The organism is Isoptericola sp. NPDC055881, from assembly GCF_053615895.1.
In genome coordinates, this window is sequence record NZ_JBSHCR010000008.1 from 1 (window position 1) to 56,428 (window position 56,428).

The following is a 56,428-nucleotide window of genomic DNA, read 5'->3' on the forward strand; positions in this document are numbered from 1 at the left end:
GGGGCTTCGTTTTTGTTTAAACCACAAACCCCCCCGTTCGCCCGGCGGGGGGGGTGCCGCGCGGGGGGGGGGGGGGGGGGGGGGGGGGGGGGGGGGGGGGCGGCGCGCCCCCCCCACGGCGTCACTTCGTGATCTCGTCCCACCCGTCGGTGAGCTGCGACGAGAGCTCGTCGGCGTCGGTCTCCTGCGCCAGGTAGCGCTGGTAGGCCGGCGTGGCCACGGTGTCCTTCCACTGCGCGTACGCGTCCACGAACAGGTACGGCGCGGAGACGAAGTGCTGGCCCGAGGCGAGGATGGTGCTCCACCCGTTCTTGTCGCCGAGCTTGTCGCTCATGAGCTGCTGCGCCGACGTGGTCGCCGGGATGAGCGCGTCTGCCTCGTTGAGCGCGGCCAGGTTGTCCGGCTCGGTGAAGAACTCGATGAACTCGGCCGACTCCTCCACGTGCTCGGAGTCCACGTTCACCGACAGCGTCTGCGGGTTCGCGGCCTGGCCGGCACCCTCCGGGCCGGCGAGCGGCGGCAGCACCACCCAGTCGAGGTCCTTCGGCGCGTCCTTCGCGATGTTCGCGGCCTGGTAGGAGCCCTGCACCGTCATCGCCGTCTGCCCGGCGTAGAACGACGCGATCGCCTCGGAACCCGACTGGGTCAGGGTGACCGGGAGGATCGACTTGTCCTGGTGCGCCATCGCGTCCACCAGCTCGGGCAGGGCCATCTCGCCGTCGCCGACGGTGATCGTGGCGTCGGTGCCCGTCCCGGTGAAGTACTGGCCGCCGAAGCCCGGAGCCATCGTCATGAACGCGGCGGTCGGGCTCGACAGGCCCCAGCCGAGACCGTAGGTCTTGCCCTGGGTGGTCGCCTTGGCGATCTCGCGCAGCTGGTCCCACGTCATGGTGTCGCCGGTCGGGATCTCGACGCCCGCGTCCTCGAGGAGCTTCTTGTTCGCGAAGACCATGTACGACTGCAGCTCGGTCGGGTAGGCCACGACCTGGTCGTCGACCGTCACCGAGGAGAGCACCCCTTCGGGGATGTCGGCCTTGCGCTCGTCGGACATGTAGTCCGACAGGTCCGCGAGGTAGCCGTCGCGCGCGAACGGCACGATGCTCGCGGCCTCGTAGTGGATGATGTCGGGCGCGGCGCCGCCGTTGAACTGGGTGATCAGCTTGTCGTAGACGCCGTCCCAGCCGGCCGGGACGATCTCGACCTGCACGTCGGGGTGCTCGCCGTTCCACTCGTCCACGATCTTCTCCGTCGCCGCGATGGCCGCAGGCTGGTCGGACAGGGACTGGAACTTCAGCGTCACGGGTCCGCCGTCCCCGTCGTCGCCGCCCCCGCCGCTGCACGAGGCGACGAGCAGGGCGGTGACCGTGAGGCATGCGGCGGTGGACACTCCACGAGTCTTCATGGGTCTTCCTTTCGGGGTGGTCGGAGGTGCGGTGCGTGCGGTGCGTGCGAGGCGCCGGCCCGGGTGGGAGTCAGCCCTTGACTGCCCCGGCCATCAGGCCGCCGGTGAGCTTCTTCTGCATGATCGAGAAGAAGACGATGCTCGGGATGGCGGCGAGGAACGACCCTGCCGCGAGCGGGCCGAGCGCGACCTTGCCCTCGCCGCCGATGAACGACGTGAGCGTGATCGGCAGCGTGTAGTTCTCGGGCGACTGGAGCAGGACCAGGGCGAAGAAGAACTCGTTCCACGACGAGACGAAGCTGAACATCGCGGTGGCGACGATCCCCGGGGCCAGCAGCGGGAACACGATCCGGCGCAGCACGCTGAGCCGGCTCGCGCCGTCCATCGAGCCGGCCTCCTCGAGCTCGGTCGGGATGCCGGCCACGTAGCCCTGCAGCATCCACAGCGCGAAGGGCAGCGTGTACGTGGTGTGCACCAGCGTCAGGCCCACGAGGCTGTCCGTGAGGTTCATCGTCCGCAGGATGAGGAAGAGCGGCAGGATGATGAGGATCACCGGGAAGACCTGGCTCACCAGGATCCATCCCACCCCCGCCACGCGGATCGCGCCCTTGAGCCGGGCGAGCACGTAGGCCGCGGGCATCGCGATGAGGATCACGAGCGCGGTCGAGGCGAGCGCCACGACCGCGCTGTTCGCGGCCGAGTGCACCAGGCCCTGCCGGGCGAGCGCCTGGGCGTAGTTCTCCCAGTGCCACTGCGCCGGCAGCAGGCTCACGGTGAGCGAGTTGAGCTCGGCGGACGACTTCACGGACGCCGAGATCAGCCACAGCAGCGGGAAGCCGAGGAAGACGATGTAGCCGGCCAGCGCCACGTACTGGGCGGGGCGGACGAGTGCGCGCATCGGCTCAGCCCTTCTTCTGGACGCGGTCGTCGCGGAACTGCGACCGCAGGTAGACGGCGAGGAGCAGGACGACGACCACGACGAGGACGACGCCCATCGCGGCGGCGTACCCGATGTTCCGGTTCTTGAACGCCTCGAGGTAGGTGAAGAGCATCGGTAGCATCGTGCGGCCGCCCGGCCCGCCCTCGGTCAGGACGTAGACCAGCGAGAACGAGTTGAAGTTCCAGATGAAGTTCAGCGACGTGATCGACGCGACGATCGGCCGCAGGCTCGGCCAGGTGACGGCGGTGAACCGGCGCCAGGCGCCCGCCCCGTCCATCGACGCGGCCTCGTGCAGCTCGTCCGGGATCTGCTGCAGGCCGGCGAGCAGGGTCACCGTGGTCTGCGGCATCCCGACCCACACGCCGACCACGATCACCGCGGGCAGGGCGGTGGAGAAGTCCGCCAGCCAGTTGATGTCGTCCGGCAGCCCGATCGCCCCGAGGAACGCGTTGAGCGGCCCCGCGTTCGGCGAGTAGATCATCTTCCACATGATGGCCACGACGACCGGCGGCATCGCCCACGGGATCAGCGCCAGGACGCGGGTGAGCCCCTGGAGCCGGAGGCCGGAGTTCAGCAGCTGGGCGAGGCCGAGCGCGAGGACGAGCTGCAGCAGCGTCACCGACACCGCCCAGATCATCCCGATGCGGAACGAGTCCCAGAAGAAGGAGTTGTCGGCGAGCCGGACGAAGTTGTCGACGCCCACGAACTGGTAGTCCGGGTGGCGGACCAGGCGGGCGTCCGTGAACGCCAGCGCGATCCCCATCACCAGCGGCGCGACGCTGAGCACGAGGATCGGCAGCAGCGACGGCATCACCAGGGCGATCGCCTCGCGACGGCGGCCGCGTTCCAGGCCGCCGCGGCGGCGGACGGCAGGTACGGGACGGCCGGTGCGGTCGGAGCCGCGGCTCGTCCCACCGGTCCGTGAGGTGCCGGGCGTGGTCGGGGCAGTCATCGCGCGCTCCCCTCGGTCGGGTCGGCAGGGGTCGTGACGTCGGCGGCACCGCCCGTGGAGCCGCGCACCAGGAGACGCGGACCGATCACGACGTGCCGGGCGGTCGCACCGTCGTCCTCGAGGCGGGCGAGCACGGCACGGGCCGCGGCGGCGCCGCGCTCCGCGGAGCCGAGCGAGACGCTCGTGAGGCTGGGCTCGTAGACCCGGCCGAGCTCCGTGTCGTCCATGCCGGTCACCGCGACGTCACCGGGGACGGTCAGCCCGGCCTCGCGTGCCGCGCGGACCGCGCCGATGGCGAGCAGGTCGTTGGCGGCGACCACGGCGTCCAGCCGCGAGCCGTCGGGCGCCGGCGCCAGGAGGGTGCGCGCGGCGCGCAGCCCGGCGGCGACGGTGAAGTCGTCCGCGACCTGCACGGCGACCCGCTCGGCGGGGAAGCCGTCCACCTGGGTGGCGGCGTCGAAGCCGCGCTGCCGGGCGAGGCCGGGAGTGGTGTCGAGCGGACCGTTGAGGAAGCCGATCCGGCGGCGGCCGGAGTCCACCAGGTGGCCGACCGCGAGGCCGATGCCGCCGGCGGAGTCGGTCGAGACGGAGTCGCCGTCGGCGTCGAGCGCGCGGCCGATCACGACCACGGGCACCGGAGCCTGCCGGATCTCGTCCGCGAGGGCGTCGTCGGCACGCAGGGGGCTGATCACCAGGGCGTCGACGAACCCGCCGCCGAGGCTGCGCACCAGGTCGGCGGTGGCCCCGGCCGAGTCCCCCGTGGACATGACGACCACGCGGTAGCCGTGCGGCGCGAGCACCTCGTGGATCGCCGTGAGCATCTCGACGTAGACGGGGTTCCCGATGTCCGCGACGGCGAACGCGACCTGGAAGGTCTTGCGCATCCGCAGGGACCGACCCGTGACGTCCGGGCTGTACCCCAGCTCGTCGGCGGCGGCGCGGACGCGCTCCACCATGGCCGGGCTGGCCCCGGTCCCGTGCAGGGCCCGCGACGTCGACGCGAGGGAGACCCCGGCGTGCCGGGCCACCTCGATCAACGTGGCGCGTGATGACGTCACTGTCGCTCCACCTTCAACGTCGACGGCGTTTGGAAACGTTTCCAGAACGATTCCCACAGCAGCGTTGGAAACGTTTCCGGATGCCGTCACTCTGGCACCCCGCGCCGACCGGTGTCAAGACGCCCGCACCTCGACTAGCGCAGCGCAGCGCGCCGCGGCGCGGCGGATCGTCGTCGTCGCCCGCGTCCCGGTCAGCCGAGCCCGGCGCGCAGGCGCTGCGCGTACTCCCGTCGCCGTGGCGCCGGCAGCCACTCGGGTTCCGGCAGGGTGCGGTAGAGCTCGTCCCCGGCGTAGCGCGGGAAGAGGTGCTGGTGGAAGTGCCAGACGTCCTGGTCCCCGGCCGGCTCGTTGTGCTGCCGGGTCGAGACGCCGTCACAGTCGTAGACCGCGCGCATCACGCGGGCGAGCCGCTGTGTCGCGTCGAACACGGCGTGGCCGTCGGCCGTGGGCAGGTCGTACAGGTTCTCGTGGTGGGCGACCGGGACGACGAGCAGGTGGCCCGGGTTGCGCGGCCACCAGCGTGGCGCCACGATCGCGAAGACCCGCTCGTCGCGGTAGACGACCTCGGCCTCCCGCTCGGCCGGCAGGTCGCAGAACGGGCAGTCGTAGCCCGGTGGTTCGTGGTGGTGCACGGTGTCCCCCTGGTGGTCGTCGCCCGGTTCGAGGCCAGGTTCTCAGGTCGGCGCGCGCCGCGCAGACAGCACCCGCGCGACGAACGCCTGTTCCTCGGCCTCCAGCTCGGCGTCCTCCGGGGCGTCGCCCCCGAAACCGCCGTGCGGCATGCCCTCGAACACGTGCAGCTCCGCGGGGACGCCTGCGGCTCGCAGCCGCCGGTGCATCCGCACGGTGTTGGACAGGAACAGGTCTCGGGTGCCCGACTGCAGGAACGTGGGCGGGAACCCCGACAGGTCGCCGAACAGGGGCGACAGGTACGGGTGCGCCAGGTCGGCGCCGGCCGCGTAGAGCGCGTTCACCTCCCGGAGGCTCGCGAGCGCCAGGTCGTGGGGGGCGTTCGTGACGAACGAGTCGCCCGACTCGGTGAGGTCCACCTCGGGCGTCAGCAGCACCAGGGCCGCCGGCATCGCCAGGCCCTCGTCGCGGGCACGCAGCAGCAGGGCCGCGGCCAGGTTCCCGCCCGCCGACCCTCCTGCGACGACGACCCGCCGCGGGTCACGCTCGTCGAGCAGGGCGCGGTAGACCGCGAGGACGTCGTCGAGCCCCGCCGGGTACGGGTGCTCCGGCGGCATGCGATAGTCCACGCCCCAGGTCACGAGACCCGTGGTCACGGCCGTCGACGCCGCGGACGCGCGGCACACCTCGCCCGCCCCGTACAGGAGCCCGCCGCCGTGCAGGTCCAGCACCACCGGCGCGTCCACGGCGTCGGCGTCGTCGGCGGCGGCCCCGTCGGGGATCTGGACGTAGGTGGGCACCCCGGCCACGCGGCGCTCCGCGGTCGTCACGGGCAGCCCCTCGCGCACGACGACGGTACGGAACCACTCGTCCACCTCCGCCACGAGCCGCGACCAGCCCGCGCGGTCGTCCGGCGCCGGGTACGGGCGCGGCTCTGCCGGGCGCGCGGCGGCGAGCCCGGCGAGGTACCGACGCGCCTCGGCGCTGACGCTGGTCGGCAGCACGGGCTGCACGGGCTGCACGGTGCCTCCCGGTACGGCCGCCGTCCCAGCCGGCGCGGCGTCCGACGTCGTCATGCCGCTCCCCCGGCGTCCGCACCGCGCACACCGACCTGCACACCGACCTGCACACCGATCTGCACACCGCACTCCCAGGTCTCCCCCGGCGCCAGGACGGGCGCGCCGCCGTGCGGCAGGTCCCGTTCCGGCCCGACCAGCGGCGCGTTGGCCGGCTCGACGCCGAGCACCCACGAGCCTGCGGCGGGCCACAGCCACGAGTACAGCCGCGGCATCGTCTCCGCACGCCACTCGACGACCACCTCCGTGCCGCCGCCGGAGCCGCTCCCCTGGTTCGGCGCCACCGGCAGCCCCGTCGGGCGCACCACCGCGCGGGCGCGCCCGTCGGTGGCCCGCACGGCCGGGTGCTCCGCCACGACGTACGACGCACCCGGGGCAGGGCAGGGGAACGTGACCGCGTCCCGCCCGGCCGGGAGAGGTCCGGCAGGCACCGCCGCTTCCGCGTCCGCCTCCAGGCGCGAGCCCTCCACCAGCACCGCCGCGCCGAGGTTCACGTGGTAGAGCAGCGGCACGCCCACGGGAGCCGCGCCGACGTTGCGGACCACGTCCCGCACCTCGACCCACGGCCGGCCGGTGGCCACGACGATCTCCCGCTCGACCACCACCCGCGCGCCGTACAGCGACGAGTGCGCGACGGAGCCCGCGACGTGGACCTCGATCTCGTCGCCACCGTCCGCACCGTCACCACCGTCACCAGCTCGGGCACCCGCACCGGCACCGGCCCGCTCGCGCCACCACCGCACGTCGTGCGCCGGGGTCAGGTGGTGCGAGCCGTGCTGGCCGGACGCGTCGCGCGGTGCGCCGATGTTGTCGGGGCCGCAGGTGGCGAGCAGGCCGCCGAGGAAACGGTCCTCCCAGTCGCGACCCGGGCCGGGGTCGCGGGGGTGCGGGGACCGCCAGGCGAGCGGGACGCCGGCCCACCACGCCGCGCCGAGGTCGAGCCCGCGGTCGGGCAGCACGTCGACCGCCAGCCCGCCGGCCACCCGCACCACCAGGGCCCGCTCTCCGCCGGCCGTGACCGCCTCGTCGACGGAGGCGAGGGCGTCCGGCAGGGCGGCCCGCCCGTCGTCGAGCAGCCGCCCCCACCCGGGGCGCGCACCCGGGTCCGTCCCCTCGCGGTGGTCCGTCATCGCGCGGTGGTCCGTCGCTCGGTGGTCGGTCGCTCGGTGACCTCGCCGCCCGCGACGTCGTAGGTCCGACCCTGGACGACGAGACCCTCGAGCCGCGCCTGCGGGTCGAGGTCCGCGATGCAGCCCCCCGCGCTCACCGTGCCGTCGAGGGCGACGTCGACGCCGAACACCCCCGCGAGCACCAGCTCGCACCAGGCTCCTGCCGACGAGCAGGACCAGTCGATGATGTACGGCAGCTGCGGCGGCGTCTTGCGCGCACCGCCGCCGATCGGCTCCTCGGCCTCCTCGACGAAGTGCGCCTGCCCGGGCGGGCCCTGGTTGGCCGTCCGCGCCAGCCCGGGCAGCCACTCCAGGACCACCTCGGGGTGCCCGAGCGCGATCGCCGCCCGCGCGGAGTCGGCCGGCCACGCCGGATACGCCCCGTTCCACTGGTGGTCGGCGCGCACGGACCAGCCGGCCTCGTCGTCCCACGGCGACAGGGCGCGCATCCACGACGGCGTGCGCAGCTCCCGGACGAAGAACTCGACCATCGCGTCCCGCTGCGCCGCCGGGACGTCGGCGGCGATGGTCGTCCCCACGGTGGCGAAGTCGTAGCAGTGCCGGGTCTCGACGAGGGAGCCGTCCGGCTGGCGCGCGTGGAAGAAGCCCTCCCCCGGCACGGCGAGCTCGAGCACCTTCGGCAGCAGGTCGGCCGCCTCGGCACGCAGCCGGGCAGCGTCCTCGTCCCGTCCCTGCAGTGCGCTGATCCCCGCGGCCGTGCGCAGGTTCCACACGTTGGCGGCGTTCAGGCTCGCCACCTCGTGCACGTACGAGCTCACGCACTCGAGCAGGTTGTCCACGTCGCCGTAGTCGGCCAGCCCCGAGCCGGTCTGCGAGCGCAGGCGGTGCCACGCCGTCGCCCAGGCCCGGACCTCGTCGCCCATCGTCGAGGTGCGCCCGTCCGGCGTGGTCACCTCGGCGTCGAGCAGCCCGTGGTCGCCGTGCAGGCGCAGGTAGTCGTGCACCAGCCGCGTCATCGCGTAGTGGTTCACCGAGTACCAGTAGCCGACAGGGCCGCCCGTGAGCCACTCGGTGCCGAAGTGCTTCTCGATGTCGAGGCCCACCCAGTGCTCCACCTGGCGGCGCATCACGTGCGGGTCGAGCAGCGCGTGCACCATCGAGCTCAGGGAGTAGTCCCAGATGAACGTGGTCGTCTGCCAGTAGCGCGGCATGAGGGTGTCGTAGGTGCGCCCGAGGACGGACGCCGGGTTGTCGCGCCGGAACCACAGCACGCCGACCGCGCCCCACCAGTACAGCCGGCGCAACGCGTCGTCGGACGTCACCAGCCGCGGCAGGCAGCCGCCGAACTGGTCGTTCCCGGGCGTGAACAGCGCCTCGATCTCGGCGTCCCAGGTGCGGCGGGAGGCCTCGACCGCACCGGCGACGTCCGCGGCGACGCGGTCGAACGCCGCCACCGCCTCCTCGCGGGTGCGGGCGAGCGTGTGCACGAACGCGAGGCGCACCGTGCCGCGGGCCGGCACGTCCCGCACCACCTCGGCCACGCGCGCCGACGCGCCGTCGTCGACCGGGACGCCGCGCTCGTCGACGAGGCCCTGCACGCTGACCGCGGAGCCGTCCGCGGGCCGCCCGAGACGACGGGCGCCGTCGCGCTCCAGCGTGTTGCGCGCCTGCGGCGGGGCGCCCGCGAGCCACGGCTCGGCCGCGCAGGTCACCGTCGAGTCGAGCCACGCGCCGAGGCGCAGCTCGCGCGCCTCCCCCGTCGTCTCGGTGACCTCGACCTGCACGGCGACGCCCGGCTCGCCTGGCGGGCAGACGGTCACCGTGCGCACCTCCCAGCCGTCCACGAGGGTGCGCCGTTCGACGCGGTCGGGCCGCCAGCGCACGTCCACGGGGCGCCCGAACGACCGTACGAGCCGTCCGCCGAGGTACAGCTGGCCGCTGATGCTGTCGCCCTGCGAGACCGGCGGGACGTTGAGCGAGCGCACCGCCAGCACGTCGTGGTCCACCTGCGCGGTGGCCCAGTGGTTGGTCAGGCCGGGCGGGTTGATCATGTCGTCGAACGTGTCCGTGACCAGGTCGGACGCCAGGTCCGCCACAGTCGGGACGACGGGGACCGTCGTCGTGGCGACGGCCGGGGTGCTGCTCATGGTGTGTCCTCGTGCCTCTCGGTGCGTCTCGTGCGTCTCGGAGCGTCTCGGTGCGTCTCGGTGCTGTTTGCGCGGGGTCGTGCGTGGTCAGTACGGCTCGTGCGCCAGCGCGGCCGGGCGCCCCGCGACCGACGGGTCGGCGAACTGCGTGCTCGGCAGCAGCGGGTACCAGTCGGGCCGGCCCGGGTCGCGGTCGTACGGGTACGGACCGAGCTCCCGGTACAGCTCGGCGTACTGCGCCACCTTGTCCCGGTCCAGCTCCACGCCGAGGCCAGGGGTGTCCGGGACGGCGATGCGCCCGTCGTGGTAGGCGAGCTTGCCGCCCACGATCACGTCGTCGCGCAGGTGGTGGTAGTGGGCGTCGGCGGCGAACGCGAGGTTGGGCACCACGGCGCCCAGGTGCAGCATCGAGGCGAGCTGGATGCCGAGCTCGCCGGAGGAGTGCACCGCGACGCCCAGCTGGAACGTCTCCGCCACGCCGGCCGCCCGCACGCAGGGCCGGATGCCGCCCCAGAACGTGGTGTCCAGCAGGATCACGTCGACGGCGGGCTGCAGGACGTCGGCCGCGAGCTGCTCGAAGTTCACGACCACGGTGTTCGTGGCGAGCGGGATCCGCGTGTTCTCCCGCAGGCGACGCATCCCGTTCAGGCCGTAGCAGAAGTCCTCGGCGTAGTCGTTGTCGAGGTCCTCGATGCGCCGGGCGAAGCGGATCGCCTCCTCCACGCTGAGGATGCCGTTGGGGTCGTACCGGAAACGGTCCCCCGGCAGGGAGGCGGCGAGCGCCCGGTAGGCCTCGAGCTCGTGCTCGGGGTCGAACACGCCCCCCTTGAGCTTGTGCACGCGGAACCCGTGCTCGGCCTTGAGCCGGGCCGCCTCGGCGACGAGCTGGTCGGGGGTGCGCACCTCCCCGGTCCCGTCCGCCGCGGGGTAGCGGAAGAACAGGTACGACGCGAACTCGACCTCGTCGCGGACCGCACCGCCCAGCAGCGCGTGCACCGGCAGGCCGGTGTGCTTGCCGAGCAGGTCGAGGCAGGCGAACTCGATCGCGGCCACGAGCTGGGTCCGGTTGTTGTACAGGCTCGCCGTCGGGTTGGCGAGCATGAACCGCAGCGCCTCCGTGCGGGCGGGGTCGTGCCCGACGAGGTACGGCTTGAGCGCGGCGATGGCCGCCTCGGCGCTCTGCCCGCCGCCGCCCATCTCCCCGAGCCCGACCAGGCCGTCCGTCGTCTCCACCTCGACGATCGTGCGGACGAAGCGGCCCCAGTGCGCCCCGTTGGAGTGCCGCAGCGGGGCCTCGAGCGGGACGGTCACGGTGGTGGCGCGCACGTCCGCGATCCGCATCCCGCTGCCCTTGAGCGCGCTCATGCGTCGTCCTCGGGCAGCGCGGCGGCGAGGCGCGAGCTGAGCCCGCCGTCGACCTTGACGTCCGCGCCGGTCACGAAGGCGGCGCGGTCGGACAGCAGGAACTCCACCACCTCGGCGACCTCGCGCGGGGTGCCGACCCGGCCCAGCGGGTGCGCGCGCCCCCACTCGGCGACGACGTCCTCGGCCGGCCGGTCCCCGGCGAACAGGCCAGCGGCCCAGCGCAGCATCGGGGTGTCGATCGACCCGGGGCTGACGCTGTTGACACGGATGCCGTCCGCCGCGTGGTCGACCGCCATCGCTCGCGCGAGGCCCAGCAGCGCGGACTTGCTCGCCGTGTACGCGGCCACGCCGGTCTGGGTGGCGTAGGCCTGCGCCGAGGAGACGAGGACGACCGCGCCGCCGCCGTTCTCGCGCACCAGCGGCACCATGGTGCGGCAGGTGTGGAACGCGCCGCCGACGTTCACCCCCATCACCTCGTCGTAGGTGGCGGGGTCGGTCTCGTCCACGGCGCCGTAGCGCTGCACGCCCGCCGCACAGACGACGGCGTCGAGCGTGCCGTGCTCGGCTCGCACCTGGCGCGCCGCGTCGTCGAGCGCGTCGGGGCGCGAGACGTCCGCCACGAGGCCGACGAAGCGCCCGGGGGCGGCGGCCAGGCGGGAGGCGGCGTCGTCGAGGGCCGTCGCGTCGCGGTCGACGCCGACGACGGTGGCACCGAGCTCGACCAGCAGGTCGGCGACGCCGCCGCCGATGCCGGCGGCCGCGCCCGTGACGAGCGCGGTGCGGCCGCTCCAGGGGGTGGTGGTCGGGGGGTTCAGGTCGGGCATGAGGTGCTCCAGGAGGGGCGCAGGTCGGGCACGGGGGTCAGGGTCAGTACTGGCCGAGCGCGAGGCCGCGCGTGAACGCGCGCTGGGCGAGGAGGAAGAGCAGGACGGTGGGGATCGAGACGATGAGGCCGCCCGCCAGGACGGTCGGCATCGTCGAGCCGCCGTACGTGCTCTGCAGCGCGGACAGCGCCGTCATCACCGGCCGGGTCTCGGCGGACTGCGTGAGGGTGAGGCCCAGCAGCAGGTCGTTCCAGATGAGCGTGGCCTGCAGGATGAAGATCGCCACGAGGGCGGGCACGGCCATCGGCAGGTAGATGCGCCAGAAGATCCGCCAGGTGGAGGCCCCGTCCATCACGGCGGCCTCGAAGACGTGGTGCGCGACCCCGGCGAAGAAGTTCCGCATCACGAACGCGGCGAACGGCACGGAGATCACGGTGTACACGAGGATCATGCCGGTGCGGGTGTCGTACAGCCCCGTCTCGACGTACCCGAGGAAGAGCGGCATCAGCAGCATCTGCATGGGGAAGACGGTCGAGGCGAAGATCACGACGAACCACACGAACCCGTGCCGCAGGTGCAGCGCGACGATGGCGAACCCGGCGGCCGCGCCGATCACCACGGCGATCAGGGGTGCGACGACGGCGTAGAGCGCGGTCGAGGCGATGCCGGCGGAGATGTCGCCCCGCGTCCAGGCGGCGGTGGCGTTCTCCCACAGGCCGCCGAGCCCGGCGGGGCTCCACACCGACAGCACGCCGTACTGGTCGTTCGTCTTCGCGGCGTTGACGATCATGAGGTAGACGGGCGCGAGCCACACGAGGCCCAGCACCACGAGGACGGTCTTGCGGACGCGGTCCGCGATCGTGGCTCGCATCATGACTCCCGGGCGCCGGACAGCTGCCGGCGCAGGTAGAGGACCGACGCGGCGACGGTGATCACGGTGAGGAACACCGCGACGGCGGCGCCCAGCCCGTAGTCGTTCTCGACGAACGTGTCCTTGTACATGGTCAGGGCGAGGGTCTCGGACGAGACCCCGGGGCCGCCCTTGGTCATCGCCCAGATGATGTCGAACTGCTTCAGCGAGCCGACGATGGCGAGCCCCACGACGACGGTCGTCAACGGGGTGAGCATCGGCCACGTCATCGTGCGGAACAGCGTCCAGCCGGACGCGCCGTCGACCCGGGCGGCCTCCATCGGCTCCTTGGGGATGGACTGCAGCCCGATGGTGAACAGCAGGGCGTTCACCCCGGCGCCCTGCCAGGTGGCGGCGCCGATCATGACGAACGTGTTCAGCGGGGCGTCGAGCAGCCACCGCGGGGGGTCGGTCACGCCGAACAGGGCGAGCGCCTCGTCGAGCGCACCCCCGGTCTGCAGCACGAACGTCCAGATGACGCCGACCGCGACACCGGAGATCGCGTACGGCAGCAGGAACGGCAGCCGGTACCAGAAGGAGCCCTTGAGCCCGTACGCGAGGACCGCGATGAGCAGGCCCAGCCCGACGGGCAGGACCAGCGTCCCGGCCACCCAGAACAGGGTGTTGCGCAGCGAGTTGAGGAACCCGGCGTCCGTGAACATCTCCTGGTACTTCGCGAGGCCCACGAGCTCGGGGTCGCCGAGCCCGTTGTACTCCGTGAGGCTCAGGTAGGACGTCCAGACGAACGGCAGGTACAGCAGCAGCGCCACGATCAGCACAGCCGGCAGGGCGAAGCCGCGGGCGGACCAGCGGTACGGGGCCCGCGCCCGGCGGACCGGGCGGGTGGTGCTCGTCGGCGGCCGCGGCGGTGCGGCGGTGGCGGTCATGGGAGGTCTCTCCTTCCGGCGCCGCCGGGGGCACGTGGCCCCCGGCGGCGCGACGAACGTGGTGCGCGGGCTCAGCCCTGGTCGGCCCAGTACTTGTCGGCCTCGTCCTGGAGGCGCTGCAGCCCCGGCTGCGGGTCGGGCGCGTTGGTCACGAAGTCGCCGAAGATCTCGGTCGACAGGGTGTAGACCGGCAGCGGGTTGGCCTCGAGGTAGCGCTGCTGGATCGTGTAGTCGCCGCCGTTGACCTGGTCCACCAGCTTCTGCAGCTCAGGGTCCTCGACCTTGACGTGCGGGTTGAAGGACACGTCGCCGCGCGAGGACGACCAGGCGCTCTGCGCGTCGTCGCTCATCCACCACGCGCTGTAGTCCAGCGCCTGCTGCTCGTGCTCCGACCCCTTCCCCACGCACAGCGGGCCGGTCTCCAGGACCATCTGGTTGCCCGAGGCCGGGTTCATGCTCGGCATGGTGAAGATGCCGTAGTCGTCTCCGGACTTCGCGCCCACGTCGGTCAGCTGGCCCGTGAGGAAGGTCCCGAAGTAGGCCATCGCGACGTCGCCGTTCTTGAGCATCGTCTGCGGGTCCGTCGTGACGCCCGGGTCGTTGTAGTAGCCGTCGTCGATCATCGACTTCCACTGGTCCATCACCTCGACGACCTTCGGGTCGAGGTAGGACGCGTCGCCGGTCTGCAGGCCCTGGTAGACGTCGGGCGCGTTCCCGGCGAGCAGCGCCTGGAACCAGGCGAACTCGAAGATGATGTTCATCTGGTGGAACGGCGTGACGCCCGCGGCCTTCAGCTTCTTCGCCGCGTCCATCATCTCCGCGAAGGTGGTCGGCACCTCGATGCCGTTGTCGGCGAAGACCTTCTTGTTGTAGTAGACGGCCCAGTACGCCACGTTCAGCGGCACGCAGTACTGCTTGCCGTCGTACGTGTAGTTGTCCTTCAGGCCCGGGGGCACGAGCCCGTCGGCCTCCGCCTTCGTCCACAGGTCCGTGGTCTCGGCGACCAGGCCCTGGTCGACGAGGTCGGCCAGCTGGCTGCCGGTGTGCCACGTGAACAGGTCGGGCACCTTCTTCGTGCGGAACGACTGCTTGATGAAGCTGTCGTACGCGGTGGCGTCGGAGTAGCCGGTGAAGTCCAGGGTGGTGCCCTGCGCCTTGGACGCGTCGTTCATGTCGTCGAAGCTGGGCTCCCAGGCGGCCTTGTCCGTGTAGAAGCCGAGCGTGACGTCGCCGCCGGCGTCGTCGCCGCCCCCGCCGCCGTCGTCGCTCGAGCAGGCCGCCAGGCCGAGAGCCAGGGACGCCACCGTGGCGCCGGCCAGGATCCGGGAACGCTTCATTCGTCTCACCTCGTCGTGATGGGTCATGGGTCGTAGGTCGTGGGTCGTCAGTGCTGGACGTCGAGCGTGATCTCGACGAACCGGGGGCGGTAGATCGACACGTCCGCGTACAGGTCGTCGGGGTCCACGGAGTTGACGTTGTAGGTCACCAGGAGCGTGTCGTCGTCGCGCAGCTCGGGGTGCTCGTGGGCGTTGTACGCGATGACGTCCGGGTCGCCGTAGGTGCCCCACGCGCCGACCTCGGGCATGCGGTGGATCGTCGCGCCGCCCGTGAACGGGCCGGTGGGCGAGCACGAGACGTACGCCTTGATCTCGTTGCTGAACGGCACCGACGTGTCCTGGGTGACCAGGAGCCAGCCGTCGCGGTAGGGCGTCACGCTGTACTCGTTCGCGACGCCGGACATCACCCGGGCGGACGCGGCCTCGTCGCGCACCCACCGCTCGCCGTCCCAGTAGCGCCAGCGCGCGGTGGCGGCGAGGTCGCCGCCGAGCACCTTGGCGACGTGCATGAACTTCTCGGCGCCGCGGTCCTCGACCCCGTAGACGAGCACGTCTCCGCCCGACCGCTGGTACCAGGACGCCCACTGGACACCGGCACCCGACGGCAACGGGTCCACCGAGGTCACCTGCCAGGTGTCGGTGTCGAGGGTCGCCACCGACGACCCGCTCCAGCCCCAGTCCCAGGTCCCGGTGCCGAACCGCGCGAACTCCAGCACGCCCACCTGCAGGTCGCCCGGCCGCGTCGTCAGGCCCGCGCCGAACCAGTGCCAGTCGCCGTCGGGGTCGGGGCCGACGATGCTCTCCGGCGCAGCGGGGGTGCCGCCCGTGACGGTCGAGAGCGTGTCACCGTCCTGGAGCACGATCGAGTTGTTGAGGAAGGGCGTGGTCTGCGGCCGGCTGCCGTCGGCCTCCACCGGCCCCAGGAAGGTGTCCGAGAAGATCCACGCCGACCTGCCGTCGCGCAGCGGGACGGAGTACGTGCTGTCCGCGCCCGTCCAGCCGGCGCCGGAGTCGCCGTAGGACGAGAACGTGTCCTGGAGCGGGGAGGGTGCCGTCGCCGTCGCCGTGACGGTGGCGCCGTCGAGCGAGCAGCTGCGCGCGGCCGCTGCGGGGACCGCGGCCGCGGCGGGGACCGCGGTCGTGAGGCCGGCGGCCAGGGTGAGGCCGCACGCCAGCGTGGCGGCCATGGCGTTCCTGCGTGTCGAGTCCATCGTCATCACTCCGTCGTGATCGTGGTGGTCCGTGGGTGGGCGTGACAGTGCGGTGCGGTGCGCTTGCGGTGGAGTGCGGTGCGGGCCGGTCGTCAGGGCTGCGCCGCAGCGATGGCGGCCACCACCTCGGTGAGGTGCGCGTGCATCAGGTCGGCGACGGCGTCCGGCCGGCCCTCGGTCACGAGACGCACCAGCTCGGCGTGCTCCTCGTAGTCGGACTCGGGGTCGCCGTGCAGCGCGAGGATCCGGCGCTGGTCCTCGGCGTGCAGCAGCAGGATGACGTCGAGCACCTCCGACAGGATCGTGTTCCCGGCGGCGTCCGCCACGGCTCGGTGCAGGTCGACGTTCACCCGCCAGAGCCGGTCCGCCCCGGTCTCGAGGCACTCGCGGGCCTCGGCCAGGAGGTCGGCCAGGCGGGCGAGCGCCGTGGGCTCGCGCACGACCGCCGCCTGGCGGGCGATGGCGGGCTCGATCACGGCGCGGGCCTGGATGAGCGTGATCAGGCGGTCCCGGTCTGCGGGCGGCGCGACCGCGTTGGGCAGGACGCTGCGGTGATAGTTCTCTCCGACGTAGATGCCGGAGCCGTGCCGGAAGGACAGGATCCCCATCCCCTCGAGCCGGCGCAGCGCCTCGCGCATCGTCGGCACCGCGACGCCGAACCGCGCCGCCAGGTCACGCTGCGGGCCGATGCGCTCGCCTGCGACGAGCCCCTCGTCGCCGATCAGCTGGATCACGGCGTCCGCGAGGGTCCCGCTGAGGGTGGGGCGCGGGACCTGCCCCGACTCCGTCGTCATGAGAAGTGATCTAATCACTTACTCACTGGAAGCGGAAGGGGTTACGACCGGGCGAAATCTGGGCCGCCCCGCATCGGCGGCCACGACGCGTCCTCTCTCATGGGGCGGCCACCGTGGCCGCGCACCGACTCCCGGAAGAGAGCACCACCATGTCCGTCTCCACCTCGACCCACCGCAACGCCGCCGCACGCCGCACCGCCACGGCCCCGGCGTCCCCCGACAACGCGGCCCCGACGGCGGCGCAGGCCGCTCCCGTGCGCGACGTCGCGAGGCCGCGCCGGGTCGTCGAGCAGATGGCCCTGCGCGCCGACGTCGCCGTGACCGCCCTCGCGCGCTTCCTCACCCGGTGGTCGGTCCCCGCCCTGCGGGTGGCGCTCGGCCTCGTGTTCCTCGGCTTCGGGGTGCTGAAGTTCTTCCCCGGCGCCAGCCCTGCCGAGGAGATCGCCGCCCGCACCGTGGAGACCCTGACGTTCGGCCTGGTGCCGGGCGCTGCGGCCGTGCTCCTGACCGCCGTCATGGAGACCTTCATCGGTCTCACCCTGCTGTCCGGCCGGTTCCTGCGCGTGGGCCTCCTCGTCCTGGCCGTGGCGATGGTCGGCATCCTGTCCCCGGTCGCGCTCTTCGGCGACGAGCTGTTCGGCCACGGCATGACCCTGCTGGGCCAGTACGTGCTCAAGGACGTGGTCCTCGTCGCGGGCGCCGCCGTCGTCGCCGCCGGCGCTCTCGGAGCCCGGCTGCGGCTGGACGCCTGACGGCACGTGCGGCGCGCCCCGGCCGGTCTCCGGCCGGGGCGCCGCCGTGCGCGGCACACCTCACAGCACGCCCCCGGCGAAACGGGCGTCGTGACGGCGCGGCGAGCGTCTAGGCTGCCACGGCCTGACAGGAGGACCGATGACCACCACGACCACCCCGACCGGCCCGACGGACGCGGCCCAGGCCCCCCGACCGGGACCGGCCCCCGCCGCGTCCGAGTCCGTCCTGGACAACCCTCGCTGGTCCTCGCTCACCGGCGTGCATGCTCACCTGGCCGAGGGCAACGAGCTGGCGCTGCGCTATCCCCCCGACGTCTCGCCGTTCGCGGGCGTGCGCTCGTGGGACGAGCCGGACGTGTGGGACGCCGTCGTGGACCTCGTCGGCCCTGGCGCCGAGTTCCCGACCCCGCCCGCCGACGTCGCCCTGCCCGCGGGGTGGGAGCGGGTCGCCCTGCACCAGGGGGTCCAGCTCGTCGAGACCGAGGCGCTGCGCACCCGTCCCGACCCCGAGGCCGTGGTGCTCGGCGCGGACGACGTGCCGGACATGCTGGCGCTCGTCGAGCGGTCGCGGCCCGGCCCCTTCCTGCCGCGCACCTACCTCATGGGCCGCTACGTGGGCGTCCGCCGCGAGGGCCGCCTCGTCGCCATGGCCGGCGAGCGGCTCCAGCCGACGGGCTGGACGGAGATCAGCGCGGTGACGACCGACCCGGACCACCGCGGCCAGGGCCTCGCCACGCGCCTCGTGCTCGACGTCGCCCACCACGTCCGCGAGCGCGGCGCACGGGCGATGCTGCACGCGGCAGGCGACAACGCCCACGCCATCCGGCTCTACGAGAACCTCGGCTTCCGCCTCCGCGGGCACACGACGTTCGGCGTCGTGCGCACCCCTTCCTGACGAGGTCAGCCCACCGAGCGCCGGTGCCGCTCCGCCAGCTCGCGGTACTCGATCGCGTTGCGACGGACGCGCTCGGCACCCTCGGGGTCGAGCTCCCCGCGGTCCTTGGCCGGCACGCCGACCGCCAGGTGGCCGGCGGGGATCTCCTGCCCCTCGCGCACGAGCGCCCCGGCCGCGACGAACGCGCCCTCGCCGACGACCGCGTTGTTGAGCAGGGTGGCACCCATCCCCACGAGGCTCCCGTCGCGGACGGTCGCGCCGTGGATGATCGCGCCGTGGCCCACGCCCACGCCGGCGCCGATCGTCGCGGGCACGCCCGTGTCGGTGTGGACCACGCAGTTGTCCTGGAGGTTGGAGCCCTCGCCCAGCACGATCGCGTCCATGTCGCCGCGCAGCACCGCCCCGTAGAACACGCTGGCGTGCGCCTCGATGCGCACGTTCCCGACGATCGTCGCCGTCGGGGCGACCCACGCCGTGGGGTGGATGTCGGGAGTGTGACCGTCGAAAGGAAGCACCGTCGCCATGCCCAGGACCCTACCGGGGCGCCGCGCCGTCTACCGTGGAGGGCGTGAGCCAGAACGTCGACAGCCGACCCGCGGGCGAGCCCGCCCCCGAGCACCACTCCCCCGAGGCCGCTGAGATCCGGACGCTGGTGGACCAGCTGCGACGGCTCGTGCTCACCTACAAGTTCGGCATCGACGAGGTCATGACCAAGATCTCGATCCTGCGCGACGAGTTCCGGCACATGCAGAACTACAACCCGGTGGAGCACGTGAGCTCGCGGCTCAAGTCGCTGGAGTCGATCGTCGCCAAGTGCCGCCGCAAGGGCATCCCCCTGACGCCCGACGGCGTCCGCGAGCGGATGTTCGACGTCGCGGGCGTGCGTGTCACCTGCAGCTTCGTCTCGGACATCTACAAGGTGCGGGACATGCTGCTCAACCAGGCCGACCTCACGATCCTGGAGGAGCGCGACTACATCGCGCACCCCAAGGCCAACGGGTACAAGTCCCTGCACCTCATCGTGCAGGTGCCCGTCTACCTGTCGGACCGGGTGGAGGAGGTCGTCGTCGAGATCCAGCTGCGCACCATCGCGATGGACTTCTGGGCCAGCCTGGAGCACAAGATCTACTACAAGTACGCGCGCGACGTGCCCCGGCACCTCACCGACTCCCTCAAGCTCGCCGCCGACGTCGCCGCGTCCCTCGACAGCTCGATGGAGCGGATCCACGACGAGGTGAAGGCCATCGCCGGCGAGGACGAGCCGGTGGAGCAGCGCGACTCCCTGCTCACCCCCGAGGAGATGCTCCGCAACTTCTGGAGCGCCGCCGAGGTCGAGGGGGACGCCCTGCGCGTCACCCGCGAGGGCTGAGCGGCCCCGGACCCGCCTCCGCCGCGCGCCGCGACAGGAGCGCGGCCACGAGGAAGCAGCCGGCACCGACGAGCGTGCCCGTCGTCGACCACCACGGGCTGAGGTCCGCGTCCGTGCCCGGCGCGACGTACGCGCCCACCGCCGACGCCGCGAACGCCACCGACCCCGCCAGGTTCAGCCAGGTGCCGTGCCAGGTCCGGGCGTCGCGGTCCCACAGCCGGCCCCGGTCCGCCGTCGCGACCAGAGCCAGGCCGCTCGAGACGAGGAACGCGGCCGAGCCGAACGCGTCCGGACGCCACCCGGCGCCGACGTCGCCCGGGGTCGCGACGGCCGCCGCCAGCGCCATGGTGGTGCTCACGTTGAACAGCAGCGTGCCGAGCAGCTGCACCGCGGCGGACCACCAGTCCCACCGGTCCGCCGGCGCCGTGCCCGGCCCCGGCGGACGCCGGCCGCTGAGCGCGAGCTGCACCACGGCCGCCGCGGTGAACAGGACGGCACCCACGACGAACGTCGCCCCGGTGCCGACGGCGCCGGCCCACGCCGCGTAGGCGGGCAGCGCCCCGACAAAGAAGCAGACCGACCCCGCCGAGAAGCCCCACGCCTCGCGGCGCAGACGGCGGTCCCGCGTGCCCCGCGCGCTGGTCGCCATCGCACCACCCCACGTCGTGGCGAGGATCACCCTGCGCCGTGCTGCCCCCGGCGACGCGAGCCTACGTCCGCGCGGCGGGTCGCGCGGGGCGAGAGGAGCACGGGCGGCGCCTCACCGCCGCGTCGGGGGCCCTGATGGCGCTCAGGCCTCCGTCGGCCCGAGGTCGGGCGTCGCGACGAACCGGGCTCGTGGCGCGGCCGCGCCGTGCAGCTCGAGCAGCACCAGCTCGTTGCCGTCGGCGCGCAGCAGCGGGCCGGGCACGTAGAGGGTGCCGGTCGGGCCCTGGCTGGAGTACCGGCCCAGCAGTTCACCGTTGACCCAGGCGAGGCCGCGGGTCCAGCCGTCCAGACGCAGGAAGTGGTCGGCGCCCGCGACCGTCGAGAACGTGCCGCGGTGGAACGACGGCCCGGCGACCGGAGCGACGTCGTCGCCCGCCGGTCCCCAGTCGTCGCCGTCCGCCAGGAGCGCCGGGGCGTCGTGGAGCCGCAGCGGCACGGCCTCCCAGTCGGTGAGCTCGCGAGTGGCGGTGCGCACCGTCCCGACGATCCCCTTGGCCTCGCCGATCCGGGCACCGTAGTTCACCCGCCCGCGGTCCTCGACGAGCAGGGTCAGCGTGCCGGCGCGCCGGGGCAGCGGCAGCGACCAGGCGTGGGTGGTGCGGTCCAGCACGCCCACCGGGTCGCCGTCGAGCGCCACGACGGCGCGGTCGCGCACCTCCTGCGCCACGAGGACCGCGTCGTCCGCCCGGACGCGCGTGCCGTACAGCACGAAGCCCGACCACTGCCGCAGGTCGTCCATGGTCGGGGGCTGCGCGGCCGACGTCCGCACGGGCCGCCCGGACACCCGGTCCAGGACGCCGTCGAGCGCCACGCGCCGGTCGAGGACGACGTCGAGCTCCGGGGCGGGGTGCGGCGGCGTCGGCACCTCGTCGGGCACGGGCGCGTGCTTCGCGATCACCGCGCGCAGGGCGTGGAACTTCGCGGTCGCCGCGCCGTGCTCGGACAGCGGGGCGTCGTAGTCGTACGACGTGGTGATGGGCAGGTACGTCCCCTTGTCGTTCGCCCCGTTGGTCAGGCCCAGGTTGCTGCCGCCGTGGAACATGTAGAGGTTGACCGACGCTCCCGCACCGAGCAGGTCGTCGAGGTCGGCGGCGGTGGCCTCCGGGGTGGTGACGTGGTGCTCCAGCCCCCACGAGTCGAACCAGCCGTCCCAGAACTCGGTGCACATCAGCGGCCCGGTGGGCTGGTGCCGACGCAGCACGGCCAGCCGCTCGAGGGACCGGGAACCGAAGTTCGCCGTCTTGTGCAGCTCGGGCAGCCCGCCGAGCGACAAGTGCTCGTCGTCGGCCTGGTCGCACGTGAACAGGGGCACGTCGATCCCCTGCGCGCGGGTCAGGTCGACCAGCGCGCGCAGGTAGCGCGCGCGCTCGTCGGTGGGGACGCCCGGGTAGGCGCCGTACTCGTTCTCCACCTGCACCAGGAGCACCGGGCCGCCGCGGGTCACCTGCCGCTCGGCGACGACCGGCAGCAGGTGGGCGTAGTACGTGCCGATGGCCGCCAGGAACGCGGGGTCGTCCCGGCGCACCCCGGCCCGGCCGTCGGCGAACAGCCACGCCGGCAGCCCGCCGCCGTCCCACTCGGCGCAGATGTACGGGCCGGGTCGCACGATCGCGTGCAGTCCTTCCGCAGCCACGAGGTCGAGGAAGCGGCCCAGGTCGCGGCGCCCGGTGAGGTCGAACTCGTCGGGCTGCGGGGCGTGGAAGTTCCACGGGACGTACGTCTCGATGGTGTTCAGCCCCATCAGCCGCGCCTTGCGGACCCGGTCGGCCCACTGGTCGGGATGCACGCGGAAGTAGTGCAGCGCTCCGCTGACCACCTGGAAGGGGCGTCCGTCGAGCAGGAAGTCGCGCTCGCCGATCTCGAACGTGGGCATGGGGTGACGAGGCCTTTCGTGGCGGGGGTGCGCGGCGGGCGCAGGGCGGCGGCGGGGCGCGCTCCGCCCCGCCGCCGGGTCACGCGGTCGGGCTCACTTGTTGACGGTGAAGCCCTGGCCGTTGCCGTACGTGACGGACTGCTCCTGCCAGGCGGCGAGGCCGTCGGTCAGCGTCGTGCCGGAGACGTACGCCTGGCCCACCGTGTCGTTGAAGACGGAGTTCGCGTAGACCTGGAAGGGCAGGTACTGCCAGCCGTCCACCACGTGGGCGGCGGAGTCGGCGAGCACCTCGTTGATCTTCTGGCCGCCGAAGTACTCCGAGGTGGTGCCGCGGAACGCGTCCGACTCGAGGTCGGCCGTCGTCGCGGGGAACGCGCCGCCGTCGATCCGGGTCTGCACGCCGTCGCCGTGCGTGGCGTAGTCGACGAAGGCGTAGGCGAGCTCGGCGTTCTTGCTGGCGGCCGGCACGGTCAGCGAGGACCCCCCGTTCTCGGCCGACGCGTGCTGCCCGGCCTCCCACTGCGGCATCTCGGCGACGCGCCACTTGCCCTTGCCCTGCGGCACCCCGGACTCGAGGTTGGCGGGCATCCACGCCCCGATGGTCAGCGAGGCGATGGTGCCGTTGCCCAGCCCCTGGTACCACTCGTCGCTCCAGGAGCCGACGGGCGCGAGCAGGTCCTCGTCGAGGAGCTGCTGCCAGACGTCGGTGAACGTCTTCGTGCCCTGGTCGCCCGCGAAGTCGACGGTCACGTCGGTGCCGTCGACCTGGTACGGGTGCCCCCCGGCCTGCCAGATCATGCTCGTGGTGAACCCGGCGTCGCCGATGTCGTTGGCGATGTACGCCTTCGGGTCCTTCGCATGGATGGTCCGGGCCGCCTCGAGGTACTCCTCCCAGGTGGTGGGCACGTCGACGCCGTACTTGTCGAAGACGTCCTTGTTGTAGAAGAGCGCCATCGGGCCCGAGTCCATCGGCAGGCCGTACACGCCGTCGCCGCTGTGCACGGCGTTCCACGGGCCGGTGCTGAACGTGCCGTCCAGGTCGCTCGCGCCGAGGGGTCCGAGGTCGGTCAGCGCCTCGGAGATGGCGAACTGCGGCACGGCGTAGTACTCGATCTGCGCGACGTCGGGCACGCCGTCGCCGGCGGCGACCGCGTTCTGCAGGGCGGTGTACTCGTCGTTCGCGGTACCGACGTTCTCCAGGTTCACCGTGACGTTCGGGTACTTCGCCTCGAAGTCCTTCACGACGCCCTCGAGCGTGGGCTCCCACGCCCAGACGGTGATCTCGCCGCCCTTCTCCAGCACCGAGGCGGTGTCCACGGGGGCGGCGTCGCCGCCGCCAGGGCCGCTGTCCTCGCCGGAGCCGCAGGCGGCCAGGCCGAGGGCCAGCACCCCGGCGAGGGCGGTGCCACGGATCAGGTGGCGGGATCGTGCGTTCATGGGTGTCCTCACTTCATCGTCAGACGGGTGTCACGGAAGGTCGTGCGAGGGGGCAGGGCGGACGAGCCGTCATTCCTTGACGGACCCGGCCGCCAGGCCGGACTGCCAGTAGCGCTGCAGCAGCAGGAAGGCGGCCACGAGGGGCAGGATCGTGAGCAGGGCACCGGTGATCACGAGGTTGAAGATCGCCTCGCCGCCGGCGGTCGCGGCCTGCGCGTTCCACGCGTTGAGGCCGAGCGTCAGGGGGTACCAGGAGGAGTCGCGCAGCATGATCAGCGGCAGGAAGTAGTTGTTCCAGGTGGCGACCATGGTGAACAGGAGCACGGTGACGATCCCCGGCGCGAGCAGGGGCAGGCTCACGCGGAAGAAGGTGCGGAACTCCCCCGCGCCGTCGATCCGGGCGGCCTCGAGCAGCTCGCCCGGCACGGCCTCGGCGGCGAAGGTCCACATGAGGTAGAGCCCGAACGGCGAGATCAGCGACGGGATGATGACCGCCCAGGGCGTGTTCGTCAGGCCCAGCTGGCTGAACATGAGGAACGTCGGCACGGCGAGCGCCGTGCCGGGCACGGCCACCGCGCCGATCACGAGGGCGAACACCCCCCGCTTGCCGGGGAAGTCGAACTTCGCCAGGGCGTAGCCGCCCAGGACGGCGAGGAAGGTCGCGCCGCCCGCGCCGACGACCACGTACAGGACGGTGTTGGCGAACCAGCGCACGAAGACGCCGTCGTCGTAGGTCAGCGTGGCGGTGACGTTGTCCCACAGGGAGAAGGAGTCGCCGAACCAGAGCCCGAACGAGGAGAACAGGTCGGCCTGCGTCTTGGTGGCGTTGACGAGCAGCCACACGAGCGGCACCAGCGAGTACACCAGCACGACGGCGGTGAGCACGGTGAGCAGGGTGCTGCGCCGAGGACGGGCGACGGAGTGGTGGCGCGGGGTGCGCAGGCGCGGGGCGGGCCGGGCGGGGGCGGCGGTCAGCGTCGACACGGGTCACGGCTCCTTGCGCATGCCGCGCAGCTGGACCACGTAGGCGATCACCATGGTGATCAGGCCCATGATGATGGCCACGGTCGCGGAGTAGTTGTACTGCTGCCCGGAGAACGACAGCGAGTAGGCGTACAGGTTGGGGGTGTACGACGTGGTGATGGCGTTCGGCGCCAGCGACTTGAGGATGCTCGGCTCGTTGAAGAGCTGGAAGCTGCCGATGATCGAGAAGATCGTGGCGATGACGAGCGCGCCACGGATGGCGGGCAGCTTGATGGCACCGATGACGCGCCACTGGCCGGCGCCGTCGATCTCCGCCGCCTCGTACAGCGAGTGCGGCACCACGCGCAGCGCGGCGTAGAAGATCAGCATGTTGTAGCCCACGAACTCCCAGGTCACGATGTTGCCGATCGACGCCAGGACGAGGTCGGGCGACAACGGGTTCGGCAGGTGGGTCCCGAGGGCGTCGTTGAGGTTGCCGACCAGGCCGAACCGGGTGCCGTACATGAAGCCCCACATGAGCGAGGCGACGACGGCCGGCACGGCGTAGGGCATGAAGATCGAGATGCGGAAGAAGCTCTTGCCGTAGAGGCGGCCGCTGTCGATGGCGAGGGCCACGAGCAGCGCGACGCCGAGCATGATCGGCACCTGCACCAGGAGGAACAGGGCGACACGGCCCAGCCCCTCCCAGAACTGCGGGTCGGCGAGCGCCTGCGCGTAGTTGTCGAGGCCCACGAACGTCGTGCCGCCCACCATCTGCGTGCGGAACACCGACAGGTACAGCGAGTAGACGATCGGCGCCAGGAACACGAGCGCGAACACGAGCATGAACGGGCCGACGAACGCCCACCCGGTCCAGCGCCGGCTGCTGCGGCGCAGCACGGGCACGGTGGGCGGCGAGGATGCCGGAGCGACAGCGGTCACGGAGCAACTCCCAGGGTGCGGGCCGAATGTTTACGTAAACATCCTGGCCGCATTAGAGTGTCGCGAGGCGGCGGGAGATGTCAAGCCCCGCCGTCCGACCTGCACGGCGACGCCGCCGACGCGGGCGACGGCCGAGGTCACGAGAGGGCAGGGATGGTCGACACGAACGGTGCGCCCCAGGCGCAACCCCGCGGCCGCTCGCGGACGGCACCGTCGATGGCGGAGGTCGCCGCGCTGGCCGGCGTCTCCTCCCAGACCGTCTCGCGCGTCTCGATGGGGCTGGACAACGTCCGGCCGGCCACCCGCGAGCGTGTCCTCGCCGCGATGGCGGAGCTCGGTTACGCCCCCAACACCGCCGCCCGGGCGCTGCGCTACGGCAGCTTCCGGACCATCGGCGTGATCGCGCACCGCCTGGCGCGCACGGGCGAGTCGCGCACCGTCGAGGCCGTGGTCGAGGCCGCGCGCGCCGAGGGCTACACCGTGACGATCGTCGACGTCGAGAGCCCCTCCCCCGACGACGTCTCCGCGGCCGTCGCCCGGCTGTCCCACCAGGCCATCGACGGGCTCGTCATCGTGCGCGCCGAGTCGGCCACCCCCGACACGCTCGCCCTGCCCGCCCAGCTGCCCGTGGTCGTGTCCGACTCGCGGTTCGTCGGGACCCATCCCGCCGTGCGCGCCGACCAGACGGAAGGCACCCGGCTGGCCGTCCAGCACCTGCTCGACCTCGGGCACCGCACCGTGCACCACGTCGCCGGGCCCGACGACTCCCTGCCGGCGCAGAGCCGGATCGACGCCTGGCGCGCCACGCTGCAGGAGGCCGGGCGGCAGGTCCCCGAGCCGCTGCACGGCGACTGGTCCGCGCGGACCGGCTACGCCGCCGGTGCGACGCTCGCCGCCGACCCCGACGTCACCGCAGTGTTCTGCGCGAACGACGAGACGGCCGCCGGCGTCCTGCACGCCCTGCACGAGGCGGGTCGGCGGGTCCCGGACGACGTGTCCGTCGTCGGGTTCGACGGCATCACGCTCGCCGAGCACCTGTGGCCGCCGCTGACCACGGTGGAGCAGGACTTCGCACGCATCGGCAGCAGCCTCGTCGACCTGCTGCTGCGCCAGGTGCGCGACGGCGTCGACCTCAGCGGCACCCACGAGACCGTGCCCGTGCACCTGACCGTGCGGCAGAGCACCGGCCCCGCGCCGCGGTAGGCCCCCTCAGCCCCTCGGCCCGCTCGGCTCGGCCGCCTCAGCCCGGGTGCGGGGCGCCTCAGTCCAGGGGCGGGCGGCGCATCTTCTTGACCCCTGCGCGCCGCTTCTTGGCGTCGATGCGGCGTGCGACGGAGCCGCGGGTCGGGCGCGTCGCGCGCCGGTGCGGCCCCGGGGGCGCGAGCGCGTCGGCGACGAGCGCAGCCAGCCGCGTCCGCGCCACCTCGCGGTTCCGCAGCTGCGCGCGATGCTCGGACGACGCCACGGTGAGGACCCCGGACACGAGCCGGCGCCCCAGCCGCTCGACGAGGCGCGCACGCTGCGCGTCCGTCAGCGCCCTGGAGGCGGCGACGTCCCACGACAGCTCCACCCGCGAGTCCGCGGTGTTCACGCCCTGGCCACCTGGCCCGGACGACCGGGAGAACCGCCACGTCAGCTCGGGCTCGGGGACGACGAGCGCGGAGGTCACGCGCAGTCCGGGGCGGGGGTCACGGGGCACCCGGCCATCATGCCTGGCTCGGCCGCCGCCGGCGCTACCCTGGCTGCCCATGACCGAGCCCGAGTCCGAGTCCGAGGTCACCGCCGACCTCGTCCGTGCCCTGCTGCGCGAGCAGCATCCCGACCTGGCCGAGCTGCCCGTGCAGGAGGTCGCGGGCGGCTGGGGCAACCAGATGTGGCGCCTCGGGAACGACCTGGCCGTCCGGATGCAACGGATGGACACCTCCGCCGACCTGCAGCTCAAGGAACGGCGCTGGTTGCCCGTCCTGGCCCCGCGTCTGCCGCTCGCGGTCCCGCGGCCGGTGCGGGACGGTGCGCCGTCCGCGCGGTTCCCCAAGGTCTGGACGGTAATGACGTGGGTGGCGGGCACGCCGCTGGACCAGGGCCGGATCACGCGCGGCGACCACGCGGCCGACACGCTGGCCGCCTTCCTCGCAGCGCTGCACGTGGAGGCACCCGTCGAGGCCCCCGGCGCCTCGGACTTCGGCGCGCACCCCCGGGAGTGCACCGACGGGTTCGAGCACTTCCTGCGTTCCGTCGACCTCGACGGCGTCGCCGAGGTCGACGTCCGCGCGGTGTGGCAGGACGCGGTCGCAGCTCCCGCGTGGGACGGCCCGCGGGTCTGGGTGCACGGGGACCTGCACCCCGCGAACGTCGTCGTGCGCGACGGCACCCTCGCGGGCGTCGTCGACTTCGGCGCCCTCTTCGCCGGCGACCCGGCCTGGGACCTGGCGGCCGCGTGGCTGCTGCTTCCAGCAGGCGGCGCCGCCCGGTTCTTCGAGGGCTACCCGCGCGCGGACGAGGCGACCGTCCGCCGGGCTCGCGGGCTCGCCGTCATGAAGAGCCTGTTCCTCCTGCTGATGGGGCAGAACGGGGACCGGGGACTGCCCGGCGGCAAACCGGAGTGGGGTCCCGCAGGCAAGGCGTCCCTGGCACGGGCCCTGGCGGGTCGCTGACCGGGCAACGGCGGGACGGGGACCGGCCGGTCAGGCCAGGAGCGCCTGGGTCGACAGGACCTTGATCTGCGCGTTCGCCCATCGCAGCTGGCGCAGCGTCTGCGGGTGGCACTGCTGGCAGACGGCGAGGAGGTCGGGGTCCCGGGCGCCTTGCGCGGCCTGCGCGACCATCTCCCACTCCGTCGAGACGCCGTAGGCCTTCATGGCGGTCTCGCGCAGGTCGCGGAGCACCAGCAGCTCCCCCGACCGCATGCGGCCCACCAGCTCGCTGCCCTGCTCGAGCAGGCGGCGCGCCCCGTCCGCCCGGTCGCGCGGCTCCGGGTCGAGCTCCTGTCCGTAGCGGTGCGCGATCGCGGCGACCGCCCGCACGTGGTCCTGCGACCAGCGCGCGAGGAGCCGGCCGGTGTGGAACAGCTCCTGGTCCGCCTGGTGCCGCGCGGCGACCCGCAGCAGCTCGTGCGCGAGGTCGTCCTCGGACGCGTGCAGCCCGCGCAGTGCCAGCCCGATCTTCATCGTGCTCCGTCCGTCGTCGCGGAGAGGTCCTCGTCGCTGAGGGCGCGGACGCCGCCGGCGGTGGGCGGCACGTCACCGGCGACCGGCGCGGAGCCCGTGGTGGTCGGCGCGGCGGACGGCGACCCGTCCCCGCCGCGGAGCCTGCGGACCGCGGCCGCGGCCGTCTTGAAGAGGGGCTGCTTGGAGGCGGGGTCCCAGGCCGTCATGGTGAGCTCGTTCGCGGCGCGGCCCGGTGGTTCGCCCGGCCTGCCATCAGACCCTGCACCCGACCCTGCACCCGACCCTGCACCGGGCCCTGCGGAGCCGAGGTCCCAGTACCCGTAGTGGAAGGGCAGGAAGGCGACGCCCGGGCGGATGCCGCTCACCCGCACGCGAGCCTCGACCCTGCCGCGGGGCGTGGTCACCTCGGCGAGGTCGCCCTCCGCGAGGCCGTACGTACTCGCGTCGGTGGCGGAGAGCTCGACCCACACGTCCGGCGCGGCGTCCTGGAGCTGAGGGGCCCGCCCCGTCTTGGTGCGCGTGTGGAAGTGGTAGAGCGTGCGCCCGGTGATCAGCCAGAGCGGGAAGTCCTCGCCGGGCTCCTCGACGGGCGGCAGGTACTCCGCCGCCTTGAGCACGGCCTTGCCGTCCGGGTTGAGGGCACGGTACTCGGTGGGTTCGAGCGGGGCGCCCGTGACCAAGTCGCGCCCGTAGCTCTCGCACCGGTCCGGGTCGGCCCAGAACGCGCCGTCCGCGTACAGGCGCTGGGTGCCGTCGGGCGCGTCGTCGGTGCACGGCCACTGGATGCCGCTGCCACCCCGGAGCTTCGCGTACGACAGGCCGGAGTAGTCGCAGAGCCGACCCCGCGAGCACTCCTTCCACGCCTCGAAGGCCTCCTCCGGCCCGGTCCACGGCACGAGGGGTCGCCCGTCCTTGTCCTGCAGGTCCATCCGCCGTGCGAAGTCGACGAAGATGTCGAGGTCCGGGCGCGCCTCCCCGGGCGGGTCGACGGCCTTCTCGGACAGGTGGACGGTGCGGTCGGCGTTGGTGAACGTCCCGGTCTTCTCGCCCCAGGTCGCGGCGGGCAGGACGACGTCGGCCAGCTGTGCCGTCTCCGACAGGAAGGCGTCCTGGACCACCAGGAACAGCCGCTCCTGGGACAGCACGGACCGGATCCGCGCGAGCTCGGGCAGCGAGACGGCCGGGTTGGTCGCCTGCACCCAGAGCATCCGCACCGACCCCTCCTCCGCGTACCGCATCATCTGCATGAGGTGGGTGGGCGGCCCGTAGTGCGGGATGTCCGCCGGATCGACGTTCCACACGCGCGCGAGGTCGGCCACGTGCGCGTCGTTCGACCAGTTGCGAAACCCGGCCAGGTCGCCGTCGGCGCCGCACTCCCGGGTGTTCTCCGCCGTCGGCTGGCCGTTCATCTGCAGGATCCCGGCCCCCGGGCGCCCGAGCATGCCGCGCACGACGTGCAGGTTGTTCACCTGCACGGCGGCGGCCGTCGCCTGGTGCGACTGGTAGAACCCCTGCAGCACCGTGGACAGCAGCCGCTCGGCCGTGCCGACCAGGCGGGCGGCGGCCCGCAGGTCGTCCGCCGCGACGTCGCAGATCCGGGCGACCACCTCGGGCGGGTAGTCCGCCACCTGCCGCTCCAGCTCGTCGAACCCGACGGCGTGCGCGTCGACGTACGCCCGGTCGACCCACCCGTGCGCGAGCACTTCGTGGAGCAGCCCGTTCATCAGCGCGACGTTGGTGCCCGGGCGGGGCGCGAGATGGACCGTGGCCGCGCGGGCGACCGGGGTCGCGCGCGGGTCCACGCACAGGACCTGCGGGGGCCGTGGGCCCGCCAGGCGGTCGAGCACCCGGGACCACAGCACCGTCTGCGTCTCGGCCACGTTGTGCCCGAAGAGCGCGATGGCGTCGGCATGGTCCACGTCCGTGTAGGAGCCGGGCTGCCCGTCGCAGCCGAACGACTCCTTGAGCGCCTCGGCCGCCGTCGCCGTGCACAGCCGGGTGTTGCCGTCGACGTGGTTGGTGCCGATCCCCCCGTGCGCGACGAGCGCCAGCGTGTAGTACTCCTCCAGGAACAGCTGACCGGAGGTGTAGAAGCCGATCGCGGAGGGACCTTGCTCGTCGAGGAGGGACTGCGTCCGGCCGACCACCCGGCCCATCGCCTCGTCCCACGTCGCCTCCACGAGACGGCCGTCGCGGCGCACGAGCGGCCGCGTCAGCCGGTCCGGGGAGGCGTTCGCCTGCCACCCGAAGAGGTCCTTCGGACCCAGGCGACCGTGGTTCACGCGGTCGACGGCCCTCCCCCGCACCCCCACGATGCGGCCGTCCTTCACCGCGATGTCGAGGCCGTCCCCGTTGGAGTGCAGCAGCGTCGCGGACTGCACCCAGCGGTCGACGTCGCCGGGCGAGACGCCGTCGTCGAGGAACGTGTCCACCCGGGTGGGCCACGGCTCGCCCGGGCCGTAGGGGGTCCGGGTCCCCCACGGCTCGGCGATCCGGTCGGTCGAGACCACCGTGTCGTCTCCTTCCTGCGACGTGCGTGCGCTCAGGTCTGCGGCATCTCCCCGTCGGTCAGGTCGGTCAGGCCGTGCCGCCCTGCGGCGACGTCGCCGACGTGCCGCCGTCCCCCGTGAGCTCGGCGATGAAACGGTGGCACTGCTGGGCACGCGCCGAGTCCTCGGACATCACCCGCTCGAAGAACTCCGCGATGTCGTCCTTGCCCGCGTTGCGGGCGTCGCGGACGTACTGCCCGTAGTCGTGGCCCGCCTTCAGCGCGTGGTACTGCACCGAGATCAGGTCGTAGGTGACGTCGTCGAATCCAGTCTCTCCGGTCGCCATGATGGTTCCTCCGCTCGCCGGGCTACCGGCGCTCGGCCGCCGGACTCGGCGGCAGGGTGCGGCCCCCTGCTGGACCTCCTCCCACCGTGCCAAGACGGGCCGTGCTCGCAACTCCCGGCCCACCGGGCGCGTTCACCGGCCGCGTCGGTACGGCTAGGCCCGGGCCCGCATCGTGCGACGCGTGACGAGGAAGACGACGACCCCGACCGCGAGCAGCGCGGCCGCCAGCAGCCAGTGCTGCGCCTCCTGCTGGGTGAGGAGCAGGAGGCACGAGGCGACCGCCAGCACGGGCAGCACGGTCGGGGCGCGGAAGTGGTCGTGCTCGACGTGGTCCCGGCGCAGCACCAGGACGGCGACGTTGGTCGAGAGGAACACGAAGAGCAGGAGCAGGACGACGGTCGAGGCCAGGTCGACCAGCTCTCCCGTCGCCGCGAGGACGACGGCGACCGCCGTGGTCGCCAGGATCGCGACGCCCGGCGTGCGCCGGCCGGGCAGCACCCGGCCGAGCGCCGCGGGCAGCAGGCCCTGGTGCGCCATCCCGTAGGCGAGGCGGCTCGTCATGATCATGGTGAGCAGGGCACCGTTGGCGACGGCGATGAGCGCGACGACCGCGAACAGCTCCGGCGAGACGAAGCCGGCGACGCGGACCACCTCCAGCAGCGGTCCGGAGGACTCGGCGAGCTCGGACGGGGCGACGACGGCGGGGGCCACGAACCCGAGGAGCACGTACACGGCCCCGGCGGTCGCGAGGGCTCCGAACAGTGCACGCGGATACACCCGGGAGACGTCCCGGACCTCCTCGGCCAGGTTCGCGGACGTCTCGAAACCGACGAACGAGTAGAACGCCACCAGCGCGCTGCCCAGCACGGCCAGGCCCACGGTGGAGTCCTCGGGCGGGGTGAACGCCCCGCTGAGGTCCGCGTCGCCGCGGCCGATCACCCACGCACCCAGGACGATGACGAGCACGAGGCCGGCGGACTCGATCACCGTCATCACGACGTTGGCGCGCAGCGACTCCTTGATGCCCCACGCGTTGACGAGCGCGACGACCAGCAGGAACACGACGGCGGCGGGCACCTGCGGGACGTCGAGGAACGCGGCCAGGTACTCGCCGGTGAAGGCCAGCGACAGCCCGGCGGCGCTCACCATGCCGGCGGACAGCATGCAGAACCCGACCAGGAACGCGACCAGCGGGCTGCCGTACGCCTTCTCGGCGAACACGGCCGAGCCGCCCGCCCGGGGGTACTTCGTGACGAGCTCGGCGTAGGAGAAGGCCGTCAGCATCGCCATCGCCAGCGCGACGAGGAAGGACAGCCAGACGAGGCCGCCGGCGTCGCCCGCCATCTCCCCGATGAGGGCGTAGACGCCGGCCCCGAGCACGTCGCCCAGGATGAACAGGTACAGCAGGGGCGCGGTCACCGCGCGGCGCAGGCCGGTCGACCCGGTGGTGGCTGTGCTCGTCATCGGGCGAGTCTGACGGCACCCCCTGGTGCACGCTCGCCGACGCGGCGCGAGCCCAGACGATCCCGGACCCCTGCCGCCCTCAGGTCTGCAGGACCTGGGCACCGCGTCGCAGGACGACGACGAGCGCGCTCGCCACCAGGTGGTCGTCGCCGCCCGACCGTGCGCTGGCCCGGCGCACCTCGTCGCGGAGCTCGTCGACGGCGTGGTCGAACCGCTCCGCCGCGGTCGGGTGCGAGACGTCGGCCGCGGCCTGCGGGTCGTCGTAGCCGGGGGCCCGCAGGGCAGCGGTGAAGGCGCGGAGCGTCGCGGCGAGCTCCGGACGCAACCGGGGTCCCAGCGGGACCTGCTCCCGGTCGGCGACCTCCCAGCCGGCGAGGAGCCGCACGAGCTCGTCGACCACCTCTGCCGTCGTGACGAGCACCTCGGCGCGACGCGCCTGCGTCGTGACCCGGTCGCCGTAGCGCCGTGCGCGCAGGTTGCCGCGCCTCGCCTCACCGGTGCGGGTGACCGCCCCCCGCGCGCCCTCGACGGTCGGCCACAGCGCGCGCCGTCGACGTTCCCACTCCTCGGGCTCGAGCGGCCCCTTGTCCTCGAGCCAGCCGGCGAGGTCGTCGAGCTCCCCCACGAGCGAGTCGCGCAGCGCGTCGAGCGCGACGTCGGACGGCGTGAGCAGCAGCGGCGGCAGCACGAAGTTGACCCCGATGCCGATGGCCGCGCCCACCACCACCAGGCCGGCGTACGCGCCGATGTACTCGGTGCTCTCCCCCTGGCCGAGGATCAGCACGAAGATCGCCGAGTTCGCCACCCACGACCCCATCTCCCCGAGCACGCGCCAGCCCGCGCACAGCAGCGCCACGCCGACCACGACCGCGATCGACAGGGCGTCCGGCGGCAGCACGGCGTCCGTGCCGACGGCGATCGCCGCACCGAGCAGCAACGCGCCGACGGTCTGCACCGACTCACGCACCGACCGCGCCAGCGTGCTCGTCGTCGCGACGACGGCCCCCAGCGGCGCGTAGTACGGGAACTCGGACCACGGGGCGGGCATCAGCGTCCCCACCACCCAGGCGAGCGCCGCGGCGACCGCCCCGCGCAGCGCCATGGACAGACGCGGGTGCAGCACCCAGGCACGATGCCACCGCTCGCGGACCTCACCCGCCAGGAGTCCGCGCTCTGGCACCAGCACCTCCTGGAAGACGACGACAGCTCCACGCCATCGTGGCCGCTGTGCCCCTGGTCGCAAGCGGGACGCGGTCTGTCAGGGTCGGGTGCCGATCCTGACGGCGATCACGCCCCGGCGTCTCGGAGGTCGATGGCGACCTTGATGTCGTCGTCGTGCGCGGTGAACGCCTCGGTCGCGTGCTCGAGGGGCACGCGGCGGGTCACGAGGCGACGCAGCCAGCCGACGTCGGCTCGTCCGAGCGCCTGCACGGCGCCGCGGTAGTGGTCGACGTTGGCGTTCACGGAGCCCACGACCGCGTCGTTCTCCAGGACGAGCTCGCGGTTCACGGCGCCCGCGTCGATGCGCAGCCGACGGCCGGCGGAGGTGACGCTCGTCAGGCAGGTGACGCCATAGGTCCCGGTGGCCGCGATCGCGTCGAAGACGACCGAGGTGGCTCCGGTCGCCTCGATCACGACGTCGGGGCGGATCCGCGCGGCGACCTCGTCGACCGGGTCGGCGTGGTAGGTGGCCCCCAGGTCGGCCACGATGCCGGGCTTGGGTCCGTCCGTGGCCCGGTCGAGCACGTGCACCTCCAGGCCCTGCTGCACGCCGAGCATGGCCGCCAGCAGGCCGATCGGCCCCGCTCCCGTCACGAGCGCCGTGCGCGGCTCGAACCATGCGCGCGACCCCACGGCCTGCACCTGCTGCCATGCCTTCACCACGACCGTGGTCGGCTCGAGCAGCATCCCGACGTCCTCGAGCGCGCGGTCGAGGCGGACCGCGAAGCGTGGGTCGACCGCCCAGCGCTCGCTCGCATAGCCGTCGAGCTCCTTGATCCCTCGCTCGGTGTACCGGCCGTTGCGACACATGTCGAACTGTCCCCGGGCGCAGGCCCCGCACGGCTCGGGGTCGGGGCGGCGCACCACCCCGACGACGAGGTCGCCCGCCGTGAACCCGCTGCCCTCCGGCGCGCTGCGGACCCGGCCCAAGGACTCGTGGCCGAGGACGAGCCGGTCCTGCCCGGGCGGTGGTGCACCGTACTCGCCGGCGGCGATCTCGCGGTCCGTGCCGCAGACGCCCACGGCGATGCCGTCGACGAGCAGCTCCCCGTCGGCGGGCCGAGGCTCGGGCACGTCCGTGACCGCGAGCGAGCCTTCCTTCTGCGGCACGATGGTCAACGCCCTCATCGGGCCTCCTCGTCGTCAGACGGTGCGCCCGCTACCTGGCGCAGCAGCTCCGCGACCACCGGGGCGTCGCCGTCGCCGTCGCCGTCGGTGAGGTGGTCGACGATGTCGTGGGCGAGCGCGCGGAGCGGCACGTTCGCCAGGTTGGACGCCCGACGCAGGACGTCGAACGCCTCGTCGATGCCGACCCCCAGGACGTGCGCCAGGATCCCCTTGGCCTGTTCGATCGCGGCGCGGTTCGCCGCTGACGCGCGGATGCTCGCGCTGGCGCGGGCGTCGGCCCGCAGGGCGACGGGGGCGGTCATGTCGACGAAGAAGCCCGTCAGCTCGGTCACGTCGCCGGCGCCGCCGTCGTGCCGCCCCTCCCCGACGATCGCGAGGGTGCGTTCCGTGCCGCTCGCGTCCATGATGCGGTGCACGCTGGCGAACGGTTCGCCAGAGATTCGAGCTTGCTCGAGGACCCGGCGGACGTGGTCCCGGTCCTCCGGGTGCTCGTGCGCCAGCAGCAGCGCCGTGGTCGGGACCACGTCGCCCGGCTCGAAGCCGTGGATGCGGAACGCCTCGTCCGACCACCACCACCGGTCGGCAGCCACGTCGTACCGGTACCGGCCGATGCTGCAGCGCGCACCCCGCGACAGACCCTGCCCGACCGGTGCCAGTCGTTCCGTCGTCATCGTCCGTCCTCCACTCGCGTGGGTGACCCCGGCAGGCCGCGTCTTGGCCCGTTCATGACAGTAGCCCCACGGCGCCGACCGTGGCCACGGTGCGCGGCACGCGGGCGGGGGCGAGCTCGTCCAGGCCGCCCCCACCCCGGTCGTCCCGGCCGGGCGGGCTGACGGCACAGGGTCCTCGGACCGGGTCACGTCAGGTACTGCGGCCCGCCCGCGGGGGGCCAACGGCACTGTCCGCGAGGCCCCGGCAGTGCCACCGTGGAGGTGTCGCACCCGCACGTGACCTGCGCGGTGCAGCAGCACCGCACGGCTGACGGACGACCTCGAGCGGAGAGGACACGACCGTGGACGAGCGAGAGCAGGACCGCCCACCACGCGTGACCGCGACCGGACAGGGGACGACCTCGACGTCGAGGTCGGGGCATCCCGTCGACAGCGCCGTCGACGCTCCCCAGGTCCCTGACGACGTGCGGTCGGCCGCCTGGCCGTCCCGACCCTCAGGAAGGACCACACCATGAACGCCGCCGAACACCCGGCCACGGTCGTCGTCGCCGTCGACGGGACGGAGCGCAGTGCCGGCGCCGTCCGGTACGCCGTCCACGAGGCACGACGACGCAGGACGGACCTGCGGGTCGTCCACGTCGCTCCTGCCACGTTGCCGGTGGGAGGCTCGATGCCGTACATGAACTATCCGCGCGAAGCCCTCGTCGACGTGGCGCGGGAGATCCTCGACAAGGCGGTCGCCGCCGCGCGGGAGTCCGCACCGGACCTCCGCGTGGACGGGGTGCTGCGCCAGGGCCGGCGGGTGGCAGAGCTCGTCGCCGCCGCCGCGCCGGGCAGCCTCCTGGTGCTGGGCCGTGAGACCCGGCACGGGATCGACCGGGTGTACGTCGGGAGCACCACCGCGGGCGTGGCCGCGCGCGCGACGGTGCCCGTCGCCGTCGTCGACCGCGACTGGCAGCCCTCGGAGCGCGGCCGCGTCCTCGTCGGCGTCGAGCCCGCGTCGGCAGAGGTCCTGGCGTACGCGTTCCCGCTCGCCGCCGCCCGGCACGCGCTGCTGCAGGTGAGGCACGTGTGGAAGGTGCCCGACCCCTATGCGGCCCTGGACCGCGAGCGGGCCGTGACCGGGGAGTGGGTCGTGGCGGCCACCCGGCTGCTCGAGTCGACCGTGGCCGACTGGCGGGACAGCTTCCCGGACGTCGAGGTCGAGATCGGCGTCGTCCCGGGCAGGCCGGCCCAGGAGCTCGTCGACGCCGCCGCGGGCGCGGACGTCCTGGTGCTCGCCCGGCGTCGGCGTGACCTCGAGCACCTGGGGCGCCTCGGCCCGACGACGCGAGCCGCTCTCGGGCACGCCGGCACCCCGGTGGAGGTCGTCCCGCTGACCGGCGTCCCGAGGCACGCGCCGCTCGTGCTGGAACGCTTCGGCGAGGTGCTCAAGAGCTGGCCGGAGAGTCTGTGACCACCGCGCGGACCCCCGCGACGGTCCGCGCGAGCGACGACCCCAGCCGGAGGTCCGCGGCGGAGCCGCCGACCAGGCGCACGGTGCCGTCCTCGACCGCGCACGTGCACCCGTCGAGGCCGGCGCCACGCAGCTGAGCCGTCACGTCGGCGGCGATCTGGGCGTCGGTGCGCGCGAGCGCGCGGACGACGTCGCTGCGGCTGAGCATCCCCACGACACGCGCACCGAGGACGACGGGCACGGAGTGGATGCCGCGGGCGAGCATGGTGCCGACGAGGCTCGCGACGTCCTGGTTCGGCACCGCGGTGACCACCGGGCGCGTCATCACGTCTCCGACCCGGACGGTGGGCCACGGGAGCCCGCGGTCCCCTGCGGCGTCCCGGCGCAGCGTCGACCTGGGGTCCCGGGCGACGCCGCTCGCCAGCAGGTCCCCCTCGCTGACGATCCCGACGAGACGGCCGTCGTGGTCGACGACGGGCATGGCCGTGATCGCCCGGTCGCCGAGAGCGCGCAAGGCGTCCTCGGCCCGGTCGTCCGGCCCGATGGTGGCGACGGCGGTGGTCATGATGTCGGCGGCCAGCACGGTGGACCTCCTGCCGGTTCGTGGACGGGCGGAAGGGCCCGTCCTGCACGCCAGGCTCGGCAGCCGCCGGAGGTCGGCCCGGACCACTGCACGAGCCAGCGACGCATCTGCGCCATGTCCCGCTGGAAGGCGCGGTCGAGGTCCTCGCCCGAGAGCCTGGTCAGGTCGCGCATCATCGGCCGGTACTGCGCCACGGGCTGCTCGGGATACCACTGCCGGAGCCATCTCTGCATCTGCCGGACCTGCTGGCCCTGGACCGCGACGTCGCCGCGCCGGGTGCCGCCGGCACCCGCCGGTGGCCCGAGCATGCCCCCTCCCGCGCGGGCCGGGACCATCATGGACTGCGACGTCCACCCCGTCCCCGCGTCGTGAGGGGCCGCGACCAGGAGCCCGAGGACGAGGCCCCCGCCTGCCAGGACGATCGCGCACGCGAGCGCGAGGACCGCGGGGATCCCGCCGCGGGAACGCCCATCGTGTGGAGTCCCGTGGCGTGAAGATCCATCGTGCGACCACCTCATGAGGACCTCCCGGTCCGGGTCTCGTCCCGGTCCGGCGCCGCACCCTGGTCGTGGGACCCGTGAGAGCCCGCGCGGATCACGTCGTCGGGCTCGCGGCGCGGCGTGAAGGGCGCTCCCGAGCCGTACCGGAACCGCAGCAGCACCTGCGCACGGGAGTCCAGGTGGAACGCCCGCTCGACCTCGGCACGCGTCGCGGGGTTCTCCAGCACGCGTGTCGCGAAGGATGCCTGGATCCCGCGTGTCGTGGCGACCAGGAGCATCCGTTCCAGGGCCTGGCCCGCGACCAGCCAGTGCCGCGGCCCGTCCTGCGGGGTCGTGAGGAGGGCGCTCGTGGCGCCGGTCTCGAAGGTGCGCGCCCCGCTGGCGACGTCGCGGTCGAGGGAGTGCTGATCGACGACGGACTCCCGGAACCACCCGCCCATCGCGTCGACGGGCACCCCGTCGACACGGTCCCGGGAGACGCCGAGCCAGCTCCGGTCCTGCGCGAGCAGGGCGTCGTCGCCGAGCGCGAGCGCCTCCGCCCTGCGCATGGCCGACACCAGGCGGCCTCGGGCCGCGTCGTGCGGGCCGAGAAGGACGACGTCGGCGTGCTCGAGCACGACGGCCCGGCGCAGTCGCTCGACGTCGGGGCTCTGCAGCGGCCGCGCGGCCGCACTGCCACGGACCGTGCGACGGCTCGTGAGGGCGCGGAAGAGGGCCGGGTCGAAGGTGCTCGGCGCACCGCGGTCATCGAGCGTGACCCGCGCCGCCAGCAGGAGGTCGTCAGGGTCGGGCGAGAGCTGGACGTGCGCGTCGAGGCCCTCGTGCGCCGCACCCACGCGCAGGTTCAGCAGGAATGCTCCGCAGCTGATGAACATCTCCCGCCCCTGCGGGTCGCAGCGGTCCAGCTGCCGGGACGGGTCGGCGCGCACCGTCAGGTGGCGGTGGTCCTCGACGTGCACCGACCACGGCTGCGTGTTGTGGACGCTCGGCGCGCGGCAGCCCGCTGCGACGATGCGCGCGATGCGCTCGTCCCTCGTGGTCATCGGACCTCGTCTCCGGTCGTGCTGCCGGGATGTCCCCCTGGCACCACCGTGCGGGCCCGACGGCGGACCGACCAGAGGCGAAGGACCAGGCGGCCCGGGCCGTCCTGCCCTACCGGGGACGCCCTGTGCCCTGGTCTGCTGGCGAGGTGGCGCCGCCACTCCCCGGCGGCGCCGCCCCGATCGTCGCCCGACGGCCGGTGCCGGCCGAGCGCTGCGAGGACGGTGGGGTCATGGAGCTCCTCGATGCCAGGATCGAGCGGATCCTGCGGGCGGGTGCGCACGCGCCGAGCGTGCACAACACGCAGCCGTGGCAGGTCACGGTCCGGGGCAACCGCATCACGGTGCGTGCCGACCCGGCGCGGCAGCTGCGCCACAGCGACCCGCACGGGCGCGAGATGCTCATCAGCTGCGGCGCGTTCCTGTTCAACGTCCGGATGGCGGCGCGGCGCGAGTCGCTGACGCCGGTGCTCACGGTGCTGCCCGACCGCGAGGACCGCCTCCTCGTCGCGACGATCGAGCTCCTGCCGGGCCTCGAGCCCGACATCGACGAGCTCGAGCTGGCCGTGGCGATCGCCCGCCGTGCGACGACGCGCAGCCCGTTCGACGACCAGCCGCTGGACGCCGACGTCCTGCAGGCGATGCAGGTCGCCGCCCACGACGAGGGCGCGCTGCTGCCTCTCGTGCAACCGTCGGAACCCGTCCGGGCCAAGGTGATGTCCCTGGTGCGGCGCGCCGAGGCGCTGGCCGCCGAGGACGCGACGGCCCGCGACGAGGAGAAGGCCTGGACGGCGGTGCCGTCCGACCGCCGCGACGGCATCCCGCAGGACCTGCTCGGCCCGTGGACGTTCGACGACCAGGCACCGGTCCGCCGGTTCCTCGCCAGCGCCGGCAACGCCCGGTTCGAGCAGCGTTCGACGATGGCGGTCCTCGTGACCGCCGGCGACACGCCCCGCGACTGGGTCGCGGCCGGCCAGGCCCTCGAACGTCTGCTGCTGGTGGCCACCACCTACTTCGTCCGCGCGTCGTTCGCGACCACCGTGCTGGAGAACCCCACCACCCGCCACGACCTGCGGCAGGCGCTCTCCCTCGACGCGCCGCCGCAGATGCTCATGCGCCTCGGGTACGGCACCACGCCCCCGCGCACCCGGCGCCGCAGCGTCGACGACGCGATCTCGACCGACACCTGAACCGACGGTGGTCCCCGGGACCGAGGTCCGAACGTCCCGGGCCGGAGGTGGCGCATGGCCCTGACGACGGCGCCACGGCCGGAGCACCGTGGAGACCGCAACGACGCCCACGACCACGCCAGGGACCGGAGCACCACCATGAGCACCACACCGAGCGCCATACCGCCGCACACACCCTCGGACCGCCCGATCGTGGTCGGCATCGACGGGTCGCCGGAGTCCGCGCGGGCCCTGGCCTTCGCCGTGCGCCAGGCGGAGCGTGACGGCTGCTCCGTGTGGCTGATCAACGCGATCCACGAGATCGTCCCGGTCGGCCCGATGCTCCCGCTGATCAGCGGTGAGCCCCTCGTCGACGTCGGGCACCAGCTCCTCGCCGACGCCCGGGACCGGGCGGAGGAGCTGTCGGACGGCACGGTCGGCACGCGGCTCCAGGTGGCCCTCGGCCCTGCGGTCGACGTCCTCACGGCAGCCGGGGAGCGGGCCCGCCTCGTCGTGCTCGGGCATCGCACCACCTCGGTGGTCGAGCGGATGTTCACCGGCAGCACCACGTTCGGCGTCGTCGCTCGCGCGCTGTGCCCGGTGGTGAGCGTCCCGCGCGACCTGGCCCCGAAGCCCGGCTCGCACCACGTCGTGGCGGCGATCGACGGGTCGCGCTCCTCGGCCGAGGTGCTGGAGCACGCGTTCGCCGTCGCCGCCCAGCGGGACGCGCGGGTCGAGATCGTGCACTGCTGGCGGCTGGACCCCTTCTACAGCTACCTGGTCGACGAGTGGTCGGTCCAGCAGGAGTGGGGCGTCCAGGCGCACGACATCATCGACGGCCTGATCGAGGCGGCCGCCCGCGCGCACCCCGGCGTGGCCCACGAGAGCAACGTCGAGTACGCCAACGTCGCCGACACCCTGGTGCGCTGGTCCGACGGCGCCGACCTGCTGGTCATGGGCCGGCACGGGGGCGGCGCCCTGGGCTCGCGGATGGTCGCGGCCGTGCTCGGCAGCGTGACCCGGGCGGTGCTCCAGCACGCGCGATGCCCCGTCGAGGTCGTCCCGCCCCGTCCCCTCGCCGAGGTGGCGGACGAGGTCGCCACGGTGGACCGGACGCGGTCGGCCGCCGTCACCAGCTTCGTTTCTCCAGCCCGTGCCGCCGCACCTGTCGGCGGCCTGTCATCAGGAGGCACGTCATCATGAGCACGTTCCAGAGCCGCCACGAGACGCCGGTGGCCGCGTCCGCGGGCACGGTCGGCGAGAGCACGACCGGGACCTCCCCTGCCGCACGGCGAGCGTTGCGCTACGTCGGCGCCGTCATCCGGATCTGCCTCGGGTGGATCTTCCTGTGGGCCTTCCTCGACAAGCTCTTCGGCCTCGGCCACGAGACACCGCCCGAGGGCGCCTGGCTCGACGGCGGACAGCCCACCGCGGGCTTCCTCGGCCACGCGACCGCCGGACCGTTCGCCGACCTCTACCAGGGCCTCGCCGGCCAGGCGTGGGTCGACTGGATCTTCATGATCGGGCTCCTCGGGATCGGGGTCGCCCTCATCCTCGGGATCGGCATGCGGATCGCCGCCGTGGCCGGGGCGCTCCTGCTCGTGCTGATGTGGTCCGCCGTGCTCCCGCCGGCGAACAACCCCTTCATGGACGACCACCTGATCTACGCGCTCGTCCTGATCGCCCTCGCGCTCGGTGATGCCGGACGCACGCTCGGCCTGGGTGCCTGGTGGCAGCAGACGGCCCTGGTGCGGCGCTGGCCCGTCCTGGTGTGAGGGGGCGCGAGGGTCCCCCCGCCTCCGAGGGCCGCGCGCCCGCGCGACCGGAGCGGGGGGACCGGCCTACGCTCGTGGCCGTGGACAAGACCTCGGCCGAGGTGCAGGACGCCATCCTGCAGGCGGTCAGCGGCGTCGCCGCCGACTTCGACCTGCGGGACCTGCTGCACGGTGTCGTGCGAGCCGCGTGCACGCTGTCGGGAGCCCGGTACGGCGCGCTCGGCGTCATCGGACGCTCGCGCCGCCACCTCGTCGAGTTCGTCACCGAGGGCATCAGCGACGACGAGCGTGCGCAGATCGGGCACCTGCCCACCGGCCGCGGGCTCCTCGGCCACCTGATCGTCCACCAGGAGGCTCTGCGGCTGGACGACCTGTCCCGCCACCCGTCCTCCACGGGGTTCCCCGCCGGGCACCCACCCATGACCACCTTTCTCGGGCTGCCCGTGCGGGTGCGCGGCCACGTCTTCGGCAACCTCTACCTCACCGACAAGACGACAGGACCGACGTTCACCGCCGACGACGAGGCCGCCGTCACCGCCCTCGCCGTCCTCGCCGGCCTCGCCATCGACCACGCCCGTCTGCTCATGACCGCGGAGCGTCGCGCACGCTGGCTCGAGGCGGTCGCCACCGTGCCCTCGACGGTGCTGCGAGCCGCAGGGACCGACGAGGCCGTCGACGCGGTCCTGCACGCCGCGCTGCGCGCGTCCGGCGGGCTGACCGCGATGGCGATCGCCCCGGACCCCTCCCCCGACGCCCTCGGCACGTTCGTCGTCCGCGCGGCGGCCGGCGACGTGAGCGAGGACCCTCGGCGCACGCTCGCCCAGCTGCACCCCGCCCTCATGCTCGCCATGGCCAGCAGCGAGACGCGCTGGGCGGACCTGCCGGGCGGCGGCCACGCCGTCATGACCCGGCTGTCCGTCGACACGCTCACCCGGGGCGCGCTCGTCATCGTGTTCCCGACCCGCGGGTACGCGGAACCGCTCGGCGAGGACTCCGACTTCGTCGCCAACTTCGCCGCCCAGGCATCCCTCGTCCTCGAGCGACGGCACACGCGGGCCATGCAGCAGGAGATCGCCGTCCTCGCGGAGCGCAACCGCATCGCACGCGACCTGCACGACGGCGTGACCCAACGCCTGTTCGCCCTCGGGCTCCAGCTGCAGGCGATCGACCGCCAGGCGCCGCCCGCGGTCCAGGAACGCCTCCGCACCGTGACGCACGACCTCGACGAGACGATCCGCGAGGTACGCCAGTCGATCGCCGGGCTGCGGACCGTGGGAGGGCAGTCGCACTCGTTGCGGGCCAAGATCCAGGCCGTCGTGGCGGAGTACGCCCGCGTGCTCGACCCCGCCCCCCTCCTGCGGGTCGACGGCCCCGTGGACACGATGGTCGACCCCCTGCTGCACCACCACGTCGTCGCCGTGCTGCGCGAGGGGCTCTCGAACGCGTCCCGGCACGCGGCCGCGCACGGCGTCTGGGTCACCGTGGAGGCCGGGCCGGACGAGCTGACCTGCTCGATCAGCGACGACGGCGTCGGCTTCGACCCGGCGCTGGCGCGCAGCGGGCTGGTCAACCTCGCCGACCGCGCGGCGGAGCTGGGCGGCACCCTCGAGCTCACGCCGCGACAGCCACGGGGCAGCGTCCTGACGTGGCGGGTCCCGATCGACGGGACGACCCAGGAGACCTGAGGGCCGCCAGGATCAGACGGGCCGTCGACCCGGAGCCGCACCCTGCGACCCGCCGAGCAGCCGGGTCGCGAGCACCGCGGCCTGGGTCCGCGACTCCAGGTCCAGCTTCGTCAGGATGTTGGACACGTAGTTCTTCACGGTCTTCTCGGAGAGGAACATCTGCGCCCCGATCTGCCGGTTGGTCAGCCCCTCGGCGATCAGCGTCAGCACCTTGTGCTCCTGCTCGCTCAGTGCCGCGAGCGCCGGTGCCTCGGCGGGCCCGGCGCGGAGCCGTTCGAGCACGCGCGACGTCAGCGCGGGGTCGATCAAGGACTGGCCGGCCGCGACCCGGCGCACCGCGTCGAGCACGTCCGAGCCGGCGATCACCTTCAGCAGGTACCCGGACGCCCCCGCCATGATCGCCGAGAACAGCGCCTCGTCGTCGTCGTACGACGTGAGCATCAGGGCGCGCAGCCCGGGCATCGAGGAGTGCAGCTCGCGGCACACCTCGACGCCCGACCCGTCCTGCAGGCGCACGTCCAGCAGCGCCACGTCCGGGCGGCACCGCGGGATGTCCCGCATCGCCTCGAGGGCCGAGCCGGACTCTCCGACCACCTCGAAGCCGTCCTCGGTCTCGAACAGGCCCCGCAGCCCTCGGCGCACCAGCTCGTGGTCGTCGAGGAGGTAGACGCGCACCGTGCCCATGGCTTCGTTGTACCCCCGCACCGCCCTCACCACCAGTGCGGCCGCGAACGCCGTCCCGCCCGTGCGGTCCTCGGCGCGCGTCCAGGTCCGGACGGGGCTCCGTCCGGACCTGGAGGCACAGGGGGCTCGGGTCACAGGCCGGTGGCGTCGACCACCGCCTGCGCGAACTTCTCCGGCGCTTCCTGCGGCACGTTGTGCCCGACGGCGAAGGTCCGGTGGTCGTAGGGGCCGACGAACTTGGCGCGGTATCGCGCACCGTCGCCGTCCGGGGTGAACGGGTCGTCCGCGCCGTCGATCGTGATCGTCGGCACGCCGATCGTGGGTCCGGCGGCCAGGCGCTTCTCCAGCCGGTCGTACCTCGGGTCGCCGGGCGCGAGGCCGAGCCGCCAGCGGTAGTTGTGGACGACGATCGCGGCGTAGTCCGGGTTGGTGAACGCCGCTGCGGTCCGGGCGAAGGTCGCCGTGTCGAACGACCAGGTGGGCGAGTTGAACGTCCACACCAGCCGGGCCAGCTCGTCGCGGTACTGCGGGTTGTTCAGTCCGCGCAGACCCCGCTCGGTGGCGAAGTAGTACTGGTACCACCAGGCCCACTCGAGGGCCGGCGGGAGCGGTTCCTCGTTGGCCTCCCGGTTGGTGATCAGGTAGCCCGTCACCGACACGAGGGCCCGGACCCGCTCCGGCCAGAGCGCGGCGATGATGTCGCCGGTGCGCGAGCCCCAGTCGTAGCCCGCGAGCACCGCGCTCGGGATCCGCAGCGCGTCCATCAGGGCGATGATGTCCAGCGCGATGACGGACTGCTGGGCGTTGCGGAAGGTGCGGGTGGACAGGAAGGTCGTCGTCCCGTGCCCGCGGAAGTAGGGCACGATCACTCGGTACCCCTGGTCGGCGAGCAGGGGTGCCACCCGGGCGAAGCTGTGGATGTCGTACGGCCAGCCGTGCAGCAGGATCACCGGCGTCCCTCGCGCGGGGCCGAGCTCGGCGTAGCCCACGTCGAGCTCGCCGGCCCTCACCTGCTTGATCTCGGGGAATGCCGGGCGGACCGGCAGCACGGGGACCTGCGCGGACGGGCCGGTGGCGGGCGGGCCGGCGATCGCGGGGCCGGCCTGGGAGCCGACGGCTCCGGCCGCGGCGAGCACACCGGTGGTGCGGAGGAACGATCTTCTGTCGATCATGACGTGGCCTCTCGGTCCTGGTGGTGGGTTGCGGGTGGTGGGTTGCGGGTGGTGGGGTGCAGGTCGTGGGATGCGGGTGGCGGCGCGGTCAGTGCGAGCCGAACAGGTCGACCGCGGCCCAGAGGCCGCACCGGTGGTCGACCGCGAACCCGCGCTCGACCGTCGGGGCCGGGTCGTCGAGCGAGAGGATCTGCTGCCTGCGGAGGTCGAACCGCGGCCAGGGCGTGGCGGCGGTCGTCGGGGACCCGGTGCGCGCGAACTGGACCCATGCGGTCTGCATGGTGTCGGCGAGCTGCTGCTGGGACGGCGAGAGCTGGCCGGGCAGCGGGGCGTTGGGCTGGTCGAAGAGGTAGGCCAGCTCGGACTGGTGCGTCGCCGCGTACGGCGCGCCCAGCGTGTCGGGCGCGAACAGGCGGGGTGCCTCGGCGTCGTTGAACTCGTACCCGTAGGTCTGCACCCACCGGGAGGCCGCGCCGTCGAGCGCGAACGCGGGGCAGGAGAAGTTGGCGTCAGAGTTGAGCACGCTGAACGCCTGCGCCGGCGAGGCGTACCGCGACAGCGGGTAGGCCTTCGCGATGAACGACGCCGTCCGCGCGTCGACCCCGAAGTTCGTGGCGATGGTGGACTCGTAGCTCGACGCGTCGACCGGGCCGGGCAGGACCGCCGTGGCGCCGCGGGTCACGCTCAGGCCGAGCGTGGTGAAGATGCGGTTCTCCTGGGTGTTGACGCCGTTGAGGATCGGCACCCGGTGGAAGCGCCCGGTCGCGATGGCGTCGCCCACCGACCGCGGCAGCACGGCGCCGTCGACGACGCCGGGCGTGATCGAGAGCGGCTGGTGCGCGACCAGGGTCTCGACGGGCACGTGCCGCAGGCAGTCGGCAGTCTGTCCGGGGGTCTGGTCCGAGTCCTGATCGGCGCAACCGACCGCCGCCGCCGACGCGACCCCCTCCTTCTCCGCCTGGGCGAGCGTCTTCTGCACCGGGGCGAACGCCCCGCTCTGGATCACGGCGCGCTGGAAGAGCCCCTTGGCGCCCGGTGAGGCCAGGTGCATCGCGACCGACAGCCCGCCGGCCGACTGGCCCGCGATCGTCACGTTCTTGGCGTCACCGCCGAAGCCGGCGATGTTCCGGTGCACCCAGCGCAGTGCCGCCTGCTGGTCCATGAGGCCGTAGTTGCCGCTGGCGCCGCCGCGGTCGGCCAGCGCGGGGTGGGACAGGAAGCCGAGCAGGCCGAGCCGGTAGTTGATCGTGACGACGACGGCCCCGTGGGATGCGAGGTCGGACGCCTCGTAGTCCGCGCCCTCCCCCAGCTCGAAGCCGCCGCCGTGGATCCAGACGATCACCGGGAGCTTCGCGTCGGCGGCGGTGCCGGACGGCACGGTCACGTTGAGGTAGAGGCAGTCCTCGCTCTGGCCGTTCGGGCTCGGCGGCGCCTGCGGGCAGACCGGCGGGTACGCGGTCGCCGCACGGACGCCGGACCAGGGGCTGACCGGCTGCGGCGGCTTCCACCGGAGCTCGCCGGTCGGCGGCGCCGCGTAGGGCACGCCGCGGAACTCCAGGCCGGCCGACGTCGCGGCACCGTGCAGGTCGCCGGAGTCGACGTGCACGACCGGCGTGACCGGTGGTGCGGGACGTGCGGCAGCGTGCGCCGGCGGCAGGAGCGAACCCCAGCAGGCGAGCAGCACGGCGAGCGCGCCGAGGACGGCGAGGACGCGCGTGGCGGCGCGGTGGGCAGCAGCGGGGCGGACGGCGAGCGCGGCACGAGCGGTCGCACGCGGGCTGCGGGGCGGTGGTGTGGTGGTGTGCATGGCAGCCACCGTCGCGTGCGGGCCCACGCCGAGGCGCCGGTGTCACCCCCTGGACGACCACCGGGTGAGGTACTGGGTCGGGCACTGGGTGAGGCCCTGGTGTCCGACCGGCGGCCCGGCGTCCGGCCGGGGCGCGGCCCTGCGCGCCGCGCGGCGACGACCCCAGGGTGCCGACCAGGGTGTTCCCCTGGTGTCCCGCACGGCGGCGAGCGCGACGCTGGCGGTGTTGACGCCAGACGCCGTACACGAAGGGACTCCGATGACCCACCGCACCACGACCGCACGACGGGGACTCGCATGACCGACCCGCTGGCGCCCCTCGACCGGCTGCTCGTGCTCGAGGAGCTCCGCCGCGTGCAGGCCCGGCTCTGCCGCGCCGCCTCCGCCCGTGACTGGGCCGAGCTGGAGGCGGTGTTCACCGCCGACGGCCGGTTCCGCGCCTACGGTCCCGACGGCGAGCTCGGCTGCTTCGCCGCCAGCTCGGGGATCGGGGCCGCGATCGATCGCGCGGTCGGACCGGGGCGGCTCGTCGTCCAGTCGTCCGACGAGGAGCTCGACGTCCTCGCCGACGACCGCGCCGACGGGACCTGGTCCGTCGAGGACACCCTCTACCCGGACGGCGAGAGCCCTGCCCGGCACGGCGCGGGCTCCCTCGCCCTGGCCTACCGGCTCGACGAGGGCCGGTGGCGGGTCGCCACGGCCGAGTTCACCCGGACGGCCCGTGAACCACGGTGACCCGCACGTCGCCGCGCCCGCCGGCCCGGACCTCCACGCTGACCTCCACACGGACCTCCACCCCGACGTCCGCACCGACGTGCCCGCGGGCACCCGCCGCCCCGCCCGTGGCCTGCGGCTAGGCTCTGCGTCCATGACGCCCAGCGCGCACGGCCCGGCCCTGATCGGGCGTCGTCGTGAGCGCGAGCGGCTCAGCCGGCTCGTCGCCAGCGTCCGTGGCGGCGAGAGCCGGGCCCTGGTCCTGCGGGCCGAGGCGGGGCTCGGCAAGACGGTCCTCCTCGACGAGGTCGCCGCACAGGCGACCGGCTGCCGGGTGCTGCGGGCCGTCGGCGTCGAGTCTGAGATGGAGCTGGCGCTCGCCGGCCTCCAGCAGCTGTGCGCGCCCGTCCTCGAGGGCCTGGACTCCCTCCCGGAACCGCAGTCGCTCGCGCTGGGCGTCGCGCTCGGCCTGCGCTCCGGGCCCGCCCCGGACCGGTTCGTCCTCGGCCTGGCGGTGCTGAGCCTCTTCAGCCATGCCGCCGAGACCCGCCCGCTCGTGTGCCTGGTGGACGACGCGCAGTGGCTCGACCAGGCCTCGGCCCAGGTGCTCGCGTTCGTGGCGCGGCGCCTCGTCGCCGAGTCCGTCGGGATCGTGTTCGCCGTCCGGGAGCCTGTCGACGAGCGGTTCGCCGCGATCGAGGACCTCGTGGTCAGCCCGCTCGACGACGCCGACGCGCGCACGCTGCTCGCCAGCGTCGTCGCCGGCCCCGTGGACGCGGCCGTGCGCGAACGCATCGTCGCCGAGTCGCGTGGCAACCCGCTCGCGCTCGTCGAGCTCCGGCGGGGCGCCGGGGAGTTCGCGGCCCCGCCCGCGCCCCACGGCCGGATGGGTGTGAGCGCCCAGCTCGAGGACGCCTTCCGGCGCCGCGTCGAGCGGCTGCCCGCCGACACCCGGCGGCTGCTGCTCGTCACCGCCATCGAGCCCGTGGGCGACCCCACGCTCGTGCTCGCCGCAGCCGCCTCGCTCGGCCTGGACGCCGCCGCGTTCGCCCCCGCCATCGAGGAGAACCTCCTCGACCTCGGCGCACGTCTGCGCTTCCGGCACCCCCTCGTGCGCTCCGCCGTCGTCGCCGCCGAGCCGGCCGCCGACCGGCGCGCCGCGCACCGTGCGATCGCCGAGGCGACCGACCCCGCGCTCGACCCCGACCGGCGGGCCTGGCACCTCGCCGAGAGCACCCTCGGCTTCGACGAGGACGTCGCCGCCGAGCTGGTGCGCTCCGCCGACCGCGCCCGGGTGCGCGGCGGGGTCGTCGCCGCGGCGAGCTTCCACGTCCGCGGGGCGGAGCTGACCCCCGACCGCACGATGCGTTCCCGCCGGATGCTGATGGCCGCCGAGGACACCCTCCGCGCCGGCTCCATGCAGCAGGCGCAACGACTCGTCGATCGCGTGGAACCCGAGCTGCTCAACGCCCACCAGCAGGCGCGCGTCGACCTCGTCCGCGGCCACGTCCAGTTCTACGTCTCCCCCGGCCGCGACGGCGCGCAGCTGCTGCTCGACGCCGCGAACCGGCTCGCACCGTTCGACGGCGACGCCGCGACGGTCACCTACGCCAACGCCTTCATCGCCGCGGTCCTCGCCGGCTCCGCCGCCCGCGGCACCGGCATCCCAGAGGTCGCGCACGGCATCCTCGCCACCGACGCCACCGCGCCGCTCAGCCCCGGGTCGCGCGCCGCGCGCGAGGCGCTGCGCGGGCTCGCCGTCCTCGCGCTCGACGGCTACGGTCCGGCCGCACCCATGCTGCGCGCGGCACTCACCGCGCTGCGCTCGCTCGACGCGGACACCGACGAGGGCGACACCGACCCGATGCGGGGGTACGGGGCCGACGTCAGCCAGGAGGTCGGCGCGATGCGCTGGCTCCCCCTCACCTGCCTCGTCGCCCGCGTGCTCCTCGACGACGCCACGTACGCGGACGCGTCGGCCGAGTTCGTCGACGCCTGCCAGCAGGACGGCGCGTTCTCGACCCTCGCCATGGCGATGTCGGAGCACTACCCGATCCTGCTCATGAGCGGCCGCATCGCCGACGCCGAGGAGCTCTACGGCGGCCTCCGCGAGATCATGGCCGCCAGCGACGTCCCGGAAGGCCCCGACCGGGCCGGCTGGTTCGCCGCCTACCGCGGTGACGACGCGGCGAAGCAGGAGTCCTCGGCCGCGGTGGCGCGCCGGGTCGCCGAACGCGGCGAGGCGCAGTGGCGGCTCTCGGACGTGCTGCACAGCGGGGTCCTGCACAACTCCCGGGCCCGCTACGCGGAGGCGCTCGCGGCCACGGCCGGCGCGGACGGTCACCCGTTCGACATCGGCCTCGCCGCCTGGGTGCTTCCCGAGCACGTCGAGGCCGCCGTGCGCGCGGGCGTCCCCGAGCAGGGCCGGCCCGCGGCAGCCCGCCTCCAGGAGATCGCCGCGGCGACGGGGACGGACTGGGCCGTCGGCCTCGCCACCAGGTCGGCCGCGCTGCTCGCCGACGACGGCGACGCCGAGGCGCTCTACCGCACCGCGATCGACGCCCTCGGCCGCACCCGGGTCGGTACCGCCGAGGCCCGGGCCAGGCTGCTGTTCGGCGAATGGCTGCGCCGCCAGAACCGGCGTGTCGAGGCCCGCGACGTCCTTCGCCAGGCGCACGAGCAGCTCGTCCGGTTCGGTGCCCACGCCTTCGCGGAGCGGGCCGCGCGGGAGCTGGCCGCGACCGGGGAGGTCGTGCACCGGTCGGCCACCGGCCCCGTCGACGAGCTGACGGCGCAGGAGCGCCAGATCGCGCGCCTCGCCGCGACCGGGAGCACGAACCCGGAGATCGGGGCCCAGCTCTTCCTCAGCCCGCGGACGGTCGAGTGGCACCTGCGCAAGGTGTTCGGGAAGCTCGGCATCACGTCACGGCGACAGCTGGCGACGGCCCTGCGCGACGCGCTGGTCGCGTCCGGCTGACGGGGCGGGCGCTCCCCCTCGCCTCGTCCGGGGCGGCGCTCCCCCGACGACGGCGGCTGCGACCGTGACGATCCCCGCGACCGCGGCGGCCACGGTCCAGGCCGCCAGCCACGGCGACGCGGCGGCGGTCGCGAGCACGAGTGCAGCAGCGACCGCCGACTCGGGCCGCCACCTGCCCAGCAGCACCCACCGGAACGTCTCCAGGCCGAGCAGGAAGCTCACGACGCCCCCGGCGAGGACGGCGACGGCGAACCCGTCGGCGGGTGCGCCCGGCGCGCCCGCGACGTCGTCGAGCAGGAGGGCGACGCCGAGGGCGACCAGGACCACGCCGCCCACGATCGGGAGGTGCCCGAACGTGTACCCGTCACGCGCGAGCGCCGAACGCCGGGAGCGGTCGGAGCTCTCCAGGGCGCGGGCCGCCTCGCCCGAGAGCCTCCCGAAGAACGCCCACCACAGGCTCACGGTCAGCAGGAAGCCGAGCAGCACGACGCCGAGCGCGGCGGGGTCGGAGGTCCACGGGTCGACCCGGGCGCCGGTGGCGAGCACGGTCTCGCCCAGCGCGATGATGAGCACGAGGTCGTGCCGCTCGGCGAGGTGCCCCGCGCTGCCCACCCGCCAGCCGCGGTACCGCGACGCGGACCGCCCGCCGCCGAAGTCGACGACGAACGCGCTCGCCCACAGCGCCGTCTGCCACCCTCCCCCGAGCAGCGCGCCGGCGAACAGGAGGCCGATCGACAGCGACTGCGGGACGAGGTCGAGCAGGATCTGCGTGCGCAGCCGACGGCGGCGCCAGGCCACCGCCACGAGGAGCACGACGTAGCACGCGCGCACCACCGTGAAGGCGATCGCGAGGACGACCGCGGGCGCGACAACGCCCGGGCGGGCCACCCACGCCTCGGGGACCACGAGCCCGATGACGAACAGGGCCGCCATCGTGACGAGCATCCCGACCCGCACGAACCCCCGGTCGAGGCGCACCTGGTTGCCGAGCCAGATGAACGCGCACCACGACCACCAGAGCATGAGCAGCAGCACGAGCCCACGTCCGAGCGCGGCTGCCCCGGGCGCCGCCTCGACGAGCGCGACGACCCGGGTGAGGGCGAAGACGAAGACGAGGTCGAAGAAGATCTCGAACGGCGTCGTGCGGTCCCCGGCCCGCGTGGGCACCGCCGTGCCCGGCACGAGCACCCGCCCCAGGCGGGACCGGGTCGTCGCGGGCATGGTCACAGCACCGCGAAGTCGGTGCTCCGGCTCGCGTCGGCCCACGCCGTCGTCTCGTCGATGCGGCGCTGGTCGCCGGCGAGCGCGCGCTCGACGGCGTCGGAGCCGAGCGGCAGCCGGAGCGGGAGGTCGGGCCGCTCCGGGAGGCTCACGAGCAGCTCGGCGGCCCGTGCCGGGTCCCCGGCCTGGGTGCCGTCGGTCTCGGCGCGCAGGTCGTTGATCGCGCCGACGGTCGCCGCGTAGTCGGCACCCGCCGGGTACCGCTGCATCGAGCCGCCCTGCCAGTCGGTGCGGAAGGCGCCCGGTTCGACGATCACGACGCGCACGCCGAAGGGAGCGACCTCGGCGGCGAGCACCTCGGAGAACCCCTCGACACCGAACTTCGCGGCCTGGTAGGCCCCCATGCCCGGCGTGCCGCCGACCCGGCCGCCGACCGAGGAGAGCTGGAGGAACAGCCCGGAGCGCTGTCGGCGCAGCACGGGCAGCGCGGCCCGGGTGACGTTGACGACGCCGAACAGGTTCGCCTCGATCTGGCGTCGGAAGACGTCCTCGGGCATCTCCTCGATCGCCGCGCTGTCGGCGTAGCCGGCGTTGTTCACGACGACGTCGAGCCGTCCGAAACGGTCGACCCCGGCGGCGACGGCGGCCCGTGCCGCCTCGGGGTCCGTGACGTCGAGCGGGGTGCGCAGCACGCGGTCGCCGAAGCGCTCGGTCAAGGGGGCGAGATCGTCCGTGCGGCGGGCGGTCGCGACGACGGCGTCGCCGCGCTCGAGCGCGGCCTCGACGACGGCGCGGCCCAAGCCGCGGGAGCTCCCGGTGACGAGCCAGACACGCTCCGGGGCGGGGTTCATCTCGGACATGGGGTCGTTCCTCTCAGTCGCGGCGGCCGTGCCGCCGGTGACGGGTGGTAGGTCGTGGGTGATCGGTGGTGGGCGATCGGTGGTGGCAGGTCAGGCGACGGCGTGCAGCGGGCCGCTGAACGACTTGCGGAGCGACGCCGGCGCCACGAGGGGCAGGAGCGCGGCCAGCAGCCTGCCCTTGAGGGACTCGGGGTGCCGGGTGAGCTCGACGTCGATGCGGGAGCCCGAGGCGGTCGGGGTGACCTGGAAGACCCAGCCGCCGCCGGGGCCGAAGACCTTCGAGTCGAGCGTCGTGATGTCGACGCGGCCGGCGTCGGCGTCCCACTCGTAGTGCGCGCGTTCCCACGCGGACGCGGTGCCCTCGGTGACGTCGGCCCAGCTCGCGCCGAGCGCGTGCACCTCGAAGTGGTCGGCGTCGATCGTCGGCCAGGCGTCCGGCCGCGCGGCGGTGAAGTCGGTCAGCACCCCGAAGGCCTCCGGGGCGCTGAGCGAGGAGTCGAGCTGAAAGCGGATGACGGGCATGGGGCCTTCCCTCCTGGGTGACGCGGAGGTCGTCCCCCGCTCTCCGAGACTCCCTCCGGAGCCACGGGGAAGGCGCCAGGGGGCGTCCCTGGCCGGACCCCCAGGGGGCGTGCCCGAGGCCCCTGGCCCGTCAGTCGGCCCCGGGTATGCCGACCGGCCCGGCTTGTGACCTGGGTCACCTACACTCACGCCGTGTCTCCTGTCCCTCGCCCCGGCGCGCGCCGGCGCCCCTGGCACGCGGCCGCCACCGCCGTCGTCCTGCTCGTGCTCGGCTTCGTCGTCGCGACGCAGCTCGCCGGTCTGCTCGCGGTCTCGGCCGAACGGGTCTCCCCTGCGCCCGAGCACCCGCAGGCGGCCCCCGCGACCGCCCCCGCGGCACCGCCGAAGATCTCCGAGGTCCGCACCGCGGACCGGCTCCAGCTCACGCTGGCGGCGGACGCCGTCGTGGACGCGCTCGCGGCGCGCGGCACCGCGGCCGTGGCGGTGCACGACGCCGACACCTCCGCGGCGGGGAGCGAGTCACCGGGCGCCGGGACCGGCGTCCTGACCGTGACGACGGGCGTCGACCTGCCGCCCGCGCCGCAGACCCAGGGCGCGACGTCAGGGCGGCGCGACGAGACCTCCCGCCTGACCAGCACCGGCGACGGCTGGCTCCTCGAGGCCACCACGGACGACGGCGCGGCCCACGGGCTGTACACCCTGGCCGACCGCGTCCGCACCGGGACGGACCCGTGGCCCGCGGCGGAGGACGGCGTCGTCCAGGCGCCGGCGATGAGCATGCGCCTGGTCGACAAGGGCGCCACGGGAGTCGAGCCGGACCCGCAGGGCTGGCGCGAGGGCGACCCCTACTCCCACAACGGCGGGTCGTTCGCGGACAGCATCGTGTCCGGTGCGCCCTACGTGGACCCGGCGAGCTTCGCCGACGACGCCGACGACTTCCGCGGGTACGTCAGGTCGCAGCTCGCCGAGGGCTTCACGGGCGTCGTCGTCCCGGGGTTCCTCGAGTACGTGACGTTCGACGGCCTCGACGAGCCCGTCTACGACGCGTCCGACGAGCACGTCGCCCGCGCCAGGACGATGCAGCGCGACTTCGGCGGGCTGTGGGCCGACGCCGACGAGGCAGGCATGGACGTCTACCTGCAGACCGACATGCTCATGCTCACCACACCCCTGCAGGCCTATCTCGACGAGCACGGCCTGGACACCACCGATCCTGAGCTGTGGGACGTGTATGCCGCCGGGCTCGCCGAGGTGTTCGACACGATGCCGGCGGTCGACGGGCTCATGATCCGCATCGGCGAGGCGGGCCGCATCTACGACCTGCCCAGCTGGGACTACTGGTCCGAGCTGGACGTGACCGACGCGGCGTCGGTGCGCGCCATGCTGACCGCGTTCACCCGGGTCGCCGAGGATCACGGCAAGGACGTGATCTTCCGGTCCTGGTCGGTCGGCGTGGGCGCGGTGGGCGACATGCACACCAACCCGGACTCGTACGCGGCGGTGCTCGCCGGCATCGACTCCGACGCTCTCGTGGTCTCGACCAAGTACGTCGCCGGGGACTTCTACTCGTGGCTGCCGTTGAACCCGACGCTGGAGGTCGGTGACCAGCGCCGGATCGTCGAGCTCCAGTCGCGACGCGAGTTCGAGGCGTTCGGGGCGCTGCCCAACGACCTGGGGTCCGCCTACCAGCAGGCGTTGCAGCACTATCGGGACGTCAACCCGCACCTCGAAGGCGTGTGGGCGTGGGCACAGGACGGCGGTCCGTGGAAGGCCGGGCCGATGACGCTGTACCGCAAGTCCGGCTTCTGGCAGCTCTACGACCTCAACACGTACGCGGCGGCACGCCTGGCCGCCGACCCGCAGGCCGACCCGGGCGAGATCACCGCCGACTGGGCACGCGCCACGTTCTCCGACGACCCGCAGACCGTCGCCGCGATCGGCGACGCGATGGCGCAGTCCCGCGACGCGATCCGGCACGGCCTGTACATCGGCGCGTTCGCCCGCGACCAGGTGCGGGCGCTGGGCCTCGAGCCGCCGCCGATGATGTGGATCTTCGAGTGGGACATCCTGTCCGGTGACGCCGCGGCGCTGGACTCGATCTCCTCGATCGTCGGCGACGACCTGGACGCCGCGCTGGCCGAGGGGCACGCCGCCGTCGACGTCGCGAAGCAGATG

At 73.7% G+C, this 56,428-nt stretch carries 50 protein-coding genes (1 of these 50 cut by a window edge); 13 read left to right on the plus strand and 37 right to left on the minus strand.

Features of this window, described 5'->3' with window-relative positions; translation table 11 throughout:
- Positions 1-121: 121 nt before the first annotated feature.
- The 15 genes from ACWGKI_RS04045 to ACWGKI_RS04115 form a co-directional block, all read right to left on the minus strand.
- On the minus strand, positions 122-1,402 hold the full coding sequence (locus tag ACWGKI_RS04045; RefSeq protein ID WP_380244446.1) for an ABC transporter substrate-binding protein: 1,281 nt from the start codon (positions 1,400-1,402) through the stop codon (positions 122-124).
- A 70-nt stretch (positions 1,403-1,472) separates the two neighbouring features.
- Complete coding sequence (locus tag ACWGKI_RS04050; RefSeq protein WP_380244445.1) at positions 1,473-2,300, minus strand: carbohydrate ABC transporter permease; 828 nt, start codon at positions 2,298-2,300, stop codon at positions 1,473-1,475.
- Positions 2,301-2,304: 4 nt separating this feature from the next.
- A complete protein-coding gene (locus tag ACWGKI_RS04055) occupies positions 2,305-3,294 on the minus strand; it encodes a carbohydrate ABC transporter permease (RefSeq protein ID WP_380244444.1) in 990 nt (329 codons plus the stop codon).
- The gene (locus ACWGKI_RS04060; RefSeq protein WP_452184897.1) at positions 3,291-4,352 is read right to left on the minus strand and encodes a LacI family DNA-binding transcriptional regulator; all 1,062 of its coding nucleotides are present in this window, start codon (positions 4,350-4,352) and stop codon (positions 3,291-3,293) included. Before ACWGKI_RS04060 ends, ACWGKI_RS04055 begins: the two co-directional genes overlap by 4 nt.
- 191 nt (positions 4,353-4,543) lie before the next feature.
- On the minus strand, positions 4,544-4,984 hold the full coding sequence (locus ACWGKI_RS04065; protein WP_452184899.1) for an HIT family protein: 441 nt from the start codon (positions 4,982-4,984) through the stop codon (positions 4,544-4,546).
- A gap of 42 nt (positions 4,985-5,026) precedes the next feature.
- Positions 5,027-6,058 carry an alpha/beta hydrolase gene (locus ACWGKI_RS04070; RefSeq protein ID WP_452184901.1) on the minus strand — a complete coding sequence of 344 codons (1,032 nt, stop codon included), beginning with the start codon at positions 6,056-6,058 and terminating at the stop codon, positions 5,027-5,029.
- Positions 6,055-7,188 (minus strand): DUF4432 family protein, encoded by a 1,134-nt coding sequence (locus ACWGKI_RS04075; protein ID WP_452184903.1) that lies wholly within the window; start codon positions 7,186-7,188, stop codon positions 6,055-6,057. Before ACWGKI_RS04075 ends, ACWGKI_RS04070 begins: the two co-directional genes overlap by 4 nt.
- The gene (locus tag ACWGKI_RS04080) at positions 7,185-9,335 is read right to left on the minus strand and encodes a hypothetical protein (protein WP_452184905.1); all 2,151 of its coding nucleotides are present in this window, start codon (positions 9,333-9,335) and stop codon (positions 7,185-7,187) included. The genes ACWGKI_RS04075 and ACWGKI_RS04080 overlap by 4 nt, the downstream gene beginning before the upstream one ends.
- A gap of 87 nt (positions 9,336-9,422) precedes the next feature.
- Positions 9,423-10,700: an enolase C-terminal domain-like protein gene (locus ACWGKI_RS04085; RefSeq protein ID WP_452184907.1), complete on the minus strand. Its 1,278-nt coding sequence runs from the start codon at positions 10,698-10,700 to the stop codon at positions 9,423-9,425.
- A complete protein-coding gene (locus ACWGKI_RS04090; RefSeq protein ID WP_380244437.1) occupies positions 10,697-11,524 on the minus strand; it encodes an SDR family NAD(P)-dependent oxidoreductase in 828 nt (275 codons plus the stop codon). Before ACWGKI_RS04090 ends, ACWGKI_RS04085 begins: the two co-directional genes overlap by 4 nt.
- Positions 11,525-11,567: 43 nt before the next feature.
- On the minus strand, positions 11,568-12,395 hold the full coding sequence (locus tag ACWGKI_RS04095) for a carbohydrate ABC transporter permease (protein WP_380244436.1): 828 nt from the start codon (positions 12,393-12,395) through the stop codon (positions 11,568-11,570).
- Positions 12,395-13,321 (minus strand): carbohydrate ABC transporter permease, encoded by a 927-nt coding sequence (locus tag ACWGKI_RS04100; protein ID WP_380244435.1) that lies wholly within the window; start codon positions 13,319-13,321, stop codon positions 12,395-12,397. The genes ACWGKI_RS04095 and ACWGKI_RS04100 overlap by 1 nt, the downstream gene beginning before the upstream one ends.
- Positions 13,322-13,392: 71 nt before the next feature.
- On the minus strand, positions 13,393-14,658 hold the full coding sequence (locus ACWGKI_RS04105) for an ABC transporter substrate-binding protein (RefSeq protein WP_380245462.1): 1,266 nt from the start codon (positions 14,656-14,658) through the stop codon (positions 13,393-13,395).
- Between the two features lie 47 nt (positions 14,659-14,705).
- Positions 14,706-15,869, minus strand: a complete 1,164-nt coding sequence (locus tag ACWGKI_RS04110; RefSeq protein ID WP_452184910.1) for a DUF4185 domain-containing protein — start codon at positions 15,867-15,869, stop codon at positions 14,706-14,708.
- Positions 15,870-15,961: 92 nt separating this feature from the next.
- Positions 15,962-16,663, minus strand: a complete 702-nt coding sequence (locus ACWGKI_RS04115) for a FadR/GntR family transcriptional regulator (protein ID WP_380245460.1) — start codon at positions 16,661-16,663, stop codon at positions 15,962-15,964.
- A gap of 149 nt (positions 16,664-16,812) precedes the next feature.
- Between ACWGKI_RS04115 and ACWGKI_RS04120 the strand changes: the two genes are divergently transcribed.
- Together ACWGKI_RS04120 and ACWGKI_RS04125 are read left to right on the plus strand one after the other, a co-directional pair.
- Positions 16,813-17,415, plus strand: a complete 603-nt coding sequence (locus tag ACWGKI_RS04120; RefSeq protein ID WP_452184912.1) for a DoxX family protein — start codon at positions 16,813-16,815, stop codon at positions 17,413-17,415.
- A 139-nt stretch (positions 17,416-17,554) separates the two neighbouring features.
- Positions 17,555-18,310, plus strand: coding sequence for a GNAT family N-acetyltransferase (locus ACWGKI_RS04125; RefSeq protein WP_452184914.1), 756 nt, complete (start codon positions 17,555-17,557; stop codon positions 18,308-18,310).
- Positions 18,311-18,315: 5 nt separating this feature from the next.
- Here the strand turns inward: ACWGKI_RS04125 and ACWGKI_RS04130 are convergent, their stop codons facing one another.
- A complete protein-coding gene (locus tag ACWGKI_RS04130) occupies positions 18,316-18,834 on the minus strand; it encodes a gamma carbonic anhydrase family protein (RefSeq protein ID WP_380241319.1) in 519 nt (172 codons plus the stop codon).
- Between the two features lie 116 nt (positions 18,835-18,950).
- Here ACWGKI_RS04130 and ACWGKI_RS04135 point away from each other — a divergent pair, with 116 nt between their 5' ends.
- Positions 18,951-19,679, plus strand: a complete 729-nt coding sequence (locus ACWGKI_RS04135; RefSeq protein ID WP_452185027.1) for a GTP pyrophosphokinase — start codon at positions 18,951-18,953, stop codon at positions 19,677-19,679.
- Here the strand turns inward: ACWGKI_RS04135 and ACWGKI_RS04140 are convergent.
- The 5 genes from ACWGKI_RS04140 to ACWGKI_RS04160 form a co-directional block, all read right to left on the minus strand.
- The gene (locus ACWGKI_RS04140; RefSeq protein WP_452184916.1) at positions 19,663-20,328 is read right to left on the minus strand and encodes a hypothetical protein; all 666 of its coding nucleotides are present in this window, start codon (positions 20,326-20,328) and stop codon (positions 19,663-19,665) included. The genes ACWGKI_RS04135 and ACWGKI_RS04140 overlap by 17 nt on opposite strands.
- A 141-nt stretch (positions 20,329-20,469) precedes the next feature.
- Complete coding sequence (locus ACWGKI_RS04145) at positions 20,470-22,260, minus strand: beta-galactosidase (RefSeq protein WP_452184918.1); 1,791 nt, start codon at positions 22,258-22,260, stop codon at positions 20,470-20,472.
- A 93-nt stretch (positions 22,261-22,353) separates the two neighbouring features.
- Entirely contained in the window at positions 22,354-23,697 is a 1,344-nt protein-coding gene (locus tag ACWGKI_RS04150; protein ID WP_452184920.1) for an ABC transporter substrate-binding protein, read from the minus strand.
- 69 nt (positions 23,698-23,766) lie between these two features.
- Positions 23,767-24,681, minus strand: coding sequence for a carbohydrate ABC transporter permease (locus tag ACWGKI_RS04155; RefSeq protein WP_380241311.1), 915 nt, complete (start codon positions 24,679-24,681; stop codon positions 23,767-23,769).
- A gap of 3 nt (positions 24,682-24,684) precedes the next feature.
- Positions 24,685-25,506 (minus strand): carbohydrate ABC transporter permease, encoded by an 822-nt coding sequence (locus tag ACWGKI_RS04160; RefSeq protein ID WP_380241323.1) that lies wholly within the window; start codon positions 25,504-25,506, stop codon positions 24,685-24,687.
- Positions 25,507-25,755: 249 nt separating this feature from the next.
- Here ACWGKI_RS04160 and ACWGKI_RS04165 point away from each other — a divergent pair, with 249 nt between their 5' ends.
- A complete protein-coding gene (locus ACWGKI_RS04165; protein ID WP_380241309.1) occupies positions 25,756-26,805 on the plus strand; it encodes a LacI family DNA-binding transcriptional regulator in 1,050 nt (349 codons plus the stop codon).
- A gap of 58 nt (positions 26,806-26,863) precedes the next feature.
- Here the strand turns inward: ACWGKI_RS04165 and arfB are convergent, their stop codons facing one another.
- A complete protein-coding gene (gene arfB, locus ACWGKI_RS04170; protein WP_380241306.1) occupies positions 26,864-27,301 on the minus strand; it encodes an alternative ribosome rescue aminoacyl-tRNA hydrolase ArfB in 438 nt (145 codons plus the stop codon).
- A gap of 49 nt (positions 27,302-27,350) precedes the next feature.
- On the opposite strand from arfB, the gene ACWGKI_RS04175 reads away from it, so the two are divergent.
- Entirely contained in the window at positions 27,351-28,256 is a 906-nt protein-coding gene (locus ACWGKI_RS04175; RefSeq protein WP_452184923.1) for an aminoglycoside phosphotransferase family protein, read from the plus strand.
- A 30-nt stretch (positions 28,257-28,286) separates the two neighbouring features.
- On the opposite strand, the gene ACWGKI_RS04180 is transcribed toward ACWGKI_RS04175, so the two are convergent.
- The 7 genes from ACWGKI_RS04180 to ACWGKI_RS04210 form a co-directional block, all read right to left on the minus strand.
- Positions 28,287-28,769 carry a hypothetical protein gene (locus ACWGKI_RS04180; RefSeq protein ID WP_452184925.1) on the minus strand — a complete coding sequence of 161 codons (483 nt, stop codon included), beginning with the start codon at positions 28,767-28,769 and terminating at the stop codon, positions 28,287-28,289.
- The gene (locus tag ACWGKI_RS04185) at positions 28,766-31,279 is read right to left on the minus strand and encodes a molybdopterin oxidoreductase family protein (RefSeq protein ID WP_452184927.1); all 2,514 of its coding nucleotides are present in this window, start codon (positions 31,277-31,279) and stop codon (positions 28,766-28,768) included. Before ACWGKI_RS04185 ends, ACWGKI_RS04180 begins: the two co-directional genes overlap by 4 nt.
- Before the next feature lie 67 nt (positions 31,280-31,346).
- On the minus strand, positions 31,347-31,604 hold the full coding sequence (locus ACWGKI_RS04190) for an acyl carrier protein (RefSeq protein ID WP_380241297.1): 258 nt from the start codon (positions 31,602-31,604) through the stop codon (positions 31,347-31,349).
- A 153-nt stretch (positions 31,605-31,757) separates the two neighbouring features.
- Positions 31,758-33,068, minus strand: a complete 1,311-nt coding sequence (locus ACWGKI_RS04195; RefSeq protein ID WP_452184929.1) for an APC family permease — start codon at positions 33,066-33,068, stop codon at positions 31,758-31,760.
- A gap of 79 nt (positions 33,069-33,147) precedes the next feature.
- Positions 33,148-34,248, minus strand: coding sequence for an FUSC family protein (locus ACWGKI_RS04200; protein ID WP_452184931.1), 1,101 nt, complete (start codon positions 34,246-34,248; stop codon positions 33,148-33,150).
- Between the two features lie 107 nt (positions 34,249-34,355).
- Complete coding sequence (locus tag ACWGKI_RS04205) at positions 34,356-35,417, minus strand: glucose 1-dehydrogenase (RefSeq protein ID WP_452184933.1); 1,062 nt, start codon at positions 35,415-35,417, stop codon at positions 34,356-34,358.
- Positions 35,414-36,088 (minus strand): PAS and ANTAR domain-containing protein, encoded by a 675-nt coding sequence (locus tag ACWGKI_RS04210; protein ID WP_452184935.1) that lies wholly within the window; start codon positions 36,086-36,088, stop codon positions 35,414-35,416. Before ACWGKI_RS04210 ends, ACWGKI_RS04205 begins: the two co-directional genes overlap by 4 nt.
- 511 nt (positions 36,089-36,599) lie before the next feature.
- Between ACWGKI_RS04210 and ACWGKI_RS04215 the strand changes: the two genes are divergently transcribed.
- Entirely contained in the window at positions 36,600-37,544 is a 945-nt protein-coding gene (locus ACWGKI_RS04215) for a universal stress protein (RefSeq protein WP_452184937.1), read from the plus strand.
- Here the strand turns inward: ACWGKI_RS04215 and ACWGKI_RS04220 are convergent.
- Positions 37,519-38,127, minus strand: coding sequence for a CBS domain-containing protein (locus ACWGKI_RS04220; protein WP_380241284.1), 609 nt, complete (start codon positions 38,125-38,127; stop codon positions 37,519-37,521). The two genes, ACWGKI_RS04215 and ACWGKI_RS04220, sit on opposite strands and share 26 nt — an antisense overlap.
- A gap of 514 nt (positions 38,128-38,641) precedes the next feature.
- Positions 38,642-39,670: an Acg family FMN-binding oxidoreductase gene (locus tag ACWGKI_RS04225; RefSeq protein ID WP_452184939.1), complete on the minus strand. Its 1,029-nt coding sequence runs from the start codon at positions 39,668-39,670 to the stop codon at positions 38,642-38,644.
- A gap of 230 nt (positions 39,671-39,900) precedes the next feature.
- Here ACWGKI_RS04225 and ACWGKI_RS04230 point away from each other — a divergent pair, with 230 nt between their 5' ends.
- The 4 genes from ACWGKI_RS04230 (at position 39,901) to ACWGKI_RS04245 (ending at position 44,296) form a co-directional block, all read left to right on the plus strand.
- On the plus strand, positions 39,901-40,857 hold the full coding sequence (locus ACWGKI_RS04230; protein WP_452184941.1) for an Acg family FMN-binding oxidoreductase: 957 nt from the start codon (positions 39,901-39,903) through the stop codon (positions 40,855-40,857).
- Between the two features lie 138 nt (positions 40,858-40,995).
- Complete coding sequence (locus ACWGKI_RS04235; protein WP_452184943.1) at positions 40,996-42,039, plus strand: universal stress protein; 1,044 nt, start codon at positions 40,996-40,998, stop codon at positions 42,037-42,039.
- Positions 42,036-42,611: a DoxX family protein gene (locus ACWGKI_RS04240; protein ID WP_452184945.1), complete on the plus strand. Its 576-nt coding sequence runs from the start codon at positions 42,036-42,038 to the stop codon at positions 42,609-42,611. Before ACWGKI_RS04235 ends, ACWGKI_RS04240 begins: the two co-directional genes overlap by 4 nt.
- 80 nt (positions 42,612-42,691) lie before the next feature.
- Entirely contained in the window at positions 42,692-44,296 is a 1,605-nt protein-coding gene (locus ACWGKI_RS04245; RefSeq protein WP_452184947.1) for a GAF domain-containing protein, read from the plus strand.
- Positions 44,297-44,308: 12 nt separating this feature from the next.
- On the opposite strand, the gene ACWGKI_RS04250 is transcribed toward ACWGKI_RS04245, so the two are convergent.
- From ACWGKI_RS04250 to ACWGKI_RS04260, 3 genes are all read right to left on the minus strand, one after another.
- A complete protein-coding gene (locus ACWGKI_RS04250; RefSeq protein WP_452184949.1) occupies positions 44,309-44,980 on the minus strand; it encodes a response regulator in 672 nt (223 codons plus the stop codon).
- 131 nt (positions 44,981-45,111) lie between these two features.
- Positions 45,112-46,152, minus strand: coding sequence for an alpha/beta fold hydrolase (locus ACWGKI_RS04255; RefSeq protein WP_452184951.1), 1,041 nt, complete (start codon positions 46,150-46,152; stop codon positions 45,112-45,114).
- A gap of 88 nt (positions 46,153-46,240) precedes the next feature.
- Positions 46,241-47,959 (minus strand): carboxylesterase/lipase family protein, encoded by a 1,719-nt coding sequence (locus tag ACWGKI_RS04260; protein ID WP_452184953.1) that lies wholly within the window; start codon positions 47,957-47,959, stop codon positions 46,241-46,243.
- Positions 47,960-48,256: 297 nt separating this feature from the next.
- Here ACWGKI_RS04260 and ACWGKI_RS04265 point away from each other — a divergent pair, with 297 nt between their 5' ends.
- The gene (locus ACWGKI_RS04265) at positions 48,257-48,694 is read left to right on the plus strand and encodes a nuclear transport factor 2 family protein (RefSeq protein ID WP_380241263.1); all 438 of its coding nucleotides are present in this window, start codon (positions 48,257-48,259) and stop codon (positions 48,692-48,694) included.
- Between the two features lie 133 nt (positions 48,695-48,827).
- Complete coding sequence (locus ACWGKI_RS04270; RefSeq protein ID WP_452184955.1) at positions 48,828-51,650, plus strand: helix-turn-helix transcriptional regulator; 2,823 nt, start codon at positions 48,828-48,830, stop codon at positions 51,648-51,650.
- Here the strand turns inward: ACWGKI_RS04270 and ACWGKI_RS04275 are convergent.
- The 3 genes from ACWGKI_RS04275 to ACWGKI_RS04285 form a co-directional block, all read right to left on the minus strand.
- On the minus strand, positions 51,597-52,871 hold the full coding sequence (locus ACWGKI_RS04275; protein ID WP_452184957.1) for a low temperature requirement protein A: 1,275 nt from the start codon (positions 52,869-52,871) through the stop codon (positions 51,597-51,599). The genes ACWGKI_RS04270 and ACWGKI_RS04275 overlap by 54 nt on opposite strands.
- 2 nt (positions 52,872-52,873) lie before the next feature.
- On the minus strand, positions 52,874-53,731 hold the full coding sequence (locus tag ACWGKI_RS04280; protein ID WP_452184959.1) for an SDR family NAD(P)-dependent oxidoreductase: 858 nt from the start codon (positions 53,729-53,731) through the stop codon (positions 52,874-52,876).
- A gap of 90 nt (positions 53,732-53,821) precedes the next feature.
- Positions 53,822-54,253 carry a hypothetical protein gene (locus ACWGKI_RS04285; protein WP_380241255.1) on the minus strand — a complete coding sequence of 144 codons (432 nt, stop codon included), beginning with the start codon at positions 54,251-54,253 and terminating at the stop codon, positions 53,822-53,824.
- 192 nt (positions 54,254-54,445) lie between these two features.
- On the opposite strand from ACWGKI_RS04285, the gene ACWGKI_RS04290 reads away from it, so the two are divergent.
- Positions 54,446-56,428: the 5' portion of a hypothetical protein gene (locus ACWGKI_RS04290; protein ID WP_452184961.1), read on the plus strand. The gene runs 1,152 nt beyond the window's last position; the window shows 1,983 of its 3,135 coding nt (coding positions 1-1,983); it begins with the start codon at positions 54,446-54,448; its stop codon lies beyond the right edge, outside the window.

Bases quoted from the DNA above. Each gene is read 5' to 3' on its own strand.
- ACWGKI_RS04045 (WP_380244446.1), bottom strand. From the start codon at position 1,402: ATGAAGACTCGTGGAGTGTCCACCGCCGCATGCCTCACGGTCACCGCC.
- ACWGKI_RS04050 (WP_380244445.1), bottom strand. From the start codon at position 2,300: ATGCGCGCACTCGTCCGCCCCGCCCAGTACGTGGCGCTGGCCGGCTAC.
- ACWGKI_RS04055 (WP_380244444.1), bottom strand. From the start codon at position 3,294: ATGACTGCCCCGACCACGCCCGGCACCTCACGGACCGGTGGGACGAGC.
- ACWGKI_RS04070 (WP_452184901.1), bottom strand. From the start codon at position 6,058: ATGACGACGTCGGACGCCGCGCCGGCTGGGACGGCGGCCGTACCGGGA.
- ACWGKI_RS04075 (WP_452184903.1), bottom strand. From the start codon at position 7,188: ATGACGGACCACCGCGAGGGGACGGACCCGGGTGCGCGCCCCGGGTGG.
- ACWGKI_RS04080 (WP_452184905.1), bottom strand. From the start codon at position 9,335: ATGAGCAGCACCCCGGCCGTCGCCACGACGACGGTCCCCGTCGTCCCG.
- ACWGKI_RS04085 (WP_452184907.1), bottom strand. From the start codon at position 10,700: ATGAGCGCGCTCAAGGGCAGCGGGATGCGGATCGCGGACGTGCGCGCC.
- ACWGKI_RS04090 (WP_380244437.1), bottom strand. From the start codon at position 11,524: ATGCCCGACCTGAACCCCCCGACCACCACCCCCTGGAGCGGCCGCACC.
- ACWGKI_RS04095 (WP_380244436.1), bottom strand. From the start codon at position 12,395: ATGCGAGCCACGATCGCGGACCGCGTCCGCAAGACCGTCCTCGTGGTG.
- ACWGKI_RS04100 (WP_380244435.1), bottom strand. From the start codon at position 13,321: ATGACCGCCACCGCCGCACCGCCGCGGCCGCCGACGAGCACCACCCGC.
- ACWGKI_RS04105 (WP_380245462.1), bottom strand. From the start codon at position 14,658: ATGAAGCGTTCCCGGATCCTGGCCGGCGCCACGGTGGCGTCCCTGGCT.
- ACWGKI_RS04110 (WP_452184910.1), bottom strand. From the start codon at position 15,869: ATGGACTCGACACGCAGGAACGCCATGGCCGCCACGCTGGCGTGCGGC.
- ACWGKI_RS04115 (WP_380245460.1), bottom strand. From the start codon at position 16,663: ATGACGACGGAGTCGGGGCAGGTCCCGCGCCCCACCCTCAGCGGGACC.
- ACWGKI_RS04120 (WP_452184912.1), top strand. From the start codon at position 16,813: ATGTCCGTCTCCACCTCGACCCACCGCAACGCCGCCGCACGCCGCACC.
- ACWGKI_RS04125 (WP_452184914.1), top strand. From the start codon at position 17,555: ATGACCACCACGACCACCCCGACCGGCCCGACGGACGCGGCCCAGGCC.
- ACWGKI_RS04130 (WP_380241319.1), bottom strand. From the start codon at position 18,834: ATGGCGACGGTGCTTCCTTTCGACGGTCACACTCCCGACATCCACCCC.
- ACWGKI_RS04140 (WP_452184916.1), bottom strand. From the start codon at position 20,328: ATGGCGACCAGCGCGCGGGGCACGCGGGACCGCCGTCTGCGCCGCGAG.
- ACWGKI_RS04145 (WP_452184918.1), bottom strand. From the start codon at position 22,260: ATGCCCACGTTCGAGATCGGCGAGCGCGACTTCCTGCTCGACGGACGC.
- ACWGKI_RS04150 (WP_452184920.1), bottom strand. From the start codon at position 23,697: ATGAACGCACGATCCCGCCACCTGATCCGTGGCACCGCCCTCGCCGGG.
- ACWGKI_RS04160 (WP_380241323.1), bottom strand. From the start codon at position 25,506: ATGCTCGTGTTCGCGCTCGTGTTCCTGGCGCCGATCGTCTACTCGCTG.
- ACWGKI_RS04165 (WP_380241309.1), top strand. From the start codon at position 25,756: ATGGTCGACACGAACGGTGCGCCCCAGGCGCAACCCCGCGGCCGCTCG.
- ACWGKI_RS04175 (WP_452184923.1), top strand. From the start codon at position 27,351: ATGACCGAGCCCGAGTCCGAGTCCGAGGTCACCGCCGACCTCGTCCGT.
- ACWGKI_RS04180 (WP_452184925.1), bottom strand. From the start codon at position 28,769: ATGAAGATCGGGCTGGCACTGCGCGGGCTGCACGCGTCCGAGGACGAC.
- ACWGKI_RS04190 (WP_380241297.1), bottom strand. From the start codon at position 31,604: ATGGCGACCGGAGAGACTGGATTCGACGACGTCACCTACGACCTGATC.
- ACWGKI_RS04195 (WP_452184929.1), bottom strand. From the start codon at position 33,068: ATGACGAGCACAGCCACCACCGGGTCGACCGGCCTGCGCCGCGCGGTG.
- ACWGKI_RS04205 (WP_452184933.1), bottom strand. From the start codon at position 35,417: ATGAGGGCGTTGACCATCGTGCCGCAGAAGGAAGGCTCGCTCGCGGTC.
- ACWGKI_RS04210 (WP_452184935.1), bottom strand. From the start codon at position 36,088: ATGACGACGGAACGACTGGCACCGGTCGGGCAGGGTCTGTCGCGGGGT.
- ACWGKI_RS04215 (WP_452184937.1), top strand. From the start codon at position 36,600: ATGAACGCCGCCGAACACCCGGCCACGGTCGTCGTCGCCGTCGACGGG.
- ACWGKI_RS04225 (WP_452184939.1), bottom strand. From the start codon at position 39,670: ATGACCACGAGGGACGAGCGCATCGCGCGCATCGTCGCAGCGGGCTGC.
- ACWGKI_RS04230 (WP_452184941.1), top strand. From the start codon at position 39,901: ATGGAGCTCCTCGATGCCAGGATCGAGCGGATCCTGCGGGCGGGTGCG.
- ACWGKI_RS04235 (WP_452184943.1), top strand. From the start codon at position 40,996: ATGAGCACCACACCGAGCGCCATACCGCCGCACACACCCTCGGACCGC.
- ACWGKI_RS04240 (WP_452184945.1), top strand. From the start codon at position 42,036: ATGAGCACGTTCCAGAGCCGCCACGAGACGCCGGTGGCCGCGTCCGCG.
- ACWGKI_RS04250 (WP_452184949.1), bottom strand. From the start codon at position 44,980: ATGGGCACGGTGCGCGTCTACCTCCTCGACGACCACGAGCTGGTGCGC.
- ACWGKI_RS04255 (WP_452184951.1), bottom strand. From the start codon at position 46,152: ATGATCGACAGAAGATCGTTCCTCCGCACCACCGGTGTGCTCGCCGCG.
- ACWGKI_RS04260 (WP_452184953.1), bottom strand. From the start codon at position 47,959: ATGCACACCACCACACCACCGCCCCGCAGCCCGCGTGCGACCGCTCGT.
- ACWGKI_RS04265 (WP_380241263.1), top strand. From the start codon at position 48,257: ATGACCGACCCGCTGGCGCCCCTCGACCGGCTGCTCGTGCTCGAGGAG.
- ACWGKI_RS04270 (WP_452184955.1), top strand. From the start codon at position 48,828: ATGACGCCCAGCGCGCACGGCCCGGCCCTGATCGGGCGTCGTCGTGAG.
- ACWGKI_RS04275 (WP_452184957.1), bottom strand. From the start codon at position 52,871: ATGCCCGCGACGACCCGGTCCCGCCTGGGGCGGGTGCTCGTGCCGGGC.
- ACWGKI_RS04280 (WP_452184959.1), bottom strand. From the start codon at position 53,731: ATGTCCGAGATGAACCCCGCCCCGGAGCGTGTCTGGCTCGTCACCGGG.
- ACWGKI_RS04285 (WP_380241255.1), bottom strand. From the start codon at position 54,253: ATGCCCGTCATCCGCTTTCAGCTCGACTCCTCGCTCAGCGCCCCGGAG.